Consider the following 56,336-nt stretch of genomic DNA (forward strand, 5'->3'; position numbering starts at 1 on the left):
CTACGTCAACAACCGACTCGGAGTGTCACCAACCTCCTGGCCGAGTACATCTAGACGCCGTACGCCGCCAGCCACCGCTCGATCTCGGCGTAGGCCTGCTTGCGGACGTCGGGCCGCGACAGGATCACGTCGTGCTTCGCGCCCTGGACCGCGACATAGGTGACATGGCTGCCGATCGCGGTCGACCACCGGCGGATCTGGCGCACGTCGAGCACGATGTCGGTGGAGTGGACGAGGTCGCCCATCGCCTTCGGCTTGCTGGAGCGGTCGGAGGAGAGCACCAGCACCGGCGCCTTCACGTCCAGGCCGCGGTGGAGCCTGGCGTGGCCGTCGCGGATGGCCTTGAGCCAGCCGAGCCGGATCGGGTAGGAGCCGACCGGCTTGAGACCGAGGTCGAACTCCCACTCGCCGTCGTGGTCGACATGGAGCGACATCGTGTAGAAACCGGTCACGTCGCGGCCGAGCTCGCGCATCGGAGCGCGGTGGCCGATGCGTCGCACCAGCGGCGTGGCCAGCTCGCGCAGCACGAACGAGCCCTGCAGGTCGAGCCAGGGCGAGTTGAGCACCATCCCGGCCAGCTCGTCGGGCTGGCGCTCGTCGGCCCACAGCGAGGTGGTCAGGCCGCCGGTGGAGTGGGCGCTGAGCATGACGTGGGAGTGACCGTCACGGTCGGTGATCCGCTCCCAGGCGGCGTCGATCTCGTCGAAGTACTCCGAGAGATCACCGACGTACGTCCCGGACTGGTGCTCGCGCAGCGAGCGACCGTACTTGCGCAGGTCGAGGCCGTAGAAGTCGTAGCCGCGCGCGTTCCACCACTCGGCGTACTCCTTCTGGAAGAAGTAGTCGGAGAAGCCGTGGACGTAGAGGACCGCACCCTTCGCGTCGCCGTCGGCCGCACGCTTGACCAGGGTGGCCACGACGGTGCCCTCGAAGTCGTCGTCGAGCTCGATGGTCTCGACGGTGTAGGGCTCTCCGAGTACGTCGATCGTCATGCTCGTCATCTTCTCACTCCGCCCCGAGGCGTCACCAGAAGGTCGGCTCCATGCCCCATCGGCGGTAGACGGTGGTCACGATCTGCTTGAGCCGATCGGAGTCGGGGACCGCGTCCGGGTCGAGGGCGCGGATGCCGAAGTTGCAGGTCTCGCCGACGTCGCACCACCACGAGGTCACCCCGCCGCGCATCCGGCGCAGCTCGCCGCGGGTGGCACCCAGGGCGAGGCCGCGGAAGACGATCGAGTCGGCGGGCACCCCGAACGGGGCGATGAAGTCCGGGTCGGGCCGGCCCAGGTTGGAGGCCAGGCCCAGCGGCGTGACCACGTTCTTGAGCAGCGTCTTGGCCAGCCGGTCCGGGATCATCTGCGCCAGCGGCGCGATGTTGGCGATCGGGTCGGGCCGGGTGCCCTTGAAGAGAGCGGAGAACTCCTTCTTCGACCGCTCCCGGATGTGGGCGAGGTCGGTGACCCGGCCGACGCCGTCGCGCAGCTCGGTCTCCACCGCGATCGACACGCCGGAGGTGGCGTTGGAGCGCAGGTCGCCCTCCCCGCGCATCGAGACCGGCAGCGACATCTTGACCGGCTCGCCGGGACGTACGATCCCGGCCTCGAGGAGCACCTCGACCGAGATCGCGATCTGCAGCGTGTTGGAGGTGCCGCCGGCGCGCTCGACCGCCGCGTCCCACTCCGAGGTCGGGCAGTCGGCGCCGGCGAAGGCGACCTCGTGCACCACGTCGTCGTCCGGCTGCGGCGCGGGCACCGGCCGCTTCTCGGAGGACTGTGCCTCGAGCACCGGCAGCCGGCCCTCCTTGCCCGCCTTCCGGGCGGCGCGCAGGCCGCGGGCCGCCGCCTTCGCCATCCGGCGGGCGTCTCGCCAGTCGTCTGCTCGGGTGACCTCGGCGGCCCCCGGGTCGTCGAAGGGGAGGCGGGGCAGGGGCTGGCGGCGTACGGCTGCGATCAGGGCGCCGAGCTTCATCCCGCCGTCGCAGACGATGTGGGAGGCGTTGTAGGTGACGACCGTGTCGCCGTCGGTGGTGTAGGCCATGAAGAACGCCCACAGCGGCCCCTTGACGGGGTCGAACGGGACGGTGTCGGTGGTGGTGCCCAGCCACGCCATGACCTGGTCGGGCTTGATCCGGTCGGGGTGCAGGCGCACCGGCTCGGTCGTCGTCGCCGGCACCCAGCGCGAGCGCGCGCCGGCCACCCTGGGGCGTACGACCAGGCGGTTCAGCGGCCCCTTGGCCAGCTCGTCGACCACCTCCTGGACCGCCGAGACCGGGATCTCGCCGGGGAAGCGCCAGGCGGTCTGGCCCACGACCGGGACGCCGATGACGCTCGCCGAGCGGAGGAAGACCTCGTCGTCGTACGTCAGCCGGTTGGTGCGCTCGGGAGCGAACGGCGCGGGGCGCGCGCCGGGGCTCGCGGGTGGCAGTGAGGGCAGCATCACAGGCTCGGGCATGCGGTCCGGGTCCTAACGTTGTGCGATCTTCGTGGGCACCACAGGGAGGTGTGCAGGTGCGGTTCGTCTTCGGGTTGATGGGCAGTCGCGGCGACGTCCAGCCGGCGCTCGCCGTGGCTCTCGAGCTGCGTCGTCGCGGCCACGAGGTGACGGTCGGGGTCGCGCCCAACCTGGTCGGTCTGGCCCAGCGGCTCGGTCTCGATCCGCATGCTGTCGGCCCTGACAGCGGTGCGCTGCTCGCCTCGAGCCTGGTGCGCGAGGAGATGCGCTCGGTCAATCCTCGCACCCGGGTCCGGGCGGTGCGGAAGGTGTCCGCACATGGCTGGGACGACTTCCGTGACGACCTGGTCGCACTGGCCGGAGCGCGTGGGAGCGCGGACGTCGTCGTCGCCGGGCTGCTCGGGCAGGAGGTCGGCTCGGCGCTGGCGGAGCGGATCGGCGCCGGGTTCGCGGCGCTGCACTACTTCCCGGTGCGCTCCAACCGGTCGGTGAAGGTGCTGCCCGGTCCTGGCGCGGTGCAGGAGCGGGCCTGGGACGTCGGCATGCAGATGCGCTGGCAGCTCACCCGGGACGCGGAGAACGCCCAGCGGACCGCGCTCGGGCTCGCCCCCGCCCGGACCCGCCTGCAGACCCGGCTCCGCGACCGGGGCGCGGTCGAGGTGCAGGCCTACGACCCGCTGCTCGTCCCCGGTCTGCCGCACGAGTGGGGCATCCAGAGCCCCTTCGCCGGCTTCCTCGCCCTCTCCGGCGCCGACCGGCTGCGGCTGGGGGAGGCGAGCCTGGGCGACGACCTCGGCGAGTGGCTCGACGCCGGCTATCCGCCGGTCTACGTCGGCTTCGGCTCCATGCCGGTCGCCGACCCGGCCCGGCTGGTCGGCGACGTCGCCGCGGCGACCGCGGACCTCGGTCTGCGCGCGCTGATCAGCAGCGGCTGGAACTCCTTCGAGGTGGAGATGCCCGACCACGTACGCATCGAGGGACCGGTCGACCACGCCACGGTGCTGCCGCGCTGTGTGGCCGCCGTCCACCACGGTGGCGCGGGCACCACGGCCGCGGTGCTGCGCGCGGGGATCCCGAGCGTGGTCGGCTGGTACTCCGCCGACCAGCCGGTCTGGGGACGCCTGCTCGGCGACCTCGGCGTCGGCACCTCGGTCAAGGCGAGCCGCCTGGACCGCGAACGGCTCCGCGAGGCCCTCGCTACCGTGCTGATGCCGGCCGTACGCGACCGGGCGGCCCAGACCGCGCCGCTGCTGATCGCTCCCGAGACCGCCGTCGGCCGGGCGGCCGACGCGCTCGAGCGGGCCCGCTGACGCCGGGCGTGCTGCCGGCCTCACCAGATGTCGACGGTGAGACCCCACGAGCCGAGCTCCTCGACGACCCGTCTCTTCAGGAAGTCCAGGTCGGGCACCCGGTCGGGCTCGGCGGCGACCAGGTTGAAGGTCGTCCGCGGCCCCGACTGGATCAGCCAGGAGATGATCCCGCCGCCGACGTCGTAGGCGTCCTGGGCGGTCGCGTTCTGGTAGCCGGCGAGGCCGGCCACGAGGCGTACGTCATCGCCCATCGCGTAGCGGTAGTCGTCGGGAAGCTTGGGCAGGTTGGAGGCCATGCAGGCCGCGGCCGGTGGCTGCGGGAGCTTGTCGAGCACCACGTCGGGCAGCATCTGCATCATCGCCAGCGGCACCGGGACGAGCCCCGGTCCGGCCTGGCCGAGCCGGATGTAGGCCGCCTTGGAGAGCTTCTTGATCGCGGCGAGGTCGCGCCGGTCGAGCACGTCGCGCGGCACCTCGACCATCGCCACACGCGTCGAGTTGGAGCGTACGTCCCCGGGCTGGAAGTCGCTCATCGGCAGCGAGACCGGGACGTCGCCGCGGTCGACCGGCACGTGGTCGATGCGGACGAGCAGGTCGGCGACCACGTTGATGAACCAGGCGTTGGTCGAGCCGCCGTGCTCGGCGGCGATCTTCGCCATCGTCTCGGTGTCGAACTCGGCGATCATCCGCGGCATCCGCCAGGTCTCCGGCGACGGGTTGGGAGTCGCCTCCGGGTAGACGCGGGGCGCTTTGGTGGCCAGGGCGGCGGTGCCGTCCTTCTTCGCCTGGCGACGGGCCTTGCGCCAGTCGCGGACGGCGCGCCACTGGTCGCGGGAGTCGCGGGCCTCGGCGCGCAGCCGCTGCCAGCCCGGGGCCGGCGCCGGCGGCAGCCGCAGCGGCTCGCCGCGCGAGGCCCGGCTGACAGCATCGAGCACCGAGCCGCCGTCGCCCACGGCGTGGGCCAGCAGGAGCGAGACCACGGAGGTGTCGTCGTCGAGGTTGATCGCGGTGAGCCGGTAGGTCAGGCCCTCGTGCGGGTCGAGGTGGTCGCTGTGGCGAGCCTGCAGCCAGTCGCTGATCTCGCCGACCGGGAGCACCTCCTCGAACAGCTCGATGGACGGCTCCCGGTCGGCGTTGGTCCACAGGTCGCGGGCGCCGGGGAACTTCGCGCGGTGGAGCCGGCGGGAGAGACCGCCCTCGGCGAGACCGGCGGCGATGTAGCGCAGCCGCTCGGCGTCATAGGGACTGTTGAGCCGCCAGATCCACTGGTTCGCGATCGGACTGCCGAGGCCGCGATGACGACGGGCGAAGAGGTCGTCGGCGAACTGGAGACGGCCGGAGTTGTCGATCGGTGCGGGGGTGCCAGCGGGCATGTTTCAGGGGATCCTCGAGATAGGCGGCGGCCGGGCGGAGAAGGCGTGACGAGAGCGCGCGCAGGGGGAGGAGTCAATCGGAGTTGATACGTCATGTAAACCCCCCGGGGCAATAAGAGAATGTGGCACTTCCCACGTCAGGGGGCGGTCGAATTTCGGTGTACACCTGTGTGCACAATAGGCCGCGACACGGGACGACGTCGTTGTCGTCACAAGCGGTTCGCCTTCTCGGGCTACGGCGTTCTTGAGGTTCGTTCGGGTCCCCGGGGACCGGCGTCTTGCTGCACTGAACCCCCACCGCAGAGAGGAACTCCACCCTCCGATGGAGTACACCGAGCTGTCCGCGTACGACGTCCCTCCCGGCGAGGTGACTGCGTGGATCCCCACCGCGGACCCGGCCGCATGGGTCGACGACGACCGCCGGCTGTCACACAACCACGAGCTGCACCTCGACACCGCTGAGGCCGGTTCCTGGATCGGTTCGATCATGCGGTTGACCGGACAGCTCGACCCCGAGGCGCTGAGCCTCGCGCTGCGTGCCTGGATCGGCCGCCACGAGGCGCTGCGCGGCACCGTCGAGGAGACTCCGGCCGGCCGCCGGCGGCGCGCGCTCGCTCCCGCGGACGTCTCGGTGACCACGACCGCCCTCGGCAGCTTCGACGCCGAGGGCGCCCGCTCCTGCGTCGCCGACTTCCTCGCCGACCGCATCGACCCGTCGGCCTGGCCCTACGTCGTCTTCGCGACGGTGGCCGACGAGGACGGCTTCACTCTCGTCTTCGGTGCCGACCACGGCGTCATGGACGCCTACTCCCAGCTGCTCTGGTTCGAGGAGATCGCCTCGCTCTACGAGCGCGCGCTCGCCGGTGAGCCGTTCGCTGCGCTCGCCGAGCCGACGACCGGCAGCCACATCGACCACGCCGCCGAGGAGCGGGTCACCGGTGAGGCGATGTCGGCGGAGAGCGAGTCGGTGCGCGTGTGGCGCGACTGGCTGACCACTGCTGAGGGCACCTTGCGGTTCCCCGACTTCCCGGTCACGGGCATCACCGACGTACCGGCCTCGCCGGCGCCCCTGCAGCAGGCCAGCCTGTCCCAGTGGCTCGGCGACCACCACCAGGCCCAGGTCCTCGGCGAGCTGTGCAAGAGCGCTCGCGTCTCCTTCCAGGCCGGGATGATGGGCGCGATGGCGTACGTCCTGCGTGCCCAGCACGGCGTCGAGCGGATGCGCTTCGTGGCACCCATGCACACCCGCTACACCTCCGAGCACGCCGCCGCCGTCGGCTGGTACGTCGGGCTCGTCCCGGTCACCTTTGACATCGCCGGCGCCGAGACGCTGCCCGAGGTCGCCGCGCGCGTCCAGGCGGCGCTCGCCGAGTCGAAGCCGTTGGTGCCGCAGCCGTTCGCCCGGGTCGCCGGCCTGCTCGGCGTCGACGACGCCCCGCACTTCGTGGTCACCTTCGTCGACACCCGGTTCATCCCCGGCGCCGAGCGCTGGAACGACCAGTCCGCCCGTACGCTGCGAGCCCCCGTCCGCGCCGACGACGAGGTCTATCTCTGGCTGGTGCGCGACCGTGACGGTCTCAACGTCTCCACGCGCTACCCCGAGACCGTCGCCGCCGAACGCGTCGTGCGCGACCTCATCGACGGGATGGGCGAGCTCCTCGACGAGGTCGCGCAGCCGGTGCCCGCCGAGCTGGTGGTCACCGCATGAGGATCGCCGCGCTCGCCGAGCTCGATCCGCGGCCCGGCCGGGTGGTCGTGCTGCGCCCGACGGCTGAGGCCCAGGCGGCGGCCGCCGCCGCGCCGGTCTCGCCCGGAGCCCCCTCGTTCCTGCAGGCCGACCACCTGAGCGCCTACCGGGCCAAGGTCGCCGCGGGCGGCGTGCACCGTGCCTGGACCGGCACCGCCGGCGACTTCGACGCCGACTTCTCCGCCCCGGCCTACATCGAGGCACTGATCTCGTTCGTCCGTCGGCACGAGGGGCTGCGGACGTGGTTCGACCTCTCCGGTGAGACGCCGGTGCGCCACCTGGTGCCGGCCGAGGCGGTCGACTTCGAGGCGGTCGAGGTCGAGGCGCCGGCCGACTGGTCCCGAGGCTGGGAGGAGCTTCTCGTCGGTCTCTGGGACGAGCAGTGCCGTCCCGACTCCTGGGCTCCGTTCCTCCTCGGCGCCATCGTGCGCGAGGACGGCTTCTCCTACTTCTGGGGCTGCGACCACGCCTTCACCGACGGCGCCTCGCAGCTGATGGTCCCGGCCGAGCTCGGCACCGCCTACGCCGCCGCGCTGGGCAACGAGACCGAGCCGCTGCCGGAGGCCGGCAGCTTCGTGGCGTACGCAGCCTCCGAGCGGCAGCTGGCGGCGGAGTGCGACGCCGGGTCGCCCGCGGTGCGCGAGTGGACCGACATCGTCACCCGCCACGGCGGACGCCTGCCCAGGTTCCCGGTCCCGCTGGGTCTCGCCCCCGGGGAGACCGCACCCGTGCGGGTCCGGCGCTGGACGGCGCTCGAGGGCGAGGGGGTCGCCGCCTTCGAGGACGTCTGCCGGTCCGCGGGCGGCCGGTTCACCAGCGGCGTGTTCGCGCTCCTGGCCCACGCCGAGCAGCGCCTGACCGGCATCTCCGACTATCTGGGGATCACCGTGCTCGGCACGCGCTCGCAGCAGACCGCGATGTCGCACGGCTGGTTCTGCAACTTCGCGCCGGTCTCGATGCCGCTGGGGGAGACCTTCGCAGAGACCGTGCTCGGCGCCGAAAAGGCCTTCGGCACCGCCCGCGAGCTCGCCCGCACGCCGGTCCACGTACCGCTCGGCGCCATGGTCGCCGGCGGGGTCCTCGCCCCGACCGAGCTGGCCAGCCCGCAGATGGTCTCCTATCTCGACGTGCGCAAGTTCCCCGGCGCTGGCAGCGTCCCCTTCGACACCGGGCTCCACTTCACCGGCGAGGGTCGCACCGCCAACGCGAGCCTCTGGGTCAACCGCTACGCCGACAGCCTGGAGCTGGCCACGCAGAGTCCCGACACCGAGGCGGGCGGCCTGGCCGTGGTGACCTTCGTCGAGGCGCTGCGCGACGTGCTCGCCGAGCTCGGCCTCCCAGCCGAGTCGGTCGACGCCGCCGCGATCATCGGGACCGAGCATGCTGGTCACGACCGCTGATCTGTGGGAGCCCCGGCCGGGCACGCTGCTGCGCTGGGACGTCTCCGCTCCCGGGCACGGTGCTCCCGCCGGGCTCTCCCTCAACCAGCGCAACCATCTCGCCGGGGCGCTGGCCGGCGCGCCGACCGTCTGGCTGGCCGCGGCCTTCGACGTCGAGGGGCCCATCGAGCCGGTCGCGCTCTCGCGCACCTGGCGCACCTTCCTCGCCCGCCACGGCAGCCTGCAGCTCGAGGTCATCACGGGTGCGGACGGGCTCGAGGCGCGTCGCCACCACCCCGGCACGCTGAGGTGGTCGGTCGCCACGGTCGGCCACACCAGCACCGTCGAGGAGACCCGATTCGCGCTGCACGCCGCCCTCGACGAGCACTGCGGGCCCATCGGCTACCCGGCCTTCCTGCCGGCGGCGATCTCGCGCCCCGACCGCTCGACGATCGTCCTCGGCATGGATCACCTGCACTGCGATGCCCACTCGGTCGCCGTCGCCGTGGACGAGCTCGCCAACCTCTACGCCGCCTACGCCGAGGGCGCCGACGAGCCGGTGCTGCCCCCGGTCGGGTCCTTCCTCGAGGCCGTCGAGCAGGGGTACGACGGACCCGCCAGGGTCGATCCCGAGGACCCGCTGCTGCGTGGCTGGGCCGAGTTCCTCGGGTCTCGCGGCAACCGGCTACCGACCTTCCCGCTCCCGCTCGGCCTCGAGCCGGGCGAGCGGGCCACCCAGGCCACCGCGGTGGCCCCGCTCGCCGACGCCGAGCTGATGGACCGGATCGGGGCCCGCGCCCGCAACAGCGGTGCCTCCACCTATGCCGCCGTCCTGGCCGCCCTCGCCACCACGATCGCCGACCTCGGCGGTGGCGCCCGCCTGGACACGATGGCGCCGGTCTCCACCCGCTCCCAGGAGCCGCTGACCCGGTCGATCGGCTGGTACACCACCACCGTCCCGCTCACCGTGCCCGCCTCCCTCACCGATCTGGGGCTGGCCGAGGCCGGCGACGCGGTCCGCCACGGCGTACGCCTCGGGTCGGTGCCGCTCGACCAGGTGCTCGGCTCGCTCAGCGAGCCGCTGGTGCAGACCCGCAGCGACGTCTTCGTCGTCTCCTGGGTCGACTACCGCCACGTCCCCGGCGGTGCCGACCACCTCGACCGCGGCGCCCAGCACATCTCCGCCTCGACCCTCGCCGACGACGTGCAGATCTGGTTCTCCCGCACCTACTCGGGCCTCGGTGTCCGGGTCCGCTACCCCGACACGGAGGTGGCCGCGGCCTCGATCACGGCTCTCCTGGACCGCCTGCGCGACACGCTCGCCGAGCTCTCCCGCCAGCCTGATGACCTCGCCTCGCTGAGCCTCGATTCCTGAGCGGCCTTTGTCCGTTCCTTTAGTAGACGATGACGGTTCGTGAATCCGTTCACGAACCGTCATCGTCTACTGAAAGGGCCAACAAGAGTCTCCGTGCTGGAGATGTGTGCGCCGAGATCATCACGGTGGCGGGGGATGGATGTCAGCCTCCGTAGAGGTTGCGGATGACGTCCTCGATGTCGGGCTCGTGGATGGACAGGTCGGCGACGTCGTAGCCGGCGGCGACCTGGGAGACGAGCGGGGCGGCGGAGGAGCCGGCGGGGAAGGCGAGCCACTGGCGGGGGCCCTCGACCTTGACGACCTCGGCGCCCTCGACGGCGATCGGGGCGGCCTCGTCGACGAGGTCGACGACCAGCGTGCGGGAGGCCCCGCCGCCGGTACGCAGGGAGGGCAGCGGACCGTCGAAGACGGCGGTGCCGTCGTCGATCACGATGACCCGGTCGCACAGCGCCTCGATGTCACCGAGGTCGTGGGTGGTCAGCATCAGGGTGGTCCTGCGCTCGTGGTTGAGCGCCCGCAAGAACTCCCGCAGCCTCCCCTTGGAGACCACGTCGAGCCCGATCGTGGGCTCGTCGAGGTAGAGGATCTCGGGGTCGTGGAGCAGCGCCGCGGCGATGTCGCCGCGCATCCGCTGCCCGAGGCTCAGCTGCCGCACCGGGGTGTCCAACAGGTCGCCGAGGTCGAGCATCGCGACGTGGTCCTCGAGGTTGCGGCGGAAGGTCTTGTCGGGGATCCGGTAGATCCGGCGCAGCAGCTCGAAGGAGTCGCGCAGCGGCAGATCCCACCACAGGCTGGTGCGCTGGCCGAAGACCACCCCGATCCGCCGGGCGAGCTCCCGGCGCCGGCGCGACGGCTCCAGCCCCGCGACCTGCGCCGACCCGCCGGAGGGCACCAGGATGCCGGTGAGCATCTTGATCGTGGTCGACTTCCCGGCGCCGTTGGGGCCGATGTAGCCGACCATCTCCCCGGCGTCGATCTCGAAGGTGAGGTCGTGCACGGCACGCTTCACCACCGACGTACGCCGCAGCAGCCCGGCCCGCTTTCGGATCGTGAACTCTCGTGACAGGTCCTTGACCTCGATCAGCGACATCTCAGCTCCCGGTGGATCGATAGCGGCGAAGCCCCTGGCGCCACACCAGCGCGGTGATGCCGACCAGCACGAGCGCGGCCAGGGGAGAGGCGAAGCGGAACCAGCCCGGTGCGCCGAACGGGTCGGTCTCGCCGAGCAGGAACAGGCAGGGGTACCAGTTCACGAACGTCAGCGGCAGCAGGTAGGTGAGCGAGCGGACGACCTCGCGCGGGAAGATCGTCATCGGGTACTGCATGATCGTGTTGCCACCGTAGGTGAAGGCGTTGGCGAACTCGGAGGCGTCGGTGGTCCAGAACTGGATCGTCGAGAAGGTCACGAAGACGCAGAAGTAGATGACGACGCCGGAGACGATCGCCATCACCAGCACCCCCAGCCGCTGCGGGTTCCAGTCCACGATCGGCGCAGCCCAGGCGAAGACCGCGACCCCCTGCCCGATCTGGCCGAGCCGGCGCAGCTCGAACCGGTCGGCGCACAGCTGCACCAGCACCGGGACCGGTTTGGTCATCATCGCGTCGAGGTCGCCGCTGCGTACCTTCTGACCGATCTTCTCCACGCTCCCGACCAGCATGTCGGCGATGCGGAACGCGATCGAGGTGACCCCGTAGAGCAGCCCGATCTCACGGAGGCTGAAGCCGCCGTAGGAGTCGATGTGGGTGAACATCAGCCAGATCGAGACGAAGTCGAGGAACGTGATCAGCACCCCGCCGACCATCATCGTCCAGAAGGAGACCGGATAGGAGAGCGCTGCGCGGATCCACAGCAGCGCGATCAGCCAGTAGGCACGCACCGCACCCGGAGGTCGAGCCTGTCGAGCATCAACCACCCTGGACCACCACCTTGCGGGTCGCGGCACGTAGCACGAGCGAGCACAGCGCCAGCAGCACGACCGCCCACAGGATCTGCAGCCCGATCGCGGCGAGCATGTCGGCACCCGTGTGGCGCCCGAGCCAGATGTCGGCGGGGGTCTGGATGTAGGAGGCGAACGGCAGCGCCAGCGCGACCTGGCGCAGGCCCTCGGGGAAGAGGTTGAGCGGCAGGGTGAGTCCGCTGAAGAAGGTCGCCAGCACGCTCAGCAGCACCCGTGGCCCCGTTGCGTCGAGGATCCAGAAGGCGCTGACCGCGAAGAGGAATCGGACCGAGAAGCTGACCACCACGGCGAGGACGATGCTGATCGCGAAGCCGACGACGCCTGCAGGGGAGGGGACCACCAGCCCGAAGAGCACCGCGCCGACGATGGTGGGCGCGACGCCGCGGGTCGCGAAGTGGTAGAGCCCGCGACCGAGGTCGGCGGCGAGGTACCAGCCGAGGACGCTGACCGGTCGGTAGAGGTCGACGGCGATGTCGCCGTTGCGGATCCGCTCGGCGAGGTCGTCGGTCGAGCCGCCGCTCCACAGCGCGATGGTCATCAGCAGCGCCTGGCCGATCCAGACGAACGTCACCGCCTGGTCGACCTCGTAGCCGCCGGCGGTCGGGTTCTGCTCCCACAGCGCCAGGTAGGCGAAGGTGAGGATGATCCCGAAGACCGAGTTGGTGAAGATCCCGGCGAGCGTGGCCGCGGTGTAGGTGGAGTAGCGGCGGAAGGACCGGGCCGCGACCGCCGCATACAGGCCGACCTGCGAATGCTGGGCCCCGGACACCCGACTTACGTTTCCACATCACTGCCTGCGTACGCCAAGGGGTTTCGTGGAATAACGTCGATGGAGCAGCTGTTTGCCGAGTAGTTCGGATTTCAACTATCGTGGTGAGCCCACGAAAGGGGCAGTGACCAATGGGTATGCAGTTCGGCATCTTCACCGTCGGCGACGTGACGACGGACCCGACCACGGGCAGGACCCCGACCGAGCACGAGCGGATCAAGGCGACGGTCGAGATCGCCAAGCACGCGGAGGAGGTCGGCCTGGACGTCTTCGCGACCGGGGAGCACCACAACCCGCCGTTCATCGCGTCCAACCCCACCGCCACGCTGGCCTACATCGGCGCTCAGACCGAGAACATCATCCTGAGCACCTCTACGACGCTGATCACCACCACCGACCCGGTGCTGATCGCGGAGGACTACGCCAAGATCCAGCACCTCACCGACGGCCGCGTCGACCTGATGATGGGCCGCGGCAACACCGGCCCGGTCTACCCCTGGTTCGGCAAGGACATCCGCCAGGGCATCAACCTGGCGATCGAGAACTACGCGCTGCTGCGTCGGCTGTGGAGCGAGGACGTGGTGGACTGGTCCGGCCGGTTCCGCACCCCGCTGCAGGGCTACACCTCCACGCCGCGCCCGCTCGACGGTGTCGCGCCCTTCGTCTGGCACGGCTCGATCCGCTCGCCGGAGATCGCCGAGCAGGCCGCGTACTACGGTGACGGCTTCTTCCACAACCACATCTTCTGGCCGGCCTCCCACACCAAGCAGATGGTGCAGCTCTACCGGCAGCGCTTCGAGCACTACGAGCACGGCACCGCCGACCAGGCGATCGTCGGGCTGGGCGGGCAGTTCTTCATGCGGCCCAACTCGCAGGACGCGGTCGACGAGTTCCGGCCCTACTTCGACAACGCCCCGGTCTACGGCCACGGACCCTCGCTGGAGGACTTCACCGAGGCCACGCCGCTGACCGTCGGCTCGCCGCAGCAGGTCATCGAGCGGACCCTCTCGTTCCGGGAATACGTCGGCGACTACCAGCGCCAGCTCTTCCTGATCGACCACGCCGGGCTGCCGCTGAAGACCGTGCTGGAGCAGCTCGACCTCTACGGCGAGATCCTGCCGACCCTGCGCGCGGAGTTCGAGAAGCTCCGCAAGCCGGGCGTACCGGACGCGCCGACCCACGCCTCGCTGGTGGCCGCAGCGGGGGGAGCGAAGGACGCCACCGTCTACGCCGACGGTGACGCCGCGACCGGTTCCTCCGACCGTGACCTCTCCGACCCCGAGGTCGCCAAGGTGCTGGAGGGGGAGCTGTGACCCGGATCGTGGTGGTCTCGGCCGGCCTCTCGGTGCCGTCCTCGACCAGGATGCTCGCCGACATGCTCGGCGAGGCGACGACCCGGGCCGTGCAGGCCCGGGGCGCCGAGGTCGAGGTCGACCACGTCGAGCTCCGTGCCCTGGCGCACGAGCTGACCGACAACCTGCTCACCGGATTCGCCAAGCCGGCCCTGCAGGCGGCCATCGACCAGGTACGCCGCGCCGACGCCGTCATCGCGGTGACCCCGGTCTTCTCCGCGTCCTACTCCGGGCTGTTCAAGACGTTCTTCGACGTGCTGCAGCCCGGGCTCCTCGACGCGAAGCCGGTGCTGATCGCGGCGACCGCCGGCACGGCTCGTCACTCGCTGGTGCTCGAGCACGCGCTGCGACCGCTGTTCGCCTACCTGCACGCGGTGGTCGTGCCGACCGGCGTCTTCGCGGCCACCGACGACTTCGCCGGCGGCCCCGAGCTGCCCAAGCGGGTCGACCGGGCGGCCACGGAGCTGGCCGCGCTGCTCGCGGTGAGCGGCGGTGCGCCGGCCGCCCCGACCTCTCAGCGCAGGCTGGTCGAGGACGAGTTCGAGAGCCCGACGTCCTTCGACGAGCTGCTCAAGCGAGCCTCGGAGGGGCCGCCCGAGTTCTGAGCCGATCCGGGGTCCCGCAGGCCCACGGCGCTTCGGTCGGCGCCGCGGACATGGGCGCGGGATCCCGGGGGTTTGCGCCGGAGTGCGGTTGAATGCGTCTCAACTGCTACCCCCGACACCAAGCGGAGGCGTTGTGCCCAGCTATGAGCCGAGCGTCGTCGTTGCCGACGAGTCGCCTCTCCTTCGTGCTGGACTCACCGACCTGCTCGCGCGTGGTGGCTACCAGGTGGTCGCCGACGCCGGCGACGCCGAGGCGCTCATCCAGGCCGCGACCGACACGCTGCCCACGCTGGTCGTCACCGCCGCCCGCCTCGGTGTGACGTCCGGACCGGGCGACGAGGGGATCACCGCCGCGATCCGGCTGCACGAGAAGGTGCCGGAGATGGGCATCGTCGTGCTGGCCGACTCGGTCGAGGCCGCGTACGCCGCCCCGGTCTTCGCCAGCACCGGCACCGGTGGCCTCGGCTACCTCCGCAAGTCCCGCGTACGCACCGTGCCCCACTTCCTCGACGTCCTCGGCCGGGTGGCCTCGGGTGAGGTCGTGGTCGATCCCGAGGTGATCACTCGGATGGTCGACGCCTCACCCGACGCCGATGCCGAGGCGATGGCGCGGCTGACCATGCAGCAGAGCGAGGTCCTCGGGCTGATCCACGCAGGGTTCCCCGACCGCGCGATCATCAGTCGGCTGTTCGGCGGCCGGGGCGAGTTCGAGCTGTGCCTGAGCGAGATGTTCCTGGCGTTCGGGTTGGCGGCCGACGTCGAGCACCGCCGTACGCCCACGCCGCTGACGCATCTCGCGACCGGCTGAGGCCCCGGTCTCGGGACCTCAGCCGGTGCTCCGGTCAGTGCTGGTAGGTGCCGACCAGGACGGCCCGGCCGATGGCCTTGAAGGCCAGGTTGAACGAGACGACCGCCGGGGTGACCTCGTCGTCGACGCCGAGGGTCTCCTCGCCGACCGCGTGGACCACGAAGTAGTAGCGGTGGACCTGGTCGCCCGCTGGGGGAGCGGCGCCACCGAACTCCTTGGTGCCGTAGTCGGTTGCGACGTGGAACGCCTTGCCGGGGAGCTCGGCGTCACCGGCGCCGGCGCCGGCGGGCAGCTCGGTCACGTCGGCGGGGACGTCGACCAGGGCCCAGTGCCAGAAACCGCTGGGTGTCGGCGCGTCGGGGTCGAAGCAGGTGATGACGTAGGACTTCGTGCCCTCCGGGGCACCGCTCCAGCTCAGGTGCGGCGAGGTGTTGCCACCGTCGTGGACCTGGTCCTGCTTCAGCGGCTGGCCCTCGGTCACGTCCTGACTGGTCAGCGTGAAGGAGGGGAGGGCGGGCATGAGCGAGTAGGGATCCGGCTTCACCGGGCGGTCGAGTGACATGCCCACCAACGTAGTCCGCGCAGCGACCCGTTGTCAGTCCGCATGCCGGAGTTGCGTCAGGATGTACCCATGAGCTCAGAGCATGCCGTTCCCTACCCTGCCGGCCTGATCTTGGACGGCCGGAAGGTGGTCGTCGTGGGTGGTGGCCGGGTCGCGCAGCGGCGTGTACCGGCGCTGATCGCCGCCGGCGCACGGGTCGAGGTCGTCTCGCCATCGCTGACCCCTGCGCTGGAGGGGCTGCTCGGCTCCGGAGAGATCGTCTGGCACGAGGCTCGGTTCTCGCCCGAGGTGCTCGACGGCGCCTGGTACGTCATCGCCGCGACCGCCGACGCGGTCGTCAACGAAAAGGTCTCGGTCGCCGCCGAGGAGCGCCGGATCTTCTGCGTACGCGCCGACGACGGCACCCGGGCCACGGCCTGGACCCCAGCGACCGGGCAGGACGGCGACCTCACCGTCGCCGTCCTCGCCAACCGCGACCCGCGGCGCTCGGCGGGCGTACGCGACCGCATCCTCGACGGGCTCCGCTCCGGTGACCTGATGGCGCGTCATGATCGCCACCGGGTCCCCGGCGTGACCCTGGTCGGCGGCGGCCCGGGCGACCCGAGGCTGATCTCGGTCGCCGGCCGCAAGGCGCTGATGGAGGCCGACATCGTCGTCGCCGACCGCCTCGCACCGCGCGAGCTGCTCTCCGAGCTGCCCGCCGACGTCGAGCTCGTCGACGTCGCCAAGCTGCCCCGCGGCCGGTCGGCCCAGCAGGAGGAGATCAACCGGATCATCGTCGAGGCGGCGCAGGCCGGGAAGGCGGTCGCGCGCTTCAAGGGCGGCGACAACTTCATCTTCGGCCGTGGCTTCGAGGAGGTGCTGGCGTGCCGCGAGGCCGGCGTACCGGTCCACGTCATCCCCGGCCTGACGTCCCCGGTGACCGTCCCCGGCGTCGCCGGTATCCCGGTGACCCACCGCGGCGTCGCCCACGAGTTCACCGTCATCTCCGGCCACGTCCCGCCCGAGGACCCCACCTCGCTGACCAACTGGCCCGCCGTCGCCCAGCTCGGCGGCACCCTCGTTCTCCTGATGGCCGTCCAGAACGCCCCCGCCATCGCCACGGCCCTCCTCGACGGCGGCCGCCCCGGCTCCACCCCCGTCGCGGTCATCTGCGACGGCACGATGCCCACGGAGCGTACGGTCCTGGCGACCCTCGACACCCTCGAGAAGCGCCTGATCGACGAGAACGTCCAGCCGCCCGCGATCATCGTCATCGGCGACGTCGTCCGCGTCGCCCACCCCGACTCCTTCTCGGCGCCGGCGTAGTTCCCCACTCGAGTGCAGCTTCCCCACCCTCCGGAGCGTGGGGAAGCTGCGCACGAGTGGGGAAGCGCACGGATGCGTGGGGGAGTCTGGCCCGGACCTAGGCTGGACCTCTCATGGCAACCCTGATCGAGATCTCCGACCCCGCCGACCCCCGGCTCGCCGACTACCGCGATCTGCGCGACGTCGAGCTGCGCAAGTCGCTGGAGTCGTCGGAGGGTCTCTTCCTGGCCGAGGGGGAGAAGGTCGTACGTCGGGCTGTGACCGGTGGTTTCGAGCCGCGCTCGTTCCTGATGGCGCCGAAGTGGATCGACGGGCTCTCCGACGTGCTCGAGTCGACCGATGCGCCCTGCTATGTGATGAGCGAGCGAGCGGCCGAGCAGGTCACCGGCTTCCATGTGCACCGAGGTGCGCTGGCGTCGATGAGGCGGCGGCCGCTGCCGTCCGTCGATGAGATCCTGCAGGGTGCACGCTCGGTGCTGGTGCTCGAGGACATCGTCGACCACACCAACGTCGGCGCGATCTTCCGATCCGGCGCCGCGCTGGGCTTCGACGCGGTGCTGCTCGCACCGCGGTGCGCCGACCCGCTCTACCGGCGCTCGATCAAGGTCGCCATGGGCGCCGTCTTCGCGCTGCCCTGGACCCGGCTCCCGGACTGGTACGACGCACTCCCGTCGCTCACCGAGGCCGGCTTCACCACCGTCGCCCTCACCCTCGCCGACGACGCGGTCGACATCGAGAGGGCCGTCGAGGGTGTCGACAAGGTCGCCCTCATCCTCGGCTCGGAGGGTCACGGCCTCTCCCCACGTTGGCAGCATGCCGCTGACCGTCGCGCCATCATCCCGATGTCCGCCGGCATCGACTCCCTCAACGTCGCCGCCGCCACCGCCGTCGCCTGCTACGTCACCGCCCGCCGCTGAAGCGCGAGCCGACGGTCACCGTGGATTGTCACGGCCGCACGCCAGGTCTGAGAAGTCGACCACGTGATGTTTCCTGGGATCGCCAGGCACATAGCAGATCTCGAGCTCGTCGCCGACGTCAGTGTGCTCGTAGACACCAAGGGTGTCTTCGTAGGTGCGGCCGGCGACCTCATACGAGTATGTGACGAGTTGCTTGCTGGCACCGGTCTTCGTGGCCTCGACCACGAATCCCGCTGCATGTCCGGTGTGGTCCGTCAGGTCGCGGTTACCGGGGATCACCACGAACCATACGTACGCGACGACCAGGCCAACCAGCAGGAACGGGACTGGGGCCAGGAGCAACATGGTGAGGCAGCCGACCCCGTTCTGCCGCTTCTCGGTCTGGCCCAACGTCTACCTCCAGTCGATGACCGATCGAGGCGTCACGTACGTCGGCCGAGCCGGCACAGCAGTGCCAACTCGGCCGACGGGGGTGACTTCTCGGCTAGATCTCCCACCAGACGGTCGTGTCGCCGGGGAGGTCGGCGGAGCCGTCGGTGACCGGCACGGGGCCGGAGGAGGAGAGGAGTACGCGACCGGGGGCGATGATGCGTACCGGGTCCTTGGTGGTGTTGGCCGTGCAGGCGAAGCCGTCGCGCTCGAACCAGAGGACACCGGCGGGGGCCTCGTCGTGCCAGGTGACCGCGTCGCCGGCGCCGAGGCCGGGGACCTCGTGGCGGAGGCGGATGGCGGAGCGGTAGAGCTCGAGGGTCGAGCCGTCGACGCCGGTCTGGGCCTCGACGCTGAGCTCGCCCCACGAGTCGGGCTGCGGGAGCCAGGAGCCGCCGTCGCCGAACCCGTAGGACGGGCCCGAGCGGGTCCACGGCAGCGGCACCCGGCAGCCGTCGCGGAAGCCGTCCTGGCCGCTCGCGCGGTGGAAGGAGGGGTCCTGGCGGACCTCGTCGGGGAGGTCGGTGACGTCGGGGAGGCCGAGCTCCTCGCCCTGGTAGACGTAGGCCGACCCCGGGAGCGCGAGCATCAGCAGGGTCGCCGCGCGAGCTCGCCGCAACCCCAGCTCACGGTCACCCGGCGTACGGATCTGGGTGCCGGAGCCGGGAGGGTTGGCGAAGCGGGTGGCGTGCCGGGTGACGTCGTGGTTGGAGAGCACCCAGGTCGCCGGAGCGCCGACCGGGCGCATCGCGTCCAGCGAGCTGTCGATGACCTTGCGCAGCGCCGCGGCGTCCCAGGGGGTGTCGAGGTACTCGAAGTTGAAGGCCTGGTGCAGCTCGTCGGGGCGTACGTAGTTGGCCGACCGTGCCACCGTAGGCGTCCACGCCTCGGCGACGAAGATCCGGTCGGGATAGTCCGCGAGGACGCGCCGCCAGGCGCGGTAGATCTCGTGGACCCCGTCCTGGTCGAAGAAGGGCATCACGTCGTTGCCGAGCAGGTGGAGCTGGTCGGCGTGCCCGATCGAAGGCAGTCCCTCGGCCTTGACCAGACCGTGGGCGACGTCGATGCGGAAGCCGTCGATGCCGAGGTCGAGCCAGAAGCGCAGGATGTCGAGGAACTCCGCGGCGACCTCGGGGGAGTTCCAGTTGAAGTCGGGCTGCTCGGGGGCGAAGAGGTGGAGGTACCACTCCCCGTCGGGGACCCGGGTCCAGGCGGGACCGCCGAAGATGGAGTCCCAGTCGTTGGGCGGCTCCTCGCCGTGCTCACCGCGGCCGGGCAGGAAGTGGTAGCGCGAGCGCATCGGCGACCCGGGCCCCTCGGCCAGCGCCTGCCGGAACCACTCGTGCTGGTCGGAGGAGTGGTTGGGGACGATGTCGGCGATGATCTTCAGCCCGACCTCGTGCGCCGCGACGATCAGCTCGCGGGCGTCCTCGAGCGTGCCGTAGCGCGGGTCGACGGCCCGGTAGTCGGAGACGTCGTAGCCTCCGTCGGCCTGCGGCGAGGCGTAGAACGGGCTCAGCCAGACCGCGTCGACCCCCAGCGAGCGGAGGTAGGGGAGCCGGGAGCGGATCCCGGGCAGGTCGCCGGTGCCGTCGCCGTCGCTGTCGGCGAAGCTGCGCGGGTAGACCTGGTAGATGACGGCGTCGCGCCACCAGTCGGTGCTCATGGAAGCGTTCATGTCTCGAGGGGAGCCTTTCAGCCCTTGACGCCGCCGGCGGTCAGGCCGGTCACGACGTGTCGCTGGACGAGGTAGAAGAAGATGGTCACGGGGATGGCGATGAGGACGGCGGTGGCAGCCATCAGGTTCCACTGGGCGTCGTGCTCGCTGATGAAGCTCTGCAGCCCGACCGCGAAGGTGTACTTCGAGTCGTCGAGCAGGAACGTGGACGCGAACGCGACCTCGGCGAACGCGGTGATGAACGCGTAGAACGCGGCGACCGCGAGCCCCGGGCGTGCCAGCGGCAGGATCAGCCGCCAGAAGGTGCCGAACGGCGTGAGCCCGTCGATCATGCCGGCCTCGTCGAGCTCGATCGGGATGGTGTCGAAGTAGCCCTTCAGCAGCCAGGAGCAGTACGGGACGATCGTGGTGCAGTTGACCAGGATCAGGCCGAGGTGGGAGTCGACCAGCCGCAGCTGCGAGAAGATCTCGTACATCGGCACGATCAGCACCGCGATCGGGAACGCCTGCGTCAGCAGCAGCACCCACATCAGCGGTCGGTGGCCGGGGAAGCGCATCCGGGACACGGCGTAGCCGGTCGTCGCCGCCGACATCACGCCGAACAGCGTCGTGCCACCGGCGACCACCAGCGTCGACCACAGCCAGTTGAAGAAGGCGGTGTTGGTCAGCACGAAGGAGTAGTTGTCGAGGGTCGCCTTGGCGAGGATCCCGCCGGGGTGGAGGTAGTCGTCCTTGGCCGGCCCGAGGGACAGGTAGACGAGCCAGACGATGGGGAAGAGCGCGATCAGCGACGCCGCGGCGAGGGCCACGTGCGTACCGGCCTGTGCCACCGGGCCGAGCTCACCACGTCGTCGGTGCTTCTTCGGTGTCTTCGTGGGCGCCTTCGTACCGGGCGCGACGGTGCTAGGCGAGCTGGTCATTGCGTTTCAACCACCGGTAGTAGAAGGACGTGAAGACGATCAGGATCGCGAGCAGGAGGACGCCGTACGCGGCTGACATCGCGAAGTCGCGAGGCTGCTGCCCGAAGCCGAGCCGATAGGCCCAGGTGACCAGGATCTGCGCGTCCGGCGCGGTGTTGCCGAAGAGCAGAAAGATGATCGCGAACTGGTTGAAGGTCCAGATCACCCCGAGCAGGACGACGGTCGAGCTCACCGAGGAGAGCCCCGGCAGGGTGACGTGGCGGAACCGCTGCCAGGCGCTGGCGCCGTCGATCTCGGCGGCCTCGTAGAGGTTCTCGTCGATCGATTGCAGCCCGCCCAGCAGGGAGAGCATCATGAACGGCACGCCGCACCAGGTGTTGACCATGATCGCGGCGGTACGCTGCCAGGTCGGGTCCTCGAGCCAGCTCGGCTGGGCGAGACCGATCGTGTCGAGCATCGTGTTGATGACGCCCGCGTCGGCCAGCATGATCCGCCAGGCGAAGACGGTGACGAAGGTCGGCACCGCCCACGGCAGGATCAGCAGCAGCCGGTAGGCGACACGGCCGCGCAGCCGCTGGTTGAGCAGCATCGCCAGGCCCAGGCCGATCACGTAGTGCAGCACCACGCAGGTGACGGTCCACACGATCGTCCAGACGAAGTGGGACCAGAACCGGTCGTAGGCCGCCGGGCCCCACAGGATCTCGGCGTAGTTGTCGAGACCGATGAACTTGTAGGTCGCGTCGATCGTGTTGACGCCGATGGTGCGCGCCGAGTTGAGGCTGTTGGCGTCGGTCAGGGTCAGGTAGAAGCCGCGCGCGAGCGGGTAGCCGACCAGCACGCCGAGGACGATCACGACGGGCGCGACCATCGCGTAGGCGTACCAGTAGCGGCGGTAGGAGTCGCGCACGCGCTGTACGGGGCGGGGCGCCCGCCGCCGGGACCGCGGGGTCTCGGCGGCGGGCGCTGGTGCTGTCAGAGTCATCGGACGACGTGGTCTTCCTTGCTCACCGGGTCACTTGGCGAAGTCGGGCAGCAGGTCGGCGAAGGCCGTGTCGAGCGTGGCCAGACCCTTGTCGAGCGGCTCGGCGCCCGAGGCGATCTTCGGCAGCTCCTGGTCCATCGGGCCCCACAGCGAGGAGTACTCCGGCAGCTCGGGTCGCGGCTGCGCGGCCGGCAGCACCGTCTGGAAGCCGGCGATGCCCGGGTCGGTCTTGACCTCGTCGGTGTAGGCGTCGTCGCGGGTCGGCAGCGTGGAGTTCTTCAGGGCGATCTGGGCCTGGGTCTCGGCCGAGGTCATGAACTTCACGAACGTGGCCGAAGCCTCTTGGTGCGCCTCGTCGGAGCCGGCGTAGATCGACAGGTTGTGGCCACCGGTCGGGGCGCCGGCCTCGCCGGTCGAGCCTGCCGGGACGGTCGCGATGCCGAGGTTGTTCTTGTCCTTGAACGCCGAGCCCGTGTAGAAGTTCGTGATCTCCCACGGACCCTGGATGATCGCGGCGACCTTGCCGTTGACGAAGGCGTCCTGGATGTGGGCGTACGCGTCGGCGGTGGTGTCCGCCTTGTGCAGTCCGGGGCCGTCGAAGAGGCCCTGCCAGGTGGTCAGGCCCTTCTTCGCCTCGGGGGAGGTGATGGTGATCTTCTTGTTCTCGGCGTCGACGGTGTCGGTGCCCTCGCCGTAGAGGAACGGCTGTGCGTAGTACGCGGCCGTCGAGCCCCAGTAGCCGTCCACCCCGGTCTTCGACTTGATCGTCGCGGCGTCGGCCTTGAGGTCGTCCCAGGTCTTGGGGGCCTCGGAGATGCCGGCCTTCTCGAAGAGCGCCTTGTTGTAGACCAGCGCGAGCGTGTCGGTGACGAACGGGACGCCGTAGGTCTTGCCGTCGTACTCGGCCTGCTTGATCAGGTTGGGGTGGAAGGCGTCCTTCTCCTCCAGGGCCTCGGTGTCGTCGAGCGGCGCGAGATAGCCCTTCTGGGCGAACGCAGGCGTCCAGCCGACCTCGGCGCGCAGCACGTCCGGAGCACCGCTGGCGCCCGCCGCGGTGTCGAACTTGTTCTGCGCCTGGTCGAAGGGCACGTTGACGTACTTGACCTTGATGTCCGGGTTGGCCTTCTCGAAGTCCTTGACCAGGGCCTTGTACGTCGGGGCCTCGTTGGTCGCGTTCGAGGTGTCCCACCAGGTGATGGTGACCGGGCCGTCGGTGCTGTCGCCGCCGCTTCCGCCACATGCCGATGCCGCGAGGGCGAGCGATGCCGCCACTGCGGTGGCCACGATGCCACGTCGCATGAGTTCTCCTTCGAATATGGGACCGGGCGAGGGGGACGCCCGGTGGTGTGACGAAGGTAACCCCGCGTCGAGGGAGAATGTAAGAGGCTTTCAGCAAAAGTTGCAAACTTGCTGAAAGTTCTTGCAGGCAGTGTGGCGGGAAGGCAGAATGTGATCGTGCCCATAACACCAGCCTCCGCCCGACTTGCTGACATCGCGGCCCATGCGGGCGTGAGCGAGGCGACGGTCAGTCGCGTGCTCAACGGCAAGCCCGGCGTCGCCGCGGGCACGCGCGAGGCGGTGCTCGCCGCGATCGACCTGCACGGCTACGAGCGCCCGGTGAAGCTGCGCCAGCGCAGCGAGGGACTGGTCGGGCTGATCACGCCGGAGCTCGACAACCCGATCTTCCCGGCGCTCGCGCAGGTGATCGCGCAGGGGCTGACCCGCCAGGGCTACACCCCGGTGCTCGCCACCCAGACCCCTGGCGGCTCGACCGAGGACGAGCTCACCGAGATGCTGGTCGACCGCGGGGTCACCGGGATCATCTTCGTCTCCGGTCTGCACGCCGACACCACCGCCGACATGACCCGCTACGAGAAGCTGCGTGCCCAGGGCGTGCCTTTCGTGCTCCTCGACGGGTTCAGTCCCGACATCAAGGCGCCGTTCATCTCGCCCGACGACCGCGAGGCGATGCAGCTGGCCGTCACCCACCTGGCCACGCTCGGCCACAGCAAGATCGGTCTCGCCGTCGGTCCGCGCCGGTTCGTACCGGTCCAGCGCAAGATCGAGGGCTTCGTTGCGACCATGGCCGACCGGTTCGAGCTCGACCCCGAGCAGATCGAGAAGGGCCACGTCCGCCACTCGCTCTTCACCCTTGAGGGCGGCCAGGCCGCGGCCTCCGAGCTGCTCGACGAGGGCTGCACCGCCATCGTCTGCGCCAGCGACATGATGGCGCTCGGCGCGATCCGCGCCGCCCGCTCCCGCGGCCTGCGCGTACCCGAGGACGTCTCCGTCGTCGGCTACGACGACTCCCAGCTCATCGCCTTCACCGACCCGCCGCTGACCACGGTCCGCAAGCCCGTCGCCGCGATGGGTCAGGCCGCCGTCCGCGCCATCCTCGACGAGATCGCCAGCACCGGCACGCCCCACTCGGAGTTCGTCTACCACCCCGAGCTGGTGGTCCGCGGCTCCACAGCCTCCGGCCCCCGCGTGAACCCCTGACCGGCCGAGAAGTCAGAATCTGACACCGAGAGGTCGATATTCGACGTCGAGACGCCGAAGATCGGCGCCGAGTCGGCAGCCTCACCAGCGACGGTTGGTCATCGCCGGCCGGAGAGCGTCGCGGAGCTCGCGCAGCCACCGGTCGAGGTGGTCGCCGGTGAAGTCGCCGCGGCGTACGACGATCACGGTCCATCCGTGGTCGCGCAGCCACTGGCGGCGCTCCTCGTCATATCTGCGCTGCTCGGCTGTCAGCTCGTGCGAGTCGATCCCGTCGTACTCCACGCACACGCGCGCGTGCACGTAGGCGAAGTCGAGACGGTACGTCGGTACCTCGCCGATCTCGATCCAGAATTGGGGCTCAGGCGCCGGCAGCCCGGCGTCATGGATGGTAAGCAGCGTCCACGCCTCCCGCGCCGACTCGACCCGAGGATCGACCAACGGCGCGAGCTCCTTGAGCTGCCGCACCCCGCGACGGCCGCGGTAGCGCGGCAGCGTCCGCAGGAAGTCGGCGGTCACCAGGCCGTGGGCACGGGCCAGGGCACACATCACCGCGAACGCCTCGCGGCGTCGGAGGTTGCAGCCGAGGTCGCAGGCCGTACGGAGCGGTACGGTGACGGTGACGCCACCGAGCTCCATGATGTCGGCCGGAACGAGATCGCGGCAGTGGCCGTCGATGCCCCTGCGCCGTGACCGCGTGCGCCCGCGGAGAGCGCAGGTCTCCAAGGGGACGTCGAGGTCGAGCTCGGCATAGGTCAGGGCGTTGACACCGTGGATGAGCGCGGCGGTGCGGTCGATCACCACATGATGGGGTGCCACGACCCGAGCGACAGCGGCGGCACGGGTGAGGGGTGTGTCCGGTGTGCTCGCGGGGACGAAGGCGCCGTGCACGACGCGGCGTACGGCGCCGTCGTCGATCATCCGGTAGACGTCATCGGAGCTGATGCCGATCGCGGCGGCGTCGGCGAGGTTGAAGGGGCTGTCGGGAATGGTGAGAGTGGTCATGACGCCAGCCTGGGCAACGCCGCCGACATTCTCGGTCGGGTCCCGGGCACCTGTGGATAACCCGCCCCCGAAGCCTTCCTGTGGACAGCAGTTGGCCCAAGACCCCCTGACCAATGTGCCACTCGGGGTCGATTTCCGACGTCTCGGCGCCGATTTCTGACTTCTCGGCGGGGTGGGTGGGCTGTCGCGCGGGGCCGGTGCGCGGCTGGCAGGATGGGCGCGTGACGATTGTGGCTGCTGCTGATGGGTCGGCGCTCGGAAACCCCGGGCCTGCGGGCTGGGGTTGGTACGTGGACGACTCCACGTGGGCGTGCGGCGGGTGGCCGCACGGGACCAACAACATGGGCGAGCTCACCGCGGTGCTCGACCTGCTGCGGCAGACGGCACACACCGGCGAGCCGCTGCTGGTCTACTGCGACTCGAAGTACGTCATCAACTCGGTCACCAAGTGGATGGCGGGCTGGAAGCGGAAGGGCTGGAAGAAGGCCGACGGCAAGCCCGTCCTCAACGTCGAGATCATGAAGGAGCTCGACGCGGCGATGCAGGGGCGCGAGGTGCGCTTCGAGTGGATCAAGGGCCACTCCGGCCACCCGCTCAACGAGGCCGCCGACAAGCTCGCCAACGGTGCCGCGCTGGCCTACCAGGAGGGACGCGAACCCGACCCAGGCCCGGGCTTCCCGGGCGCCGGAACTCCTGCGGAGAACCCCGCCGAGACCGCCATCGGTGCCGCGGCCCGGGCGCCCGAGACCGAGCCGGACGATCTGTTCAGCCTGCTGACCGCGGAGTCGGCGGGCGACGAGCCGGCGACGTACACCTTCTCAGCCGACCCGAGCAGGATCGACCCCGACTGGGTGCACAAGATGCTGTCCACGTCCTACTGGGCGAGCGGCCGCACGCGGCAGACGCAGGACGCCGCCAACAAGGGCTCGCGCTGCTACGGGGTCTACGACGCGGCGGGCAACCAGGTCGGCTTCGGCCGGGTCGTGACCGACCTCGCCGCCTTCGCGTGGCTGTGCGACGTGATCGTCGACCCGGGCGTACGCGGCCGGGGGATCGGCAAGCTGCTGGTCTCCGGCATCCTCGCCGACCTCGAGCCCTACCGGATCGGCCGGATGCTGCTGGCCACCGAGGACGCCCACGAGCTCTACGCGAAGTACGGCTGGGAGCCGCTGCCCGCGCCCGAGCGGTGGATGATCAGGCAGGGCTGAGGACGCCGACTCCGGGTGACCGCCCACGTGCTAGCGTCGGGGTGATCGTGATCCGAGGCGAGGAGGTGAGACCCGTGTACGCAGTGTCCACAGCGGGTGCTCCCCGCCAGCCACGATCGTGCGGCTGAGCCCAGGTCCGGGCCGGCCACGGGAGCGCCTGCGGAAACCTCTCCGAAAGACGGTCCCATGAACACTTCTCGTGAACGCGCTCTGGTCCTCGGCGGCGGTGGATCGGCCGGCAACGCCTGGCTGATCGGCGTGATCGCCGGCCTCGCCGACGGCGGCGTCGACGTGACCGACGCCGATCTGATGATCGGCACCTCCGCAGGCGCCACGACCGCGATCCAGATCGCCGGGGCGAACCCGGCCGACCTCTACGCCGCCGTCCGGGACACCTCGATCCCTGCCCGGGCCCCGAGACCTGGGCACACGCCGAGGTTCACCCACCTCGAACGCACCAACGCGATCATCGCCGCATCCGCCGACCTGGCCGACATGCGCCGCCGGATCGGCGCGGACGCGCTGGAGCTGGCCGAGGAGGCCGGTCCATCGAGTCGTGAGCGCTGGCACGACACCGTGGCAGTCCGGTTGCCCAGCCCCCGCTGGCCCCAGCGCGACATCCTGCTCACTGCCGTCGACGCCGACACGGGCGAGCCCGTCGAGCTCGACCGCGACAGCGGCATCGACGTGGTGGACGCGGTCGCGGCCAGCTGCGCCGGCGGCCCGGCGTACGCGGTCGGCGAGCGGCGCTTCATCGACGGCGGCTATCGGCGCTCGAGCGAGAACGCCGACCTGGCGAAGGGATACGGCCGCGTGCTCGTGCTCTCGCCCCTCGGCGGCCGCACCAGACACCCGGCCGGCTGGCACAGCGATCTCGCCACCCAGGTCGAGGAGCTCCGTGGCGCCGGGAGCGACGTCGAGACGCTCCTGCCCGATGCAGGCTCCCGCGAGGCGTTCGGCGAGAACATGATGGACTTCTCGACCCGGCCCGTCGCGGCACGCGCCGGCCACCGCCAAGGCCACGACATCTCGGGGAGACTGGCCGCGTGCTGGCGCCGATGAGTCCCCGACGGCGTACTTTCATCTCCAGGTCGACACCAGGAGCAGAGAGATGACCAAGTATCTGATCGCCTTCCGCGACGAGGCGATGGACTACCGTGAGGGCGGCGCGGCTTGAGCACGTACGGCGTCGTCGGCGGCGGGATCGTCGGGCTGGCGGTGGCGCGGGAGATCCTGCGCCGCGGCCGGGCCGAGACGGTGGTCGTCTTCGAGAAGGAGGCCACCCTCGGCGCCCACCAGACCGGCCACAACTCCGGCGTCGTCCACGCCGGCATCTACTACCGGCCCGGCAGTCTCAAGGCCCGGCTCTGCGCCCGCGGCCGTGACCTCCTCGAGGAGTTCGCGGCCGAGCACGCGATCCCCCTGGAGCGGTGCGGCAAGCTCGTCGTCGCGGTCGACGAGACCGAGATGGACCGCTTCGACGCGCTCGAGAAGACCGCCACCGCCAACGGTGTGCCCGGTCTGCGGCGCGTCGGACCGGAGGAGATCAAGGAGATCGAGCCGTACGCGGCCGGGCTGGCCGCCCTGCACTCGCCCCGCACGGCGATCACCGACTACGTCGCGGTGACCGAGGCGCTCGGCCGGTGCATCGTCGAGGCCGGGGGAGAGGTACGCCTCGGTCAGGAGGTCATGGGCGTCCACCACGTCCCCGGCGGGATCGAGGTGGAGACCGCCACCGGGCGCACCCGGCTCGACCATCTCGTCGTCTGCGGCGGTCTCGAGTCCGACCGGCTCGGCGAGCTGACCGGCGGGCCGAAGGGGCCGCGGATCATCCCGTTCCGGGGTGAGTACATGCAGGTGAGCGCCGCGAAGCAGGACCTCGTCCGGGGCATGGTCTACCCGGTGCCGGACCCGCGCTACCCGTTCCTGGGCGTCCACTTCACCCGCCGGGTCGGCGGCGGGCTCGAGGTCGGACCCAACGCCTTCCTGGCGCTGAGCCGCGGCCGCTACGGCCGGGCGTCGCTGACGCCGGCCGACCTCGCCGACACGCTCGCCTGGCCGGGCTTCTGGCGGTTCGCGGCGGAGCACTGGCGCACCGGGTTCACCGAGCTCCGCGGCGTACTCTCCAAGCGGGCCTACATGCGGGCCGCCCAGCGCTACGTGCCCGAGATCGGCGCGGACGACGTCGTCCGGGCCGGGCTCGGGATCCGGGCCCAGGCCGTCGAGCGGGACGGATCGCTCGTCGACGACTTCGTCATCCACCACACCGAGGCGGTCACCTCGGTGCGCAACGCGCCGAGCCCGGCGGCGACCTCCAGCCTCGCGATCGCGGAGTACGTCGTCGAGCAGATGTCGTGACGTACCGTCTCGATCTCGAGAACTGACGCATCGATCCCGTTTCCTGACGCCTCGACGCCGATTTCTGACGTCTCGACGTCAGAGTCTGCCTATTCGGCGGGGGTGGCGGGCCAGGTCTCGGGGAAGTCCTTGGCCAGGCGGTCGTGCTCCTTGGTGAGCTTCTTGCGGGCCTTGGCGGAGATGCGGTCGCCGAAGACGGTGCCGTTGGTGTGGTCGGTCTCGTGCTGGAGGCAGCGGGCGAGGAGGCCGTTGCCCTCGAAGTGGACCGGCTCGCCGTCGAGGCCGAAGCCGTCGACCGCGGCCCAGTCGGGGCGGCCGCACTCGACGAAGGCGCCGGGGAAGGAGAGGCAGCCCTCCAGGTCGACGTCGAGACGGCGGTCGTCACCCTCGGGAAGGGTCAGGACGGGGTTGCAGACCACGCCGACGGTGCGGCGCCCGGTGGCGTCGGGGCAGTCGAAGACGAAGATCGCCACGTCCTCACCGATCTGGTCGGCGGCCAGGCCGACGCCCTCGGCGGCGTACATCGTCGCGACCATGTCGGCGGCCAGCGCGGTCAGAGCCTCGTCGAAGACCTCGACCTTCTTCTTCGGGCGGTGCATCACCGGGGTGCCCCAGCGCGTCATCGGTCGCACCGTCCCGCCGGTGGGCAGGGCTCCGTGAGGGGTGAGCGGAGACGCGGATTCGAGCGATGAGTCGGCCATGTGCCAACCCTATAGAGAACTGGTACGCGGTTTGTTACCGCCATCACCGTCCCGAAGTGTAGACCGCGTTGTAACTCCCAGTTACAGTTCTACCCATGAGTATCCTCCAAGGCCTACGTGGCGGGATGGCGAACGGCGTCCCGTCCGGCGAGTCCCGCGACCCGATCGGGTTCGCCGTGGCCGGTCTGCGCAAGCTCTCGCAGAGTCCTGCGCTCGACCGGCTCGGCGTCCGCAAGCAGACCGAGCAGGTCGTCTTCACGGTGACCCGCAGTGGATTCAAGACGATCGCGGCGACGAGCCGGGCGTTCAAGAAGAAGGGCAAGAAGGGCGCCCCCGGCGTCCGCGTACCCAACGCCATCCCCAAGGGCGTCTTCGACCTGACCCCGAGCGAGGACGAGCAGATGCTCGTCGACGTCGTCACCGACTTCGCCACCGAGGTCGTGCGCCCCGCCGCGGCCGAGGCCGACGAGGCCTGCGCCGCTCCGGAGGAGCTGCTCAAGTCGAGCCTGGAGATCGGGCTGCCGATCCTGGGTGTCCCCGAGGCGCTCGGCGGCATCTCCGAGACCCGCTCCGCCGTCGCCGGCACCCTGGTCGCCGAGGCGCTGGCCAAGGGCGACCTGGGCCTGACCGTCGCCGCCCTCGCGCCCGGCTCGGTCGCGACCGCGCTCGGCCTGTGGGGCACCGACGAGCAGCAGCAGACCTACCTGCCCGCGTTCACCGAGGGCAACGTGCCCGCCGCCGCGTTCGCGCTCAACGAGGACCGGGTCCTCTTCGACGTGCTCTCGCCGGCGACCACGGCGACCCGCACCGCCGACGGCTTCGTCCTCAACGGCGCCAAGTCGCTGGTCGCGCGCGGTGCCGAGGCCGAGCTCTTCGTCGTCGGCGCGTCCCTCGAGGGCAAGCCGGTCCTGTTCCTGGTCGAGTCCTCGACCCCGGGCCTGACCATCGAGTCCGAGCCCGCGATGGGCGTACGCGCCGCCTCGCTGACCAAGCTGAGCCTGAGCGAGGTGAAGGTCCCCGCCGAGGCCGTCCTCGGTGAGACCGACGGCTCGACCTACCGCGAGGCCGTGCGGCTCTCCCGCCTGGCTTGGTGCGCGCTGTCCATCGGCGTCGGCCAGGCCGTCCTCGACTACGTGACGCCCTACGTCAAGGAGCGCGAGGCGTTCGGCGAGCCGATCGCCCACCGTCAGTCGGTGGCATTCATGGTCGCCAATATCGCGATCGAGCTGCAGGCGATGCGCCTGGTCACCTACAAGGCCGCCAGCCGGGTGGCGCAGGGCATCGACGCGACCCGCGAGATCGCGCTCGCCCGCAAGCTGTGCGCCGACAAGGGCATGCAGATCGGCCTCGACGGCGTGCAGCTGCTCGGTGGCCACGGCTTCGTCAAGGAGCACCCGGTGGAGCGGTGGTACCGCGACCTGCGTGCGATCGGGATCATGGAAGGCACGGTGCTGGTCTGATGGCCATCAATCTCGAAGACCCCAAGAAGCTCAAGCCGCTGCGCGAGCAGATCCACCAGGTCGCGATGAACATGCTGCGACCGATCTCGCGCAAGTACGACAAGGCCGAGCACGAATACCCGACCGAGCTCGACATGCTCGCCGCCATGGCCGACGGTCTCGCCGAGTCCGGCCAGGGTGAGGGCGCGGGCGCCACCGGCGTACGCCGTGACTCCAAGCCCGACGACGGCACGGTCAAGAACGGCGCCAACATGTCCTCGGTCATCTCCGTCTCGGAGATGTGCTGGGGCGATGTCGGGCTGACGCTCGCGATGCCGCGCCAGGGCCTCGGCAACTCGGCCATCGCCTCGGTCGCCAACGACGAGCAGCACGAGCGCTTCGACGGCATCTGGGCCTCGATGGCGATCACCGAGCCCGGCACCGGCTCCGACTCGGCCAACATCAAGACCACCGCGACCCTCGACGGCGACCACTACGTGCTCAACGGCGAGAAGATCTTCGTCACCTCCGGCGACCGCTCCGACGCGGTCGTGGTGTGGGCGACGCTCGACAAGGAGCTCGGCAAGGCGGCGATCAAGTCGTTCGTGGTCGAGAAGGGCACGCCCGGCATGAAGGTCGAGCGGCTCGAGCACAAGCTCGGCATCAAGGCCTCCGACACCGCCACGATCACCTTCACCGACTGCCGGGTGCCTGCCGAGAACCTTCTCGGCAGCCCGGAGATCAACGTCAAGGAGGGCTTCGCCGGTGCGATGGCCACCTTCGACAACACCCGGCCGCTGGTGGCCTCGATGGCGGTCGGCTGCGCCCGTGCCGCGCTCGACTACACCCGCGACCTGCTCGAGAAGGCCGGCGTGGAGATCGACTACGACCGCCCCGCCCACCTGCAGTCGGCGGCCGCGGCGAAGTTCCTCCAGCTGGAGTCCGACTACGAGGGCGCCTACCTGCTGATGCTGCAGGCCGCCTGGATGGCCGACAACCGCAAGCCCAACTCCAAGGAGGCCTCGATGGCCAAGGCCAAGGCCGGCCGGGTGGGGTCCGACGTGACCCTGTCCTGCGTCGAGCTGGCCGGCACCATCGGCTACTCCGAGGGCGAGCTGCTCGAGAAGTGGGCCCGCGACTCCAAGATCCTCGACATCTTCGAGGGCACCCAGCAGATCCAGCAGCTCATCGTGGCTCGTCGGGTCCTCGGGCTCTCGTCGGCTCAGCTGAAGTAGGTCGATAGGGTTCGACGCCATGAGTGTCTTGGTGGTGTCGGCGACGAAGGCCGAGGCGGCCCACGTACCTTCCGGTTTCAAGGTGGTGATCACCGGGATCGGGAAGGTCGCGGCCGCCTCGGCCGTCTCGCGTGTGCTGGCGGCCGACAAGACCATCCAGCAGGTCGTCAACATCGGCTCCTGCGGCGCGCTGCGCGACGGCCAGGCCGGCCTGATCGAGGTCGGCACCGTCCTCAACCACGACTTCTCCTCCGCCGCGATCCGCGCCCTGGGCTACGACGTCGAGGACGCCCTGACCGTCGGCGACTCCGACATCGTGTGTGCCACCGGTGACCTCTTCGTCGCCGACGCGGACGTACGCTCCGGGCTCGCCGAGCGCGCCCACCTGGTCGACATGGAGGCCTACGCCGTCGCCTGGGCCGCCCGCGAGGCCGGCGTCCCGGCGCGCATCGTCAAGCACGTCTCCGACAATGCCGACGAGTCGGCCCTGGAGTGGGTCAACGTCGTCGACCGTTCCGCCCGGGATCTGGGTGAGTGGCTGGCGGACAACGTCGACTGAGGGTTCGGGTTGTCGGGGTACTCCAGGGAGTTTCCGTCGGGTTACTGGCGAGTAACCGACGGAAACTCCCTGGAGTAACCGAAAAAGACCCCCTCAGGCGTCCAGATCAGACATGTCGAGCACGAACCGGTAGCGCACGTCGCCACGGTCGAGGCGGTCGAGGGCTTCGCTGACGCGGCTGGACGGCAGGACCTCGACATCGGCTCCGATGCCGTGCTCGGCGGCGAAGGCGAGGAGGTCGGCGGTGGTGGCCAGGCCGCCGCTGCCCGCTGAGGTGAGCCGCTTGCGCCCGATCAGCAGGTCGATGATGTCCACGCTGACGGTGCCGAGGTCGCCGACCTGGCACAGAGTGCCGTCCATGGCGACGACGTGGAGGTAGGGCGCCAGGTCGTGCGGGGCGGAGATCGTGTCGATCACCACGTCGAAGCTGTCGCGGGCGGCTGCCATCGCCTCCTCGTCGGTGGAGACGAGCAGGCCGTCGGCGCCGAGCCCCTTCGCGTCGGCGGCCTTGTCGGGCGTACGGCTGATCACGGTGGTGTCGGCGCCGAGGGCGACCGCGAGCTTGACGGCCAGGTGGCCGAGGCCGCCCAGGCCGGCCACCGCGACCCGGGTCGACGGGCCGACTCCGAGTGTGCGCAGCGGCTCCCAGACCGTGATCCCGGCGCACAGCAGCGGCGCGGCCGCAGCGGGGTCGAGGCCGCGGGGGAGGGCATGGACGAAGCGGTCGCGCACGACGTACTCACGGGCGTACCCGCCGAGGGTGCGGCTCCCGTCGCGGCGGTCGGTGCCGTCGTAGGTGAGCGTCGGGAACTCGCGGCAGAAGTTCTCCTGCCCGGCCAGGCACATCGCGCAGGTGCCGCACGAGTCGACGATGTTGCCGACCGCGACCGGGTCGCCGACCGCATGGGTGGTGACGGCGGACCCGATCTCGGTCACCGTCCCGGTGAACTCGTGCCCGGGTACGAGCGGCGAGTCTCTGGTCCCGTCGTGGGCGCGAAGGGCGTGCAGGTCGGTGTGGCACACGCCGCAGAAGTCGACGCGCACCGCCACGTCGTCAGGCCGCAGGTCGCGGCGTCGGATCGGGGCGCGGACCAGGGAGGTGGTGGCGGGTTCGCCGGCCTGCCACGCGAGAGTCGTCCTCATGCGGTTCCTTTAAACAGACTAGTTGGTCTATCGCAGCGTACGCAGCAACGCCGGATCTCGCAAACAGAACGGTTGGTCTGGCATCATCGGCGCCATGGACGACCCGACCACGAGATCACCGGGACCCTCCACGGCGCGGGGAATCGCCACCCGCGGGCGGATCATCGAGGCGGCGACCACAGAGTTCGCGCGGTACGGGCTGGCCGGCGCCCGCATCGACCGGATCGTCGCCGCCGCGCGCACCAACAAGGCCCAGCTCTATGCCTACTTCGGCGACAAGGACGGCCTCTTCGACGCGATCTTCGTCGACTCCCTGGAGCGGATCACCGAGATGGTGCCGATCCGCGACGGTGACCTGGCCGACTGGGCGGTGCGGCTCTACGACGACTACCTCGAGAACCCCGACCTCGTCCGGCTTGCCACCTGGGTGCGGCTCGAGCGGCGACCCGCCGGCTTCCTGGCCGAGGAGGCCGAGGAGCTCGGGGACGTGAAGCGACAGGCGATCACCGAGGCCCAAGCCGCGGGGAAGGTGCGCGCCGGGGACCCCGACGACCTCAAGGCGCTGGTCATCGGCATGTCGATGACGTGGTCACCGGTGAGCAACGTCTACGCCGCGACCCGCGAGGAGCCGGCCGAGGTGCACGAGCGCCGGCGCGCGCTCCTGCGGGACTCGGTCGCGCGCGTGGTCGCGCCGGGCTGAGCTCAGCAGGCGGTGTAGGAGGCTCCGGCCGACGGGGTGGCGATGAGGTGGCCGGGCGGGTTGTGGCCGGCCTCGGCGAAGGCTCGGTCGATGGCCGCGGTGACGGTCTCCACCGCCTCCGAAGGAAGGATCGAGACGATCGAGCCGCCGAAGCCGCCGCCGGTCATGCGGGCGCCGTCGGCGCCGGCCTCGACCGCGGTGGAGACGGCGAGGTCCAGCTCGACGACGGAGATCTCGAAGTCGTCGCGCATCGAGGCGTGCGAGGCGGCGAAGAGCTCGCTGATCGAGGCCCAGTCGCCCTCGCCCAGGGCAGTCACGGTCGGCTCGACGCGGGCGGTCTCGGTGACGATGTGGCGGGCACGGCGGCGCACGACCTCGTCCCCGAGGGTCTCGACCTGCTCCAGGTCGGCCTCGCGCAGCGAGCTCAGCCCGAGGTCGGCGGCGGCCTTCTCGCACTGCGCACGTCGAGAGGCGTAGCCGCCGTCGGTCAGCTGGTGCTTGACCCGGGTGTCGGTGACCAGGATGGTGCGCTCACCCAGGGCCAGCGGGACGCTGTGGTGCTCGCCGGAGTCGAAGTCGATCAGCAGCGCGCCGCCGGCCTCCGCGAAGACCGCGACCGACTGGTCCATCCCGCCGGTGGGTGCGTCGGCGACCTCTGTCTCGGCCCGGATCCCGGCATCGACGATCGCCCGCTGCAGGTCGGCGTCGAGGGTGCGTCCCGCGGCGCCGAGCGCGGCCACGGCGGTCGCACACTCGACCGAGGCCGACGAGGACAGCCCGGCGCCGAGCGGCACCGACGACTCCAGGTGCATGTCCAGACCGCCGGAGACGAGTCCGGCCTCGCGCAGGGTCCACAGCACCCCCGCGACGTACGCCGCCCAGCCCTCGATCTCGGGTCCGAGCTCGTCGACGTGGCCGGTGAAGGGTTCCGGCTCCTGGGCGGAGGTGATCCGGATGACGCCGTCGGTGCGCGGCGCGGCCGCGGCGTAGGTGGCGTGGGGGAGTGCGACCGGCAGCACCAGGCCGGCGTTGTAGTCGGTGTGCTCGCCGATCAGGTTGACCCGCCCCGGCGCCCTCCCGGTCACTGCGGCCTCGGTGCCGAAACGGGTGCGCAGCTCCGAGATCGCGCGAGCGGTGAGATCGGTCGGTTCGAGCATGAAGCAAAGTGTGCCGCGTGCGCGCGGCAGACCTCGATTCGGGGCGCTCCTGGGCGCTCGCCCGCAGAGCCCCGGGATCAGCCTCGCGAGGAGTTGCGCGAACGGCCGCGGACGATGCCGATGAAGGTCTGCACCCGCTCGTCGTTGTTGTCGATCAGCCAGGCGAGGCCGACGGTGGTGGGCTCGATGCCGGCGACGGGACGCGAGACGGCGTCCTTGCGGTGGAACAGCCGGGCGATCGACATCGGCACGATGGCGACGCCGGTGCCGGCCGCGACCGTCTCCACGGCGTCCTTCTCGCTCATCGGCGGCCAGTCGAGCTGCGCGACGCTCGGGGTCCAGCCGCCGCGCTCGGGGATGACCAGCTGCTCCTCGGCGAGGTCGTCGAGGGTGACCTCGTCGAGCAGAGAGAGCAGGTGCTCGTGGCCCATGACCGCGACCGGCTGCTCCTCGTAGAGCGGGATGCAGTGCAGACCGTCGCGGTCGATGGGCAGCCGGACGAGACACATGTCGAGCTCGCCCTCGCGCAGCAGCTGCTCCTGCTCGGCCTCGGCGACCGGCACCAGCTCGAGCCGTTCGCGGCTGCGCTCGCGCCAGATCCTGGCCCACTTGTCAGGGGTGGCTCCGGTGACGAAGCCGACGGTGAAGGTCACGCTCCCATCCTTCCATCAACGCCGCCGGAATCCCGCGTTGAAGAACGTCGCATTCTCTACCACTCCCAAGTTTCTATTGGGTGACAGGTTTGCTAACGTCGGAGACGTCAGCCGAGACCGGCTGCCGGACGAGGGAGCCGTACCCGGAAGCGCGACAAGACGGCCGTCTGGAGTGGTCATGTCCTGGCTTTTTCTTGTTGGATCCGGCGTGCTCGAAGCCGTGTGGGCCCTTGCTCTGGGTCGCACCGAAGGCTTCTCCCGCGTGGTCCCTTCGGTCGTCTTCGTGATCGCCTTGGTCGGCAGCCTGGTGGGCCTCGGTCTCGCCATGCGCACCCTGCCGATCGGCACCGCCTACGCCGTCTGGGTCGGCATCGGCGCCGCGCTCACCGTCGGCTACTCGATGATGTCCGGCGACGAGGCCGTCAGTGCCGTACGCGTCGTGCTGATCGTCGCGCTGGTCGGCTGCGTCATCGGCCTGAAGCTCACCCACTGAGGGTTTGCGCGAGGACACGTGCTGCGGCGCTTGACTCTTTCGATATGAGTGCGAAACTTGCCCTCTCCACAGTTATCTATCGCATGACAGAAAAAGGCGATGCCACGGTGTCACAGATCTCGCCGCGCCCGGGTCGCGGTCGTCCACGGCTGCTCCCCGGAAAGATCGCGGCGAACCCCCGCGACCAGATCCTCGCTGCGGCCGCAGAGCTCTTCGTGAGCCGCGGCTATGCCGGCACCACCACCCGTGAGATCGCGGACGGTGCCGGCCTGAGGCAGGCCTCCATCTACTACCACTTCGGCAGCAAGGAGGAGATCCTCGCCGCACTGCTCGAGCGCTCCGTCCAAGCGAGGGTCGAGCAGGCCGGGAAGATCGAGGCCGGGATGGACTCGGTCGCACCCGATGCCGCCCTCTACGCCCTCGCGGTCAGCGACATGAGCGCGCTCGTGGCGATGCCCTACAACATCGGCATGCTCTACCGCCTGCCCGACGTCATCGCCTCGCCCGTCTACGACCGCTACGGCCATCTCCGTGGCGAGCTGGTCGCCGGCTACGGCCGGGTCGCGGAGCGCGCCGCGGCAGAGCGGGTGCCGGCGGGTGGTGAGCCGGGTCTGGGTGACCTGCTGGTGCAGATGGTCGAAGGGGTCATCAGCCTGCGCCGCGAGGACCGGATCGGCAGCACCACCGTCGCCACGATCGCCTCGGCCTGCCTGCGCCTGTGCGGCATCGCCGAGGATGCGATCGAGCAGGCCCGCGAGACGGCGCTGACGGCGCTCGCCCAGACCTGAGGTCCCAGACCTGAGGTCCTGAGATCGTGGACCGGGTCAGTGCATCCCCGGCTCGTGGGCCAGGTGTGACTCGGGCTCCAGCTGGAAGGTGGAGTGCTCGACGTCGAAATGGCCGGCGAGGCATGCCTGGACGCGGTCGAGGACGCTCGGCGCGCTGCCGTCGGTGAAGCACGCGTCGCGCAGGGTCAGGTGGGCCGAGACGGTCGGCAGGCCGGAGGTGACGGTCCAGGCGTGCAGGTCGTGCACCTCGACGACGTGCTCGACCCCGAGCAGGTGCCGGCGCAGGTCCTCGACGACGACCTCCGCCGGGGCGCCCTCGAGCAGGATCCGGCCGCTGTCGCGGAGCAGACGGACCCCTGCGTACGTCATCAGGGCGACGACCACGAGCGAGGCCACCGGGTCGGCGCGGGTCCAGCCGGTGAGCAGGATGACGATGGCGGCGACGAGGGTGCCGATGAAGCCGTAGAGGTCGGAGAGCACGTGCTGGTAGGCGCCCTCGACGTTGAGCGAGGTGCGGTTGGCGCGGGCCATCAGCGCGGCCGCGAGCACGTTGACGGCGCAGCCGACCAGCGCGACCACGAACATCGGCCAGCCCTCGGCGTCGGGCGGGTCGAGCAGGCGCCGGACCGCCTCCACACCGACGAGCGCGGCGAAGACGATCAGGGTGATGCCGTTGAGCGCGGCGGAGAGGATCTCGGCGCGCTTCCAGCCGTAGGTCCACTGGCCGTGCGCGGGCCGGGCGGCCAGCCGCATCGCCCACAGCGCCGCCGCGATCGCGCCCACATCGGTGAGCATGTGGCCGGCGTCGGCCAGCAGGGCGAGCGAGTCCGCGAGGATCGCGACCACGACCTCACCGATCAGGAACACCCCCAGCAGGCCCATCGCGGCGACCAGATAGCGCCGGTCCGCCGCGGGGGAGATGTGGTCGTGGTCGTGCCCCATGTCTGAGGAGTCTAGGTCGGATATCCGCGTGCTCCCCGGCAGCGACCGTGGAATGGTTCCCTCCATGTCGAAGACCGCTGACTTCCTCTCGCTGCACACCTCGGGCCACCCGCTGCTGATGCCCAACGCCTGGGACGCCGGCTCCGCGAAGCTCCTGGCTTCGCTCGGCTTCTCGGCGCTGGCCACGACCAGCAGCGGGTACGCCGCCACCCTGGGCCGCCCCGACGGCCGGGTCACCCGCGAGGAGGTCCTCGCGCACGCGTCCGCGCTGGTCTCGGCGGTCGACGTGCCCGTCTCCGCCGACCTCGAGGGCGGCTTCGGGGCCACCACCGCGGAGGTCGAGGAGACCTATCGGCTCGCTGCGGCCACTGGCCTGGCGGGCGGGTCGATCGAGGACTACGCCGGTGTCGAGGAGGACCGGGTCCTCCCGCTCGCGGAGGCCGCCGAGCGGGTCGCCGCGGCCGCCGCTGCGGCCGGCGACGGCTTCGTCCTCACCGCCCGCGCCGAGAACCATATCCGCGGCCACGACTACCTCGACGACACGATCGCCCGGCTGCAGGCCTACCAGGAGGCCGGCGCCGACGTCCTCTTCGCGCCGGGCGTCGTCGCCGTCGAGGACGTACGCCGCGTGGTCGAGGCCGTCGACCGTCCGGTCAGCGTCCTGCTGCTCCCCGGTGGCCCCTCGGTCCCCGAGCTCGCCGAGGCCGGCGCCGCCCGTATCTCGGTGGGCGGCTCCTTCGCCTTCGCCGCCCTGGGGGCCGTGAAGCGCGCCGCGGAGGAGCTGCTCGGCAGCGGCACGACCGGCTACACCGAGCTGGCGGCCGAGGGTGCCGCCGCACTTCGCAACGCTGGTTGACTGGCGCCGTGACCGATGAGCTGACGGTGGTGCGTGCCGGCTACGCGCCGATCAAGGGGACCAGACACCTTGCCCGCGACCAGGTGCGGTTCGATGCCAAGGGCGTCGTGGGCGACCGCGGGTTCGCGCTGGTCTCCCTCGACGACGGCGATCCGGGGCATGGGCGCGTGGTGCGCACCGTGCAGCACCCCGCCCTGGTCGCCGTCCACGCCGAGCAGGTCGGGGGCCGGCTCGACGTCGTCCTGCCCGACGGCCGTTCCGCCTCCGCGGAGCCGACCGTGACCGGGGAGCACGTCGTCTGCGACTACTGGGGGCGCGAGGTCGACCTGGAGCTGGTCGGCGGCCCGCACGCGGACCTCTTCTCCGAGTATCTCGGCAGACCGGTCCGTCTCGCCCGCGCACAGCGGGGCGAGGTGATCTTCGCCGGCTCGGTCTCGGTCGTGACGACCTCCTCGGTGCGCGAGCTGGCCCGGCAGACCGCCAACGACGACCTGGACCCGGCGCGGTTCCGGCCCAACCTGGTCGTCGAGACCGACGAGCCCTTCGCCGAGGACGACTGGCTCGGCCAGGAGTTCCGCGTCGGTGAGGCCACGCTGCGGATCGGCGGGCCCATCCCACGCTGCGCCGTGATCGACGCTCGTCCGGAGACGGGGGAGCGCGACGTACGCCTGCTGAAGGCGCTCGTCTCGAGCCGACCGACCAACCGCGCCGGCGAGCCGATGTTCGGCGTCTTCGCCGAGGTGGTCACGCCCGGCGCCGTCGGCTGAGCGAGGTCTTTACCGCCCCGGTCGGCCATCCGCCGGTGGCGGCGTGGACCGGGTGCGTACTCTCCAGTTGTGGACATGCAAACGCTGTTGTCGCGCGACTCCCTGAAGGTCGCCCTGGTCGTCAACGCCGGCTCCCGCCGGGGCGAGGACGCGCTGGCGTCCTCCGAGGAGAAGCTCCGGTCCGCCGGGATCGAGGACGTACGCACCTACGCCGTCCGTTCGGGCGACGAGCTGGAGGCCGCGCTCGACGAGGTGGCCGCCGCGAAGCCCGACCTGCTGGTCATCGGTGGTGGTGACGGCTCGGTCAGCGCCGCCGCGGGCCGCATCGCCAACACCGACGTCGTCCTCGCCGTCATCCCGCTCGGCACCGCCAACGACTTCGCCCGTACGCTCGAGCTCGAGCTGGAGCCCGAGGCCGCCATCGAGCAGCTGCTCGAGGGCAAGGTCATCAACGTCGACGTCGGCAGGGCCAACGGTCATGCCTACCTCAACGTCGCCTCGTTCGGTCTCTCGGTCGCCGTGACCGAGGCGCTGAGCTCGGGGATGAAGAAGGTGATCGGCCCGGCGGCCTACCCGGTGGCGACCGTGAAGGCCTACCGCGAGCACACCCCGTTCACCGCCCGTCTGGAGTTCCCGGAGGGTGACCACGAGACCGTCGAGTTCGAGGACCTGCTCCAGGTGGCCGTCGGCAACGGCCGTCACTACGGCGGCGGCCACACCGTCTCGCCCTCGGCCTCCCTCGACGACGACCTCCTCGACGTCTACGCGATCATGCGCGGCAAGATGAGCGACCACGTCTCCATCCTCCGCCTGCTGAAGAGCGGTCACTTCGTCGAGCACGAGCAGGTTCACCACACCACCACCCGCGCGGTGCGCGTGACCACCGACGAGCCGATGCCGGTCAACCTCGACGGCGAGCTTCTCACCGAGACGCCGACCGACTTCACGGTCGAGAGCAACGCGCTCCACGTCGCGGTGCCGATGCGCAGCCGTGCCGGCCGCCTGGACGGCCCGCCGCCCGACGCTAGGGACGAGCGGGCCGAGGCCTAGATGATTGATGCACGGGCTGACCTGCTACGCGACGCTCGGCATCCACGCTGGCGGCGTTGCCGCCCTTCAACAGACGCCCGGTCTGCCCTCAGGGCGGCGCCTTGCCAGCGCGGCGCCGAGCGCCGCTCGCGACGGCCACCCCGCGCATCAATCATCTAGATCGGGCTCAGGGCCGGCCGGCTCGGGGCACGTCGACCCGGATGGCCAGCAGGCGTGCCGCGGTCTCGGCCTTGCGGGCCTCCTCGAAGAAGTCCGGCGCCGCGCAGACGAAGAGCGTACGGCCATCGCTGCCGCCCAGCATGCACGCGAACACGCCGCCGCCCGGCTCGATCTGCTCGAGGATCTCCCCACCCTCGGCGACCCTGACCAGCCGGCCGAAGACCGCGTCGGCGGCCCAGACCGCACCCTCGGCGTCGAGGCAGCAGCCGTCGGGGGCGAGGACCGCATCGCCCATCGCCTCCGCGAACGCCGTGTGGCTGGTGAGCTCGCCGAACTTCGCCCAGGTGCGCCGGTTGGTCAGCGACCCGTCCTCGGCGATGTCGAAGGCGCTGATCCGGTTGCCGCACGTCTCGTCGACGATGAGGGTGCCGTCGTCGGTGATCACGCTTCCGTTGGGGAACCACAGGTCGTCGGCGACCTCGGTCACCGTCCCGTCGGGGTCGACCCGCAGCAGCACCGTCGAGGCGACGTCGGCGCCGGCCATGATGTCGAAGCCGAAGTTGCCGACGTACGCCCGGCCCTGCTCGTCCACCACCATGTCGTTGAGGGGCTGGTCGACGTGACCGGAGAGGTCGGCGTGGGTCACCAGCGAACCGTCGGACTCGCGGCGCAGGATCCGGCGGTCCTTCATCGACACCACCAGGAGGTGGCCGTCGGGCAGCCAGCCCAGCCCCGAGGGCTGTCCCGGGACCTCCGCCTCGACCCGGAGGTCCGACCCGTCCTCCCGGGCCGAGTAGACCTTGTAGGAGTAGAAGTCCACGAACCAGATCCGGTCCTGGTGCCAGCGGGGGCACTCCAGGTAGTGCAGGTCCTCCACGACGGTGCTGATCTCTCGGGCCATGCGGGCTCCTCGGGTCGACGGTGACACAGGTTGCCCGACCCACCATGGCCCCTCGACGCCGCCCAGTCCGGGATTTCGCGGAGATCCCCGAATATTCGTTCGGCGCACCGAGCGGCTGGGCCTAGCCTCGGACGGTGATCTCCGCTTCCGCCGCTCTCGCCGTGGCGACCATCGCGCTCGGGATGGTCATCACCCCGGGGCCGAACATGATGTACCTGGTCTCCCGTTCGCTGGTCCAGGGGCGCACCGCGGGCCTGGTCTCGCTCGCCGGGGTCGTCACCGGCTTCGTGCTCTACGTCCTGGCGACGACGCTCGGTCTGGCGCTGCTGTTCGCGGTCGTCCCGGAGCTCTTCGTGGCGATCAAGATCGCCGGCGTGGCGTACCTGCTCTATCTGGCCTGGGGGATGGTGCGCGGCTCCAACCACGCGCTCACCCCCGACGCGGACCTGCCGCGGCACTCGGTCTGGCGGCTCTACCTCACCGGGCTGGCCACCTGTCTGCTCAACCCGAAGATCGCCCTGATGTACGGCGCGCTGCTCCCGCAGTTCGTCCACCCCGGGAGCGGCCCGACGAGCCTGCAGCTGATCGAGCTGGGCCTGGTGCAGATCGCGGTCGCGACCGTGGTCAACGCCGGGTGGGTGGTCCTCGCCGGGCGCGCCTCCGCGCTGCTCCGCCGCAGCCGCCGCGTCGAGCGCGGGGTGCGCTGGACGGCGGGCGGGCTGCTGGCGGGCTTCGCGATGCATCTCGGCTTCACGCGCGCTTCGGCCTGACCTACTCCTCCAGCCGCCAGGCCGCCTTGAGCGAGAGCTGGCCGCCGGTCTGGAGCAGAGCCCGGCTGTAGAGCCGCTCGGCCAGACGTACGAGCGCGACGCCGAAGGCGAGCAGCAGGACGACCGCGACGACCGGCTCCCACCAGGCGGCGGTGCCGTCGACGAGGCGCATCGGCATCAGCACGGCGGAGAGCGGTGGGATGTAGGAGCCGATCTGCGCGCCGACGCCGTCGAGGTAGAGCGCTCCGAAGAACATCAGCATGAGCAGCATCGTGATCGGCGTGGAGGAGGACTGCAGGTCCTCGGTGCGCGAGGCGAGCGCGCCGGCGACCGCCCACAGGGTGGAGAGCACCACGAAGCCGATCAGGAAGAAGACCACGAACCAGCCGATCGCGCCCGAGAGCGCCGGCAGCGCGAAGCTGAAGTCGGTCAGGCTCAGCCCGACCAGGCCGACGGCGACGTAGACGAGCATCTGGGCCACGGCGATGACGGCGTTGCCGATGATCTTGCCGGCGAGCAGCTGGCGCAGCGGTACGGCGGCCGCGATCATCTCCACGATCCGCGACTGCTTCTCCTCCACGACGCTGTTGGCCAGCGTCATTCCGAACATGATCGAGGCGAAGTAGAAGACGATCGCGAGCGCGTAACCGACCACCCAGCGGATGGCGCTCAGCTCGCTGTCACCCTCGATCTGGTCGAGCGTGACCTTCGACCCGGCGGTCAGCTCGGCTGCGGTGGTGCCGGCGGAGTCGGCGTTGGCGGCCAGCACGATCGCCTCGACCGCCTGGCTGACCACGTCGCGCAGCTCGGAGTCGGCCTCCTCGAGCGTGAGCAGTTCCCAGCCGTCCTTCGTCGAGTGCAGGTACGCGTCGGCCTGCTCCTCCTCGAGCGCATGCCTGGCGGCGTCGGCGTCGTCGACGGCGACCGGGTCGATGCTCACCTTCGCGTCGATGTCGCCCGCGCGCTCGGCGATGCCCTCGGCCATCGCCCGGGCGGTGGTGGAGGAGTAGGCGACGTCGTAGGTCTTCTCGCGGCTCTCGCCCCACGCGGTGAAGCCGAGCACGCCGACGATCACCGCGAGCATCACCGCGGTGCCGATGAGGGTCGACTTGTCGGTGGCGCGGACGGCGATCTCGCGGCGGGCGACGATCTGCCACACGGGCTGGCTCCTGGGCTGGGTCCTGGGCTGGGTCCTGCTGCTCGGGGTGCTCATGCGGTGACCTCCCGGTAGATCTCGGACAGGCGGGGAACGACGCGGTGGAAGTCGAGCACACTGCCGCGGCTGGTGGCCTCGGCGAGCAGCTTCTGCTCGGCGCCGGTGGAGACGACCTCGATCTCGGCCTCGGGACCGGAGACGTCGCGGACGTGGAGCCCGGGCAGGTCGCGTACCCAGCCGGCGTCGCCGTCCAGGACCACCCGGTAGCGCAGCGCTGCCTCGGCGCGCAGCTCGTCACCGGTGCCCTGGGTGACCACGCGACCGCGGGCCATGACCACGAGGCGGTCGCACAGCCGGTCGACGAGGTCGAGCTGGTGGGAGGAGAAGACGACCGGTACGCCGTCGCGGGCGTGCTCGCGCAGCAGATCGGCCATCGCCTCGATGGCCTCGGGGTCGAGACCGGAGAACGGCTCGTCGAGGATGAGCGCGACCGGCGCGGGCACGAGGGCGGCGATGATCTGGACGCGCTGCTGGTTGCCGAGGGACAGCTTCTCCAGCGGGTCCTTCGCGCGCTCGCCGAGACCGAACCGCTCCAGCAGCGAGGTGATGTCGCGACGGGCGTCGGCGGCGCTCATGCCGCGCAGCCTGGCCAGGTAGACGAGCTGGTCGAGGATCGGCTGCTTCGGGTAGAGGCCACGCTCCTCGGGCATGTAACCGAACCGGCGCCGGTCCTCCCGGGTGACCGCGTGCCCCTCCCAGGAGACCTTGCCGGCGTGTGCCGCCAGCACCCCCATGATCATCCTCATGGTGGTGGTCTTGCCGGCACCGTTGCCGCCCACGAACCCGGTGAGCCCACCGGACGGGACCGGGAAGGACACGTCGTCGACGGCGACCTTGTCGCCGAAGCGGCGGGTCAACCCGCTGACCTCGAGCATCGTTACTCCTCTGCGTTGGAAACGAACGAGGACAACGCTATTTCAGTGCCGCCGCCGGCGGATCAGTCGCGAGGATGAACCTGGCCTCACCCGTTGGTCGGGCCGGCAGGGAGCAGGCCGTGGCGGTGGATGTAGACCACCGTCTGCACCCGGTCGCGCAGCTGCAGCTTGGCCAGGCAGGCCGAGACGTGGGTCTTCACCGTCGCCTCGGTGAGATAGAGCCGGCGGGCGATCTCGTTGTTGCTCAGCCCCTCGCCGATCAGCAGCAGGACCTCCCGCTCGCGGGCGGTGAGGAGGCCGAGCTCGGCGGGCGGCTCCGGGCGCTGCGTCGCAGGCGCCTCGAGGCTGGTCACCCGGCCGATCACGCGCATGGTGACCTCCGGGGCGAGCAGCGCGTGGCCGTCGGCCGCGGCGCGTACCGCCTCGGCCAGCGAGTCGGGGTCGGCGTTCTTGAGCAGGAAGCCGCTCGCGCCCGCGGAGAGCGCGTCGAAGAGGTAGTCGTCGCGGTCGAAGGTGGTCAGGATGATCACCTTGGCGTGGCCCTCGGCGACCACGCTGCGCGTCGCCTCGATGCCGTCGGTGCCGGGCATCTGCACGTCCATCAGGATCACGTCGGGTCGCAGCTCACGCGCCTTCGCGATCGCGTCGGCGCCGTCGGAGGCCTCACCGACGACCGAGATGTCGTCCTCCATCGAGAGGATGAGACGAAATCCCGAGCGCACCAGCTGCTGGTCGTCGGCGAGCAGCACCCGGATCATCGCGCCGCTCCCGCCGAGGCCGGGACGGGGGAGTCGAGAGGGAACCGCACCCGCACCCGGAACCCCTGCACCGCCCGTGGTCCGATGTCGACCTCGGCCTTCCGCACCGCCGCCCGTTCGCGTACGCCCAGCAGGCCGAGGCCGCTGCCGGAGGTGCCGTGGCGCGGCCGGCCGTTGTCGGTGATCTCGACCTCGGCGTACGCAGCGGGCGCACCCCGGTCGACGCGGAGCACGACCTGGGCGCGGTCGGCGGTGGAGTGGCGGCGGACGTTGGCCAGCGCCTCCTGGACGATCCGGTAGACCGAGTGCGCCAGCGCCAGGGAGAGGTCCTCCACCGGGCCGACGGTCTCGTAGTCCACCCGCAGCCCGCTCGCGCGCACCTCGTCCAGGAGCGCGGGCAGGTCCTCGAGACGCGGCTCGGGACGGCGTACGTCCTGGGCGTCCGTCTCGTCGACGGCCGGGTCGCGCAGGGTGCCGAGCAGCGAACGCATCTGGGTGACGCCCTCGCGGGCGGAGGCCTCCACGTTGCCGAGCGCCTCGGCGGCCCCGGTGATGTCGTCGGGACGGCCGCGCTCGAGCAGCTTGCGTCCGGCAGCGGCCTGGACGCCGACGACCGCGACGTGATGGGCGACGACGTCGTGCAGCTCGCGCGCGATCCGCAGCCGCTCGTCGATGACCGCGCGACGCTGGAGCTGCCCGGACTGGGCGGCGATGGTCGCGGCCTGCTCGGCGAGCTCGGCCCGCTGCCGCGCACCGCGCCAGGCCACCTGACCGCCGACGATCGCGCCGAAGAAGTACAGGAGGTTGATCAGGGTCGTGAGCAGCACGTAGGCGGCCACCGGGCCAATCAGCGGCGAGCCCTCCGCGTCCGCGGTCGACTCGCGGAACTCGTCGATGCCGCTGCCGACCGCGAACTGCCAGGCGATCCAGGCGAACATGAACAGCGTGATCGTGCCCATCACGATCACCATGTCGCGCCGGCTCCGCGCCCACGCGGCGCCGGCGAAGAAGGCCACGAAGTAGATGATCTGCATGGGCAGCAGCCCCATCACCATGGGCAGCCACACCCCGGTCACGAACATGTGGACGCCGGCCAGGAGCGCGACGGTCAGCGGGAACCGGCGGCGGGGGACGAGCAGCGCGGCGCCGCTGATCACGGCGGTCCACTCGACCCAGGTCGGAGCGTCGCTGCTGTCGAGCGTGCCGACACCTCGGATCAGCTCGAGGCTCAACAGCGAGGCCACCAGCACGAGGGCGCCGATCAGCCAGTCGCCGAGAGTGATCGAGCCCTCCCGCTCCCAGTCGTCGTCGGTCGCGAAGAAGGTCGCCAGCCGGCCGGAGGAGCCGGTGTCGTCGTGCGCAGTCACCCGCCCAACCCTAGTTCCCGCGGCGGGCGCAGTCCTCAGTCTCGAGTCGGAGTTCGCCCGCTGGTCGAGCCGCCTCCGCTGGTCGAGCCGCCGCCCCGCTGGTCGAGTCGCCTCCGCTGGTCGAGCCGCCGGAGCCGCTAGGCGGAGGCGTGTCGAGACCAACACAGTCCCCTCGGCGCTCGATGGGACCGTGTTGGTCTCGACACGCTCGGCCGCGGGCGGCCTCGTGGCTCGACCAGCGAGGGAGCGTTGGTTTCCACACGCTCGGCCGCGGGCGGCCTCGCGGCTCGACCAGCGAGGGAGCGTTGGTCTCGACACGCTCGGCCGCAGGCGCCCTCGCGGCTCGACCAGCGAGGGACCGTGTTGGTCTCGACACGCTCGACCGGCGGGAGGAGAACCTCAGCGGGCGCCGGCGGCGCGCTGACGCTTGCGGGCGCGCGAGCCGGGACGGCTCTTGCGGTTTCCGGTGCCCTGCCCGGCGGGGCGGCGCGGGGGCTGGCTGACGACGGGGACGAACGGGCCCGGACGGCTGCGCTCGCCGGGGGCGAGGTCGGCGAGGATCGGGTGCGTGGGGCTGTCGATGCGCGTGGTGGTCGGCTTGATCCCGGCGGCGCGCACCAGGCTGCGTACGTCCTTGACCTGGTCGGGCAGCATCAGCGTGACCACGGTGCCGGAGGCGCCGGCGCGGGCGGTGCGGCCGGAGCGGTGCAGGTAGGCCTTGTGCTCGGCGGGCGGGTCGGCGTGGACGACGAGGGCGACGTCGTCGACGTGGATGCCGCGGGCGGCGATGTCGGTGGCCACCAGCGTGGTCGCCCGGCCGGAGTGGAAGGCCTCCAGGTTGCGCACGCGGGCGTTCTGGGAGAGGTCGCCGTGGAGCTCGACGGCCGGGATGCCGGCGCGGCCGAGCTGGCGGGCGACGCCCTTGGCGCCGTGCTTGGTGCGGGTGAAGACGACGGTGCGGCCGGGGGCGGCGGCGAGGTCGGCGAGGACCGGGATGCGCTGCTCGCGGGCGGAGAGGTGGAGCACGTGGTGCTCCATCTCGGCGACCGGCGACTGCGCGGAGTCTGCCTCGTGGACGACCGGCGCGGAGAGGAACTGCTTGACCAGCACGTTGATGCCCTTGTCGAGCGTCGCGCTGAACAGGAGCCGCTGGCTGCCCTTCGGCGTCATCGCCAGCAGGCGGCGCACGGCGGGCAGGAAGCCGAGGTCGGCCATGTGGTCGGCCTCGTCGAGCACGGTGATCTCGACCGAGGAGAGGTCGGCGTGACGCTGGCCGATGAGGTCCTCGAGCCGGCCGGGGCAGGCCAGGACGACGTCGGCGCCCTTGCGCAGACCGACGACCTGCGGGTTCTGGCCGACACCGCCGAAGACGGTCTGCACGCTCAGCCCGGCCTCCGCGGCGAGCGGGCGCAGCGACTCCTCGATCTGGCGGACCAGCTCACGGGTCGGGGCGAGCACGAGCGCCCGCGGCTTGCCGGACTTCGCCCGGGGACCGCCGGCGAGGCGGGCGACCAGCGGGAGCAGGAAGGCGTACGTCTTGCCCGAACCGGTGCGCCCACGGCCGAGCACGTCGCGGCCGGCGAGCGAGTCGGGCAGGGTCGCGGCCTGGATCGGGGTGGGTGAGGTGATGCCGTGGTGGTCGAGGACGGCGGTGAGGTCTGCGGGCACGCCGAGCGCACTGAAGCTCTGCTGAGACAAGGAGTCAACTTTTCAAGCGAGGTGTCTCGCCATAGATGAAAGTTGCTATCGAGTGCGGCCGGGGGCAAGACCGGAACGGGCCGCTGATGCAAGAGATACTACCGGTAGGTGACCCGTCCACCAGAATCGCGGACCGGGTGATGTCGGTCTCCTAGGCCGTCGGGTCGACCAGGATCTTCGCGTGCGTCTCCGGGTCGGCGAGGTCGGCGAAGGCCTGCGCGACGCCGTCGAGCCCGACGGTGCCGGTGTGCAGCGGCGAGGGATCGACCTTCCCGCCGGCGATCATCTCGAGGGTGCGCGCGAACTCGGCCGGGTCGTAGCCGAAGACGAAGCGCAGGTCGATCTCCTTGTGGATCGCGATCGCCGGCCGGATCGTGTCCGGCTGCATGCAGACACCGACGACCACGACCCGGGTGTGCAGCGGGGCTGCCGTCATGATCTGCTCGAGCATCCCCGGCACCCCGACACACTCGAAGACGACCGGACCGCTCGGCGACCCGCCGAGCCGGTCGGCGTTGAGCAGGACGGTCTCCCAGGGGAGCAGCGGGATGCGGCGGACGACCTTCATCGCGTCGATGCCGAAGCCGAGGTAGTCGGTCAGCGACGTCACCGGGCCCTTCTGGTCATAGGCGTCCCACGGCGAGGACACCCGGGGGTCGACGACCACGTCGGCCCCGCACCGCGCCGCCAGCGCGCGCCGCGCGGGGGAGAGGTCGGAGGCGACGACGGTCTTCACGCCCTGCGCCTTGAGCATGAGGATGACCGCGAGCCCGATCGGGCCGCAGCCGATGACCACGGCCGGGCGGCGAGCGGAGACGCCGCCGCGGCGTACGGCGTGGAAGGCGACCGCGAGCGGCTCGGTGAACGCGGCTCGGTCCGGGTCGACGTCGTCGGGCACGGGGAAGGTGAACGACTCCTGGACGACGGTGTACTCCGCGAAGCCGCCGGGGGAGTCGACGTCGAAGCCGACCATGTGCACCGCCCCGTCCGTACGCAGCACCGGCAGCGCCGTGACCGAGGTGCCCGGCGCCCATCGACCGCGCGTGCCGGGGCCGTAGGAGACGACCGATCCGAGGATCTCGTGTCCCAGGACGATCTCCTGGTCGGGGCGCATCGCGGTGGTGTAGCCGATCTCGGTGACCACCTCGTTGAGCTCTTCGCTGTGCTCGCGCACGTGCAGGTCGGAGCCGCAGATGCCGGCGCGCTGCACCTTGATCAGCAGCTGGCCCGGCCCGGGCTTCGGCCGAGGCACCGACCGCACCGAGAGCTCGCCCTTGTGGACCACTACTGCGCGCATCTGAGTCATCGCGCAGACGCTATCTCACCGATCGACCCATCGGCCGATCTATCCGGTGGGCAGCGACCCGGGGTAGGCGATCCGGTGCAGATGAGCGGCGAAGGAGTGCTGGTGGTCGACGCGCGGCAACCGCAGCGTCGCGCCGGTGACCAGCTGGAGCGTGACGTCGACGCGCGGGTTGGCGCGGCGTTCGTCGAGGACGCCGGTGTCGATGCTGGTCACGTCCTCCCAGAGGATGACCTCGGTGCACCGCGGATGCTCGATGACCAGACCGCCGTCGTAGAGCCCGATGTCGACCGCGAGCGGGCGCCGCACCCCGAGCCAGGCCAGCCGGAACCCGAGCAGCAGTCCGGTGAGCGCGATCAGGCACCCGGCCAGCATGATCACGGTCGGCAGGTGGGGCCGGGTGGCGACCCAGGCGCCGAACGCGATGACCGCGGGTCCGAGGACGAGGCCCACGGGCACCAGCCAGGCGCGCCCGTGCGCGGGGTGGGTGCTCAGCCGGATGCCGAGGTCCTCGGTGAGCGACTCCTCGCCCGGCGTACGCAGCCACTCCCGCCGCCTCGGCAGCACCACCAGACCGAGGACGGTGAGCGCGATCGCGCCCCAGAGCACCGGTGCGCGGCCCATACCGAGGACGCGGGCCGGCCACGGGTTGATCGCGTGCTCGCCGTAGGCGTCGGAGCCGACCACCCACATCCGGTACGTCGCCTTCGACGGGTCCGGGTCACGGCCGATGTCGCGCAGCGTGCCGTGGATGCTGCCGGTGACCTGCTCACCGTCGACCCGCCACCGACCCGTGCAGGAGAGGATGTCGCCGGTGCCGTTGTCGAAGTCGCAGCGCTCCACCACGCTCACCTCGGCCCACTGCCCGCTGTTCCACCGGTCGGCGGCCTGCTGACCCACGACCGTGGCCGGGAACAGCATCGCCAGGGCACTGAGGCCGAGCGTGATCAGGACGGTCGCCAGCGAGGTGCGCCGCCGTAGTCGGATGACCCGACGGGAAGGGTCGACGAGACGAAACTTGGGGCCGGTGGTGGGGAGCACGAGACCTTTCACAGGAGAGTGGGAGGGACGCCGATCTGAGTGTCCGAAGTGTAGTCGCATGCCCCCACAGGTTCCTGCTCGTCGGCGATGCCTGACCCGGGCGTTTACCCATTCGCAGTACGCCGCCGACGGCGGATACGATCGGAAGACCGCGCAAGCATCGCGGTCCACACACCACTGGAACCCACAGGAGCATCCGTGTCCGAGATCAAGATCGCCGTACTCACCCCCGACGGGCGCGAGGAGCGGACGGTCACTACGGGCACGAAGGCGTGGGAGCTCTTCGCGGACGACCCCGACGTGATCGCCGCGCGCGTAGGTGAGAATCTGAAGGATCTCGCCTACGAGCTGACCGACGGTGACGAGGTCGAGGGTGTCCTGATCGACTCCGCCGACGGCCACGACATCCTGCGCCACTCGACCGCCCACGTGATGGCGCAGGCCGTGCAGGAGCTCTTCCCGGAGGCCAAGCTCGGCATCGGCCCGCCGGTGACCGACGGCTTCTACTACGACTTCGACGTCGAGACCCCGTTCGTCCCCGAGGACCTCGCCAAGATCGAGTCCCGGATGAAGAAGATCATCAAGGCCAACCAGAAGTTCTCCCGCCGGGTCACCACCGACGAGGACGCCCGCGTGGAGCTGGCCGACGAGCCCTACAAGCTCGAGCTGATCGGACTCAAGGGATCTGCCGCTGACGCCGCCGAAGGGGCGAGCGCCGAGGTCGGCGGCGGCGAGCTGACCATCTACGACAACATCGGCCGCAACGGCGAGGTCGCCTGGAAGGACCTCTGTCGGGGCCCGCACCTGCCGACCACCAAGCGCATCCCGGCCTTCAAGCTGATGCGGTCGGCTGCTGCGTACTGGCGCGGCGACGAGAAGAACAAGCAGCTCCAGCGCATCTACGGCACCGCCTGGGAGTCGAAGGAGGCGCTCGAGGAGCACCTGCACCGGATCGAGGAGGCCGAGCGTCGCGACCACCGCAAGCTCGGCCGCGACCTCGACCTGTTCTCCTTCCCCGACGAGCTCGGCTCCGGCCTGCCGGTCTTCCACCCCAAGGGCGGCATCATCAAGCGGGAGATGGAGGACTACGTCCGCGCCAAGCACATCGAGCACGGCTTCGAGTACGTCGGCACCCCCCACATCGCTCGCGAGCAGCTCTTCCACACCTCGGGCCACCTGCCCTACTACGGCGACGGGATGTTCCCGGCGCTCGACGTGGACGGTCAGGACTACCGCCTCAAGGCGATGAACTGCCCGATGCACAACCTGATCTACCGCTCCCGCGGCCGCTCCTACCGTGAGCTGCCGCTGCGGCTGTTCGAGTTCGGCTCGGTCTACCGCAACGAGAAGTCCGGCGTCATCCACGGCCTGACCCGGGTGCGCGGCTTCGCCCAGGACGACAGCCACTCCTACTGCACCAAGGAGCAGGCCCCGGCCGAGGTCAAGCACCTGCTCGACTTCATGCTGACCGTGCTCCGCGACTTCGGTCTCGACGACTTCTACCTGGAGCTCTCGACCCGCGACGACGCCAAGAAGGACAAGTTCGTCGGCAGCGACGACGACTGGGCCGAGGCGACCAGGATCCTCGAGGAGGTTGCCACCGAGACCGGTCTCGAGCTCGTCCCCGACCCCGGCGGCGCGGCCTTCTACGGCCCCAAGATCTCGGTCCAGGCCAAGGACGCCATCGGCCGCACCTGGCAGATGGGCACGGTGCAGTACGACTTCAACCAGCCCGCCGCCGACCGGTTCAACCTGGAATACCAGGCCGCCGACGGCACCCGCCAGCAGCCGGTGATGATCCACTCGGCGAAGTTCGGCTCGATCGAGCGCTTCCTGGGTGTCCTGGTGGAGCACTACGCCGGCGCCATGCCGCCGTGGCTCGCGCCGGTCCAGGTCGAGATGATCCCGGTCGCGGACGCGTTCAACGACTACGTCTACGACATCGCCGAGAAGCTGAAGAAGGCGGGCGTACGCGTCGAGGTCGACGAGTCGAGCGACCGTTTCCAGAAGAAGATCCGCAACGCCCAGCTCCAGAAGATCCCGTTCATGCTGATCGCCGGCGGCGAGGACGTGGAGAAGGGCGCGGTCAGCTTCCGCTACCGCGACGGCCACCAGGAGAACGGCATCCCGGTCGACGAGGCGATCCAGCGGATCGTCGCCGCCGTGGAGTCGCACGAGCAGGTCTGAGCCGAGCGGGGACCGAGCGGAGCGAGGCCCCCGCTCTGGGCGAAGAGGTCGAGCGAGCACACCGCCGAGCCTGCGAGGCGGTGAGCGCAGCCGAGACCTACACAGGCGCGTCAGACGCGACCGGCCCCTGGTGAGAGCACCAAGGGCCGGTCGCGTCGTGACAAGAGCCTAGGCAGCCGCCTCCGCTGAGGCCGGGTCCTTGGCCTTCGCCTTGGCGCGCACGCCCAGGTAGAGAACCAGGGCCCCGCACAGCGCAGACGGGACCGCCATGGCGAGGAAGAACTGCTCCGCACTCCAGCCGCCGGCGAGCATGGCGCCGACGAGCATGGGGCCGAGGATGCCGCCGATGCGACCGATGCCGAGCGCCCAGCCGACGCCAGTGGAGCGGACCTCGACAGGGTAGAAGACGGCCGCGAGCGCGATCACGCTCTTCTGCCCGCCGCTGACCGAGCAGCCGATCAGGAAGATGGCGATCAGCAGCACCCATACCGGTGCCCCGAGGGTCAGGCTCATGACCGTCAGGAAGCCGCATCCGACGAAGTAGAGCGTGCTGAGTGCACCGAAGGCGCCGAGACGGTCCATCGCCGGTCCGATCACGAAGGCGATGGCGATGCCGCCGATGGTGGTCATCGAGGCTGCCGTGGCCAGCGTCGAGCTCGAGTAGCCCTGCTCGGTCAGGATGGTCGGCATCCAGCTCTGCAGGCCGTAGAACATGGCCAGGTTGGTCGCGAAGACCAGCCACAGCAGGAGGGTGCCCAGGAGTTGCCCGCCGCCGACGACGTCGCGGAGCCTGACCCGTTTCCCCCGTGCCTCCGACTCGGTCTCCACCCGCGGCGCCTGCTTCGCGGGCAGTCCGCGGTCGATCTTCCGGCACAGCGCGTACGCCGCGGCGTGCCGCTCGTGACGGACCAGGAAGCTCAGCGACTCGGGCAGCCGCCAGGCGAGGATCAGCGTCAGGAGCAGCGGGGCGGCCGCACCGACGAGGAAGACCGAGCGCCAGCCGTGGGCCGGGATCAGCCAGTCCGAGACGTAGTTGGCCGCGACGAAGCCGAGCGAGAACCCGCAGTAGATGGCGAGCACGAAGCTGGCGCGCACCTTCTTCGGGCTGTACTCGGCGGTGAGTGCGATCGTGCTCGGTGTCGCGGCCCCCAGCCCGATGCCGGTGACCAGCCGAAGCACCAGCAGCTGGGCCTCGGTCTGCACCCACACCGAGGCGAGGGTGCTGAGTGCGAAGAGGAGAACGCCACCGAGCACCAGCCGCTTGTGGCCGAACTTGTCCGAGAGCGGTGCGACCAGCAGGTAGCCGATCATCAGCCCGACGAGGGCTGCCGAGAAGATCGGGCCGAGGTCGGCCTTCTCCAGACCCCAGTCGGCGCTGATGGCCGGGGCCATGTAGTTGATCGCCTGGGTGTCGAACCCGTCGAGGAACATCACCAAGCCGCAGAGCAGGACGGTGCCTGCCTGGAATCGGCCGGTGCGGCGAGAATCGATGAGCTCGGGGATGCGTACGTCGACTGCTCCCGTGGATGTTGTTGCTGACATGTGGACCCTTCGGATGCTCAGAGGAGTTCAGGACGCGTTCGCGGCGCCCGAGGACACGAACGCGTCTGCGTGGAAGCGCTCGGGACTGAAGCCGCGCTCCTTGATCAGTGCTTCGACGGCGGCGAGGGTCATGGCCTCGCTGCCGCAGGCGTACACGTCGTGCTGGTCCAGGTCCGGGTAGTCGGCCAGCAGGGCGTCCTGCACCCATCCTCTGGCGCCCGTCCAGGTGGGGTCGGGCCGCGAGAGGACGGGGGTGAACGTGAGCCACTCGTAGCGCTGCGTCAACGCGCGGACCATGTCGGCGTCGTAGAGGTCGGCAGCGGTGCGACCGCCCCAGTAGAGGTGGAGGGGGCGGTTCAGGCGCCGGGCGATGTGGTCGAGGATGATCGACCGCATCGGTGCGAAGCCGGTGCCGGTGGCGAGCAGGATGATGGGTGAGTCTCCGTCGGCGACGTGGAACTCGCCGAAGGGGGCCTCGATCTCGACCTCGTCGTGGAACTCGAGGTAGGACAGGATCCGGTCGGAGAAGGCTCCGCCCGGCTCGTGACGGATGTGCAGCTGCAGCGCGTCGTTGTGCTGCGGTGAGTTGGCCATCGAGTACGGCCGGGTGTCTCCGTCGGGCAGGATGATGTTGACGAACTGCCCGGCCTTGAACGGCGTACGCCGTCCGATCGGGTAGCGCAGGTCCAAGATGGTGACCGCGTCGGTGGCGGCCTTGATCTTGAAGACGGCCGTGGTGAGCCGCTTGCGGACCGGGGGAGTGCTCTTCTGGATCCGCTTGGGAGCGATCTCCACGTCGCCGCTCGGCTTGGCGCGGCAGAGCTGCACGCTGTCTGCGGGACCGCAGACCATCCCTTGGTTGGGAGTGTCGAGCTTCCCGGCCGTCAGGGTGCCCTCGCAGGTGGCACAGACGCCCTTGCGGCAGGAGTAGGGGATCGCCCAGCCGGCGGTCTCCGCCGCGTCGAGGACGGACTGACCCTCCTCGGCGGTGAACGAGATGTCGGTGTCGGCGACGCTGATCGTGTGCGTCATCACGCCTCCTTGGG

53 protein-coding genes and 1 riboswitch (1 of these 54 running past the window's edge) are annotated in these 56,336 nt (G+C 70.6%); of the genes, 24 read left to right on the forward strand and 29 right to left on the reverse strand.

What is annotated here, in order from left to right; genetic code table 11:
• Positions 1-50: 50 nt before the first annotated feature.
• On the reverse strand, positions 51-992 hold the full coding sequence (locus IEY81_RS00005; RefSeq protein WP_189116397.1) for an alpha/beta hydrolase: 942 nt from the start codon (positions 990-992) through the stop codon (positions 51-53).
• A 31-nt stretch (positions 993-1,023) separates the two neighbouring features.
• Positions 1,024-2,451 carry a hypothetical protein gene (locus tag IEY81_RS00010; protein ID WP_189116398.1) on the reverse strand — a complete coding sequence of 476 codons (1,428 nt, stop codon included), beginning with the start codon at positions 2,449-2,451 and terminating at the stop codon, positions 1,024-1,026.
• 56 nt (positions 2,452-2,507) lie between these two features.
• Between IEY81_RS00010 and IEY81_RS00015 the strand changes: the two genes are divergently transcribed.
• The gene (locus tag IEY81_RS00015) at positions 2,508-3,761 is read left to right on the forward strand and encodes a glycosyltransferase (protein ID WP_189116399.1); all 1,254 of its coding nucleotides are present in this window, start codon (positions 2,508-2,510) and stop codon (positions 3,759-3,761) included.
• Positions 3,762-3,781: 20 nt separating this feature from the next.
• On the opposite strand, the gene IEY81_RS00020 is transcribed toward IEY81_RS00015, so the two are convergent.
• Complete coding sequence (locus tag IEY81_RS00020; protein ID WP_189116400.1) at positions 3,782-5,134, reverse strand: hypothetical protein; 1,353 nt, start codon at positions 5,132-5,134, stop codon at positions 3,782-3,784.
• 322 nt (positions 5,135-5,456) lie between these two features.
• Here IEY81_RS00020 and IEY81_RS00025 point away from each other — a divergent pair, with 322 nt between their 5' ends.
• The 3 genes from IEY81_RS00025 to IEY81_RS00035 are packed head-to-tail and all read left to right on the forward strand — an operon-like array spanning position 5,457 to position 9,635.
• Positions 5,457-6,842 carry a condensation domain-containing protein gene (locus IEY81_RS00025; protein WP_189116401.1) on the forward strand — a complete coding sequence of 462 codons (1,386 nt, stop codon included), beginning with the start codon at positions 5,457-5,459 and terminating at the stop codon, positions 6,840-6,842.
• The gene (locus tag IEY81_RS00030) at positions 6,839-8,281 is read left to right on the forward strand and encodes a condensation domain-containing protein (protein ID WP_189116402.1); all 1,443 of its coding nucleotides are present in this window, start codon (positions 6,839-6,841) and stop codon (positions 8,279-8,281) included. The genes IEY81_RS00025 and IEY81_RS00030 overlap by 4 nt, the downstream gene beginning before the upstream one ends.
• Positions 8,262-9,635 carry a condensation domain-containing protein gene (locus IEY81_RS00035; RefSeq protein WP_189116403.1) on the forward strand — a complete coding sequence of 458 codons (1,374 nt, stop codon included), beginning with the start codon at positions 8,262-8,264 and terminating at the stop codon, positions 9,633-9,635. Before IEY81_RS00030 ends, IEY81_RS00035 begins: the two co-directional genes overlap by 20 nt.
• 142 nt (positions 9,636-9,777) lie before the next feature.
• Here the strand turns inward: IEY81_RS00035 and IEY81_RS00040 are convergent, their stop codons facing one another.
• The 3 genes from IEY81_RS00040 to IEY81_RS00050 are packed head-to-tail and all read right to left on the reverse strand — an operon-like array spanning position 9,778 to position 12,362.
• Entirely contained in the window at positions 9,778-10,725 is a 948-nt protein-coding gene (locus tag IEY81_RS00040; RefSeq protein WP_189116404.1) for an ABC transporter ATP-binding protein, read from the reverse strand.
• A gap of 1 nt (position 10,726) precedes the next feature.
• A complete protein-coding gene (locus IEY81_RS00045) occupies positions 10,727-11,548 on the reverse strand; it encodes an ABC transporter permease (protein ID WP_229787112.1) in 822 nt (273 codons plus the stop codon).
• The gene (locus tag IEY81_RS00050) at positions 11,541-12,362 is read right to left on the reverse strand and encodes an ABC transporter permease (RefSeq protein ID WP_189116406.1); all 822 of its coding nucleotides are present in this window, start codon (positions 12,360-12,362) and stop codon (positions 11,541-11,543) included. Before IEY81_RS00050 ends, IEY81_RS00045 begins: the two co-directional genes overlap by 8 nt.
• Before the next feature lie 137 nt (positions 12,363-12,499).
• Between IEY81_RS00050 and IEY81_RS00055 the strand changes: the two genes are divergently transcribed.
• The 3 genes from IEY81_RS00055 (at position 12,500) to IEY81_RS00065 (ending at position 15,127) form a co-directional block, all read left to right on the forward strand.
• Positions 12,500-13,675, forward strand: coding sequence for an LLM class flavin-dependent oxidoreductase (locus IEY81_RS00055; RefSeq protein WP_189116831.1), 1,176 nt, complete (start codon positions 12,500-12,502; stop codon positions 13,673-13,675).
• Positions 13,672-14,319: an FMN reductase gene (locus tag IEY81_RS00060; RefSeq protein WP_189116407.1), complete on the forward strand. Its 648-nt coding sequence runs from the start codon at positions 13,672-13,674 to the stop codon at positions 14,317-14,319. The genes IEY81_RS00055 and IEY81_RS00060 overlap by 4 nt, the downstream gene beginning before the upstream one ends.
• 133 nt (positions 14,320-14,452) lie before the next feature.
• The gene (locus IEY81_RS00065) at positions 14,453-15,127 is read left to right on the forward strand and encodes a response regulator transcription factor (RefSeq protein WP_189116408.1); all 675 of its coding nucleotides are present in this window, start codon (positions 14,453-14,455) and stop codon (positions 15,125-15,127) included.
• A 34-nt stretch (positions 15,128-15,161) separates the two neighbouring features.
• On the opposite strand, the gene IEY81_RS00070 is transcribed toward IEY81_RS00065, so the two are convergent.
• Positions 15,162-15,689 carry a YbhB/YbcL family Raf kinase inhibitor-like protein gene (locus IEY81_RS00070; protein WP_189116409.1) on the reverse strand — a complete coding sequence of 176 codons (528 nt, stop codon included), beginning with the start codon at positions 15,687-15,689 and terminating at the stop codon, positions 15,162-15,164.
• Between the two features lie 69 nt (positions 15,690-15,758).
• Between IEY81_RS00070 and cobA the strand changes: the two genes are divergently transcribed.
• Together cobA and IEY81_RS00080 are read left to right on the forward strand one after the other, a co-directional pair.
• A complete protein-coding gene (gene cobA / locus IEY81_RS00075) occupies positions 15,759-16,997 on the forward strand; it encodes a uroporphyrinogen-III C-methyltransferase (RefSeq protein WP_189116410.1) in 1,239 nt (412 codons plus the stop codon).
• Positions 16,998-17,110: 113 nt separating this feature from the next.
• Positions 17,111-17,914, forward strand: a complete 804-nt coding sequence (locus tag IEY81_RS00080) for a TrmH family RNA methyltransferase (protein ID WP_189116411.1) — start codon at positions 17,111-17,113, stop codon at positions 17,912-17,914.
• A gap of 15 nt (positions 17,915-17,929) precedes the next feature.
• Here the strand turns inward: IEY81_RS00080 and IEY81_RS00085 are convergent, their stop codons facing one another.
• From IEY81_RS00085 to IEY81_RS00105, 5 genes are all read right to left on the reverse strand, one after another.
• Positions 17,930-18,304 (reverse strand): hypothetical protein, encoded by a 375-nt coding sequence (locus tag IEY81_RS00085; protein ID WP_189116412.1) that lies wholly within the window; start codon positions 18,302-18,304, stop codon positions 17,930-17,932.
• A gap of 94 nt (positions 18,305-18,398) precedes the next feature.
• Positions 18,399-20,021, reverse strand: a complete 1,623-nt coding sequence (locus IEY81_RS00090; RefSeq protein ID WP_229787113.1) for a glycoside hydrolase family 13 protein — start codon at positions 20,019-20,021, stop codon at positions 18,399-18,401.
• Positions 20,022-20,038: 17 nt separating this feature from the next.
• Entirely contained in the window at positions 20,039-20,941 is a 903-nt protein-coding gene (locus IEY81_RS00095; protein WP_189116413.1) for a sugar ABC transporter permease, read from the reverse strand.
• Positions 20,925-21,923 (reverse strand): carbohydrate ABC transporter permease, encoded by a 999-nt coding sequence (locus IEY81_RS00100; protein ID WP_189116414.1) that lies wholly within the window; start codon positions 21,921-21,923, stop codon positions 20,925-20,927. The genes IEY81_RS00095 and IEY81_RS00100 overlap by 17 nt, the downstream gene beginning before the upstream one ends.
• A 30-nt stretch (positions 21,924-21,953) precedes the next feature.
• Entirely contained in the window at positions 21,954-23,222 is a 1,269-nt protein-coding gene (locus IEY81_RS00105) for an extracellular solute-binding protein (RefSeq protein ID WP_189116415.1), read from the reverse strand.
• Between the two features lie 156 nt (positions 23,223-23,378).
• Here IEY81_RS00105 and IEY81_RS00110 point away from each other — a divergent pair, with 156 nt between their 5' ends.
• Positions 23,379-24,422 (forward strand): LacI family DNA-binding transcriptional regulator, encoded by a 1,044-nt coding sequence (locus IEY81_RS00110; RefSeq protein ID WP_268244479.1) that lies wholly within the window; start codon positions 23,379-23,381, stop codon positions 24,420-24,422.
• An 81-nt stretch (positions 24,423-24,503) separates the two neighbouring features.
• Here IEY81_RS00110 and IEY81_RS00115 read toward each other — a convergent pair whose 3' ends face one another.
• The gene (locus IEY81_RS00115; protein WP_189116416.1) at positions 24,504-25,424 is read right to left on the reverse strand and encodes an endonuclease domain-containing protein; all 921 of its coding nucleotides are present in this window, start codon (positions 25,422-25,424) and stop codon (positions 24,504-24,506) included.
• A gap of 221 nt (positions 25,425-25,645) precedes the next feature.
• On the opposite strand from IEY81_RS00115, the gene IEY81_RS24555 reads away from it, so the two are divergent.
• The 3 genes from IEY81_RS24555 (at position 25,646) to lhgD (ending at position 28,990) form a co-directional block, all read left to right on the forward strand.
• Positions 25,646-26,632 (forward strand): GNAT family N-acetyltransferase, encoded by a 987-nt coding sequence (locus IEY81_RS24555; RefSeq protein WP_189116417.1) that lies wholly within the window; start codon positions 25,646-25,648, stop codon positions 26,630-26,632.
• A gap of 186 nt (positions 26,633-26,818) precedes the next feature.
• On the forward strand, positions 26,819-27,694 hold the full coding sequence (locus IEY81_RS00125; RefSeq protein WP_189116418.1) for a patatin-like phospholipase family protein: 876 nt from the start codon (positions 26,819-26,821) through the stop codon (positions 27,692-27,694).
• A gap of 111 nt (positions 27,695-27,805) precedes the next feature.
• Positions 27,806-28,990, forward strand: coding sequence for an L-2-hydroxyglutarate dehydrogenase (gene lhgD / locus IEY81_RS00130; RefSeq protein WP_189116419.1), 1,185 nt, complete (start codon positions 27,806-27,808; stop codon positions 28,988-28,990).
• A gap of 89 nt (positions 28,991-29,079) precedes the next feature.
• On the opposite strand, the gene def is transcribed toward lhgD, so the two are convergent.
• Entirely contained in the window at positions 29,080-29,691 is a 612-nt protein-coding gene (gene def, locus IEY81_RS00135; RefSeq protein ID WP_189116420.1) for a peptide deformylase, read from the reverse strand.
• A gap of 95 nt (positions 29,692-29,786) precedes the next feature.
• Between def and IEY81_RS00140 the strand changes: the two genes are divergently transcribed.
• Genes IEY81_RS00140 through IEY81_RS00150 form a run of 3 tightly spaced genes read left to right on the forward strand, consistent with a single transcriptional unit; the run spans position 29,787 to position 32,924 of the window.
• Complete coding sequence (locus tag IEY81_RS00140) at positions 29,787-31,151, forward strand: acyl-CoA dehydrogenase family protein (RefSeq protein ID WP_189116421.1); 1,365 nt, start codon at positions 29,787-29,789, stop codon at positions 31,149-31,151.
• A complete protein-coding gene (locus IEY81_RS00145; RefSeq protein WP_189116422.1) occupies positions 31,151-32,365 on the forward strand; it encodes an acyl-CoA dehydrogenase family protein in 1,215 nt (404 codons plus the stop codon). Before IEY81_RS00140 ends, IEY81_RS00145 begins: the two co-directional genes overlap by 1 nt.
• Positions 32,366-32,384: 19 nt before the next feature.
• Entirely contained in the window at positions 32,385-32,924 is a 540-nt protein-coding gene (locus IEY81_RS00150; protein ID WP_189116423.1) for a nucleosidase, read from the forward strand.
• Positions 32,925-33,017: 93 nt separating this feature from the next.
• On the opposite strand, the gene IEY81_RS00155 is transcribed toward IEY81_RS00150, so the two are convergent.
• Positions 33,018-34,067: an NAD(P)-dependent alcohol dehydrogenase gene (locus IEY81_RS00155; RefSeq protein ID WP_189116424.1), complete on the reverse strand. Its 1,050-nt coding sequence runs from the start codon at positions 34,065-34,067 to the stop codon at positions 33,018-33,020.
• A 94-nt stretch (positions 34,068-34,161) separates the two neighbouring features.
• Between IEY81_RS00155 and IEY81_RS00160 the strand changes: the two genes are divergently transcribed.
• A complete protein-coding gene (locus tag IEY81_RS00160) occupies positions 34,162-34,767 on the forward strand; it encodes a TetR/AcrR family transcriptional regulator (RefSeq protein ID WP_189116425.1) in 606 nt (201 codons plus the stop codon).
• Positions 34,768-34,769: 2 nt separating this feature from the next.
• On the opposite strand, the gene galK is transcribed toward IEY81_RS00160, so the two are convergent.
• Together galK and IEY81_RS00170 are read right to left on the reverse strand one after the other, a co-directional pair.
• Positions 34,770-35,924, reverse strand: coding sequence for a galactokinase (gene galK, locus IEY81_RS00165; RefSeq protein WP_189116426.1), 1,155 nt, complete (start codon positions 35,922-35,924; stop codon positions 34,770-34,772).
• A 77-nt stretch (positions 35,925-36,001) separates the two neighbouring features.
• A complete protein-coding gene (locus IEY81_RS00170; RefSeq protein WP_189116427.1) occupies positions 36,002-36,577 on the reverse strand; it encodes a LysR family substrate-binding domain-containing protein in 576 nt (191 codons plus the stop codon).
• A gap of 104 nt (positions 36,578-36,681) precedes the next feature.
• Positions 36,682-36,745, forward strand: a riboswitch (guanidine-III (ykkC-III) riboswitch).
• Positions 36,746-36,755: 10 nt separating this feature from the next.
• On the opposite strand from IEY81_RS00170, the gene IEY81_RS00175 reads away from it, so the two are divergent.
• Both IEY81_RS00175 and IEY81_RS00180 read left to right on the forward strand, forming a co-directional pair.
• Entirely contained in the window at positions 36,756-37,070 is a 315-nt protein-coding gene (locus IEY81_RS00175) for a DMT family transporter (RefSeq protein WP_189116428.1), read from the forward strand.
• A gap of 107 nt (positions 37,071-37,177) precedes the next feature.
• Positions 37,178-37,858, forward strand: coding sequence for a TetR/AcrR family transcriptional regulator (locus IEY81_RS00180; protein WP_189116429.1), 681 nt, complete (start codon positions 37,178-37,180; stop codon positions 37,856-37,858).
• Positions 37,859-37,894: 36 nt separating this feature from the next.
• On the opposite strand, the gene IEY81_RS00185 is transcribed toward IEY81_RS00180, so the two are convergent.
• Entirely contained in the window at positions 37,895-38,800 is a 906-nt protein-coding gene (locus tag IEY81_RS00185) for a cation diffusion facilitator family transporter (protein WP_189116430.1), read from the reverse strand.
• Positions 38,801-38,864: 64 nt separating this feature from the next.
• Between IEY81_RS00185 and IEY81_RS00190 the strand changes: the two genes are divergently transcribed.
• The 3 genes from IEY81_RS00190 to IEY81_RS00200 all read left to right on the forward strand — a co-directional run bounded on the left by IEY81_RS00190 (position 38,865) and on the right by IEY81_RS00200 (position 41,473).
• Positions 38,865-39,656, forward strand: a complete 792-nt coding sequence (locus IEY81_RS00190; RefSeq protein WP_189116431.1) for an isocitrate lyase/PEP mutase family protein — start codon at positions 38,865-38,867, stop codon at positions 39,654-39,656.
• An 8-nt stretch (positions 39,657-39,664) separates the two neighbouring features.
• On the forward strand, positions 39,665-40,423 hold the full coding sequence (locus IEY81_RS00195; RefSeq protein ID WP_189116432.1) for an MOSC domain-containing protein: 759 nt from the start codon (positions 39,665-39,667) through the stop codon (positions 40,421-40,423).
• 75 nt (positions 40,424-40,498) lie between these two features.
• Positions 40,499-41,473 carry a lipid kinase gene (locus IEY81_RS00200; protein WP_189116433.1) on the forward strand — a complete coding sequence of 325 codons (975 nt, stop codon included), beginning with the start codon at positions 40,499-40,501 and terminating at the stop codon, positions 41,471-41,473.
• A 166-nt stretch (positions 41,474-41,639) separates the two neighbouring features.
• Here IEY81_RS00200 and IEY81_RS00205 read toward each other — a convergent pair whose 3' ends face one another.
• Complete coding sequence (locus IEY81_RS00205) at positions 41,640-42,533, reverse strand: SMP-30/gluconolactonase/LRE family protein (protein WP_189116434.1); 894 nt, start codon at positions 42,531-42,533, stop codon at positions 41,640-41,642.
• 134 nt (positions 42,534-42,667) lie between these two features.
• Here IEY81_RS00205 and IEY81_RS00210 point away from each other — a divergent pair, with 134 nt between their 5' ends.
• On the forward strand, positions 42,668-43,303 hold the full coding sequence (locus tag IEY81_RS00210) for a LysE family translocator (protein ID WP_189116435.1): 636 nt from the start codon (positions 42,668-42,670) through the stop codon (positions 43,301-43,303).
• A gap of 1 nt (position 43,304) precedes the next feature.
• Here the strand turns inward: IEY81_RS00210 and IEY81_RS00215 are convergent, their stop codons facing one another.
• From IEY81_RS00215 to IEY81_RS00245, 7 genes are all read right to left on the reverse strand, one after another.
• Entirely contained in the window at positions 43,305-44,516 is a 1,212-nt protein-coding gene (locus IEY81_RS00215; RefSeq protein WP_189116436.1) for an ABC transporter permease, read from the reverse strand.
• Positions 44,513-45,394 carry an ABC transporter ATP-binding protein gene (locus tag IEY81_RS00220; protein WP_189116437.1) on the reverse strand — a complete coding sequence of 294 codons (882 nt, stop codon included), beginning with the start codon at positions 45,392-45,394 and terminating at the stop codon, positions 44,513-44,515. The genes IEY81_RS00215 and IEY81_RS00220 overlap by 4 nt, the downstream gene beginning before the upstream one ends.
• 86 nt (positions 45,395-45,480) lie before the next feature.
• Positions 45,481-46,152 carry a response regulator gene (locus IEY81_RS00225; RefSeq protein WP_189116438.1) on the reverse strand — a complete coding sequence of 224 codons (672 nt, stop codon included), beginning with the start codon at positions 46,150-46,152 and terminating at the stop codon, positions 45,481-45,483.
• Positions 46,149-47,519: a sensor histidine kinase gene (locus IEY81_RS00230; protein ID WP_189116439.1), complete on the reverse strand. Its 1,371-nt coding sequence runs from the start codon at positions 47,517-47,519 to the stop codon at positions 46,149-46,151. Before IEY81_RS00230 ends, IEY81_RS00225 begins: the two co-directional genes overlap by 4 nt.
• Before the next feature lie 399 nt (positions 47,520-47,918).
• The gene (locus IEY81_RS00235; RefSeq protein ID WP_189116440.1) at positions 47,919-49,217 is read right to left on the reverse strand and encodes a DEAD/DEAH box helicase; all 1,299 of its coding nucleotides are present in this window, start codon (positions 49,215-49,217) and stop codon (positions 47,919-47,921) included.
• A 151-nt stretch (positions 49,218-49,368) separates the two neighbouring features.
• Positions 49,369-50,523 (reverse strand): zinc-binding dehydrogenase, encoded by a 1,155-nt coding sequence (locus IEY81_RS00240; protein WP_229787116.1) that lies wholly within the window; start codon positions 50,521-50,523, stop codon positions 49,369-49,371.
• Positions 50,524-50,562: 39 nt separating this feature from the next.
• Positions 50,563-51,561, reverse strand: a complete 999-nt coding sequence (locus tag IEY81_RS00245; RefSeq protein WP_189116441.1) for a hypothetical protein — start codon at positions 51,559-51,561, stop codon at positions 50,563-50,565.
• A gap of 198 nt (positions 51,562-51,759) precedes the next feature.
• On the opposite strand from IEY81_RS00245, the gene thrS reads away from it, so the two are divergent.
• Positions 51,760-53,748, forward strand: coding sequence for a threonine--tRNA ligase (gene thrS / locus IEY81_RS00250; RefSeq protein ID WP_189116442.1), 1,989 nt, complete (start codon positions 51,760-51,762; stop codon positions 53,746-53,748).
• Positions 53,749-53,916: 168 nt separating this feature from the next.
• Here thrS and IEY81_RS00255 read toward each other — a convergent pair whose 3' ends face one another.
• The 3 genes in view from IEY81_RS00255 to IEY81_RS00265 are tightly spaced (at most 27 nt apart) and all read right to left on the reverse strand, a layout consistent with a single transcriptional unit that may run on beyond the window.
• Positions 53,917-55,290: an MFS transporter gene (locus IEY81_RS00255; RefSeq protein ID WP_189116443.1), complete on the reverse strand. Its 1,374-nt coding sequence runs from the start codon at positions 55,288-55,290 to the stop codon at positions 53,917-53,919.
• Positions 55,291-55,317: 27 nt separating this feature from the next.
• Positions 55,318-56,322: a 2Fe-2S iron-sulfur cluster-binding protein gene (locus tag IEY81_RS00260; protein WP_189116444.1), complete on the reverse strand. Its 1,005-nt coding sequence runs from the start codon at positions 56,320-56,322 to the stop codon at positions 55,318-55,320.
• Positions 56,322-56,336, reverse strand: the end of a protein-coding gene (locus IEY81_RS00265) for a PdxA family dehydrogenase (RefSeq protein WP_229787117.1). 945 nt of this gene lie beyond the right edge of the window; the window shows 15 of its 960 coding nt (coding positions 946-960); its start codon lies beyond the right edge, outside the window; the stop codon is at positions 56,322-56,324. The genes IEY81_RS00260 and IEY81_RS00265 overlap by 1 nt, the downstream gene beginning before the upstream one ends.

The organism is Nocardioides luteus, assembly GCF_014648595.1.
GTDB lineage: Bacteria > Actinomycetota > Actinomycetes > Propionibacteriales > Nocardioidaceae > Nocardioides > Nocardioides luteus.

Bases quoted from the DNA above. Each gene is read 5' to 3' on its own strand.
- IEY81_RS00005 (WP_189116397.1), bottom strand. From the start codon at position 992: ATGACGATCGACGTACTCGGAGAGCCCTACACCGTCGAGACCATCGAG.
- IEY81_RS00010 (WP_189116398.1), bottom strand. From the start codon at position 2,451: ATGCCCGAGCCTGTGATGCTGCCCTCACTGCCACCCGCGAGCCCCGGC.
- IEY81_RS00020 (WP_189116400.1), bottom strand. From the start codon at position 5,134: ATGCCCGCTGGCACCCCCGCACCGATCGACAACTCCGGCCGTCTCCAG.
- IEY81_RS00025 (WP_189116401.1), top strand. From the start codon at position 5,457: ATGGAGTACACCGAGCTGTCCGCGTACGACGTCCCTCCCGGCGAGGTG.
- IEY81_RS00030 (WP_189116402.1), top strand. From the start codon at position 6,839: ATGAGGATCGCCGCGCTCGCCGAGCTCGATCCGCGGCCCGGCCGGGTG.
- IEY81_RS00035 (WP_189116403.1), top strand. From the start codon at position 8,262: ATGCTGGTCACGACCGCTGATCTGTGGGAGCCCCGGCCGGGCACGCTG.
- IEY81_RS00040 (WP_189116404.1), bottom strand. From the start codon at position 10,725: ATGTCGCTGATCGAGGTCAAGGACCTGTCACGAGAGTTCACGATCCGA.
- IEY81_RS00055 (WP_189116831.1), top strand. From the start codon at position 12,500: ATGCAGTTCGGCATCTTCACCGTCGGCGACGTGACGACGGACCCGACC.
- IEY81_RS00070 (WP_189116409.1), bottom strand. From the start codon at position 15,689: ATGTCACTCGACCGCCCGGTGAAGCCGGATCCCTACTCGCTCATGCCC.
- cobA (WP_189116410.1), top strand. From the start codon at position 15,759: ATGAGCTCAGAGCATGCCGTTCCCTACCCTGCCGGCCTGATCTTGGAC.
- IEY81_RS00080 (WP_189116411.1), top strand. From the start codon at position 17,111: ATGGCAACCCTGATCGAGATCTCCGACCCCGCCGACCCCCGGCTCGCC.
- IEY81_RS00090 (WP_229787113.1), bottom strand. From the start codon at position 20,021: ATGAACGCTTCCATGAGCACCGACTGGTGGCGCGACGCCGTCATCTAC.
- IEY81_RS00095 (WP_189116413.1), bottom strand. From the start codon at position 20,941: ATGACCAGCTCGCCTAGCACCGTCGCGCCCGGTACGAAGGCGCCCACG.
- IEY81_RS00100 (WP_189116414.1), bottom strand. From the start codon at position 21,923: ATGACTCTGACAGCACCAGCGCCCGCCGCCGAGACCCCGCGGTCCCGG.
- IEY81_RS00105 (WP_189116415.1), bottom strand. From the start codon at position 23,222: ATGCGACGTGGCATCGTGGCCACCGCAGTGGCGGCATCGCTCGCCCTC.
- IEY81_RS00115 (WP_189116416.1), bottom strand. From the start codon at position 25,424: ATGACCACTCTCACCATTCCCGACAGCCCCTTCAACCTCGCCGACGCC.
- IEY81_RS00125 (WP_189116418.1), top strand. From the start codon at position 26,819: ATGAACACTTCTCGTGAACGCGCTCTGGTCCTCGGCGGCGGTGGATCG.
- def (WP_189116420.1), bottom strand. From the start codon at position 29,691: ATGGCCGACTCATCGCTCGAATCCGCGTCTCCGCTCACCCCTCACGGA.
- IEY81_RS00140 (WP_189116421.1), top strand. From the start codon at position 29,787: ATGAGTATCCTCCAAGGCCTACGTGGCGGGATGGCGAACGGCGTCCCG.
- IEY81_RS00145 (WP_189116422.1), top strand. From the start codon at position 31,151: ATGGCCATCAATCTCGAAGACCCCAAGAAGCTCAAGCCGCTGCGCGAG.
- IEY81_RS00150 (WP_189116423.1), top strand. From the start codon at position 32,385: ATGAGTGTCTTGGTGGTGTCGGCGACGAAGGCCGAGGCGGCCCACGTA.
- IEY81_RS00155 (WP_189116424.1), bottom strand. From the start codon at position 34,067: ATGAGGACGACTCTCGCGTGGCAGGCCGGCGAACCCGCCACCACCTCC.
- IEY81_RS00160 (WP_189116425.1), top strand. From the start codon at position 34,162: ATGGACGACCCGACCACGAGATCACCGGGACCCTCCACGGCGCGGGGA.
- galK (WP_189116426.1), bottom strand. From the start codon at position 35,924: ATGCTCGAACCGACCGATCTCACCGCTCGCGCGATCTCGGAGCTGCGC.
- IEY81_RS00175 (WP_189116428.1), top strand. From the start codon at position 36,756: ATGTCCTGGCTTTTTCTTGTTGGATCCGGCGTGCTCGAAGCCGTGTGG.
- IEY81_RS00185 (WP_189116430.1), bottom strand. From the start codon at position 38,800: ATGGGGCACGACCACGACCACATCTCCCCCGCGGCGGACCGGCGCTAT.
- IEY81_RS00190 (WP_189116431.1), top strand. From the start codon at position 38,865: ATGTCGAAGACCGCTGACTTCCTCTCGCTGCACACCTCGGGCCACCCG.
- IEY81_RS00200 (WP_189116433.1), top strand. From the start codon at position 40,499: ATGCAAACGCTGTTGTCGCGCGACTCCCTGAAGGTCGCCCTGGTCGTC.
- IEY81_RS00205 (WP_189116434.1), bottom strand. From the start codon at position 42,533: ATGGCCCGAGAGATCAGCACCGTCGTGGAGGACCTGCACTACCTGGAG.
- IEY81_RS00215 (WP_189116436.1), bottom strand. From the start codon at position 44,516: ATGAGCACCCCGAGCAGCAGGACCCAGCCCAGGACCCAGCCCAGGAGC.
- IEY81_RS00220 (WP_189116437.1), bottom strand. From the start codon at position 45,394: ATGCTCGAGGTCAGCGGGTTGACCCGCCGCTTCGGCGACAAGGTCGCC.
- IEY81_RS00225 (WP_189116438.1), bottom strand. From the start codon at position 46,152: ATGATCCGGGTGCTGCTCGCCGACGACCAGCAGCTGGTGCGCTCGGGA.
- IEY81_RS00240 (WP_229787116.1), bottom strand. From the start codon at position 50,523: ATGACTCAGATGCGCGCAGTAGTGGTCCACAAGGGCGAGCTCTCGGTG.
- IEY81_RS00255 (WP_189116443.1), bottom strand. From the start codon at position 55,290: ATGTCAGCAACAACATCCACGGGAGCAGTCGACGTACGCATCCCCGAG.
- IEY81_RS00260 (WP_189116444.1), bottom strand. From the start codon at position 56,322: ATGACGCACACGATCAGCGTCGCCGACACCGACATCTCGTTCACCGCC.